The organism is Aeromonas sp. s7(2024), from assembly GCF_040907825.1.
In the GTDB taxonomy this organism is placed as follows: domain Bacteria; phylum Pseudomonadota; class Gammaproteobacteria; order Enterobacterales; family Aeromonadaceae; genus Aeromonas; species Aeromonas veronii.
Genome location: NZ_JBFOCM010000014.1, coordinates 1 through 53,478, shown reverse-complemented (window position 1 = coordinate 53,478; position 53,478 = coordinate 1). Strand labels below are relative to the sequence as shown.

Here is a 53,478-nt window from a genome sequence, read left to right as displayed (position 1 = left end):
AGCCGGAACTCAGCGGGCAGCCGCGCCTTGATGTCGATGATGCGAGAGTTGGGGTATCAGATTGGCCGATTCAAAGTACGTAACCTGATGAAGGAAGCCGGTCTGGTATCCAAGCAACCGGGCGCTCATCGCTATCAGGTCGCTCGGTCTGAACGACCGGATATTCCCAATCTGCTGGCTCGCGAATTTGATGTCCAGCAACCCAATCAGGTGTGGTGTGGCGATATCACCTACGTCTGGGCAGGTGGACGCTGGCATTACCTGGCAGCGGTGCTTGACCTGCACACCCGGCGGGTCGTGGGCTGGGCGATGTCTGATAAACCTGATGCAGAATTGGCAATCAAAGCACTGGAAATGGCCTATCAGCAGCGGGATTGCCCATCCGGTGTGCTATTTCACTCCGACCAGGGCAGCCAATATGGTAGCCGGGCACTTCAGCAACGACTGTGGCGCTATCGCATAACCCAGAGCATGAGTCGGCGTGGAAACTGCTGGGATAATGCCCCGATGGAACGGTTGTTCAGAAGCCTGAAGTCAGAGTGGCTCCCGGCTATGGGATATATGAGCTTGCGAGAAGCGAAACGAGATATCAGTTATTACCTGATGGATTACTACAACTGGCGGCGTCCACATCACCACAATGACGGGATGCCGCCAGCAAAAGCCGAGGATCGGCCTAACCAAGTGTCCGGATTTAGTTGACCACTACATGGACTATCTAATATCGATAAAAGCTGTTGGAAGTCGTCGGCGGATCCTAACTGAATAGGGAAAGAAGATAATTTTGGCAAAAATTGGCTGCGGGGCCTTACCTCTTTGATAAGGTGACATATAGTTATCTTTTTACTCTGGCTATGGTAAATTGTAAGAATATAAATTTTTATGTAAAGGTCAATGATGTCTCTTACTTCGCACATACGATATTTTTTTCAAATATTCGTTCTAATGTACGCATTTAGTCCATTCGCATTTTCCAACGACAATCAACCTAATGTCCGCGCCCCATTTTCAAGCCCTTACGAGCAAACTTGGCTTATTCAACAAATAGTTCAGTTGCAAGAGCGAAGCGTTAGATTAGAGACCGAAATTCAAAAGCAGTCGATTAATGGCGAAGAGATAAAAAATGCTGAAAAGGAACTTCAAGAAATTAAAGTGCAATTGGTGGGAATAAAAGAGAAGCTTGAGTTTCAAACTGAAAATAATTCAAAAGAGTTGACTGGCTATGATCGTAGAATTAGTGATATTAGCTGGATGACCAATTTTTGGGGGGGTGTTCTATCAATATTTGGTCTGCTAATTACTGTTGCTGCTATATTTATGGGGTGGACTGCGAAAAAGCGTGCTATATCAGAAGCTAAAATTGCCGCGCAGCAGTATTTTAACCAAGAGGGTAGGATATTTATAGAGGCTGAGCAAGCACGGTTCGAAGAGTTGCGAAAAATTCAGATGACTGGATTGCAAACAGAACATGCATCACTTCAGGCGGAACTTAGAATTCAAAACGAACAATTGCTTGTACAATCCTATCTTATGCAAGCAGAGGCATTTGAAAAATCAGATAAGCCTGAAGAGGCAATATCAATATACGATGAATTGCTCACAAGGTTTGATGATGCTTCATCAACAGAGACTCAGGAAAAACTTGCATTGTCGCTTTTTAAAAAGGCACAGACGATTTATAGACGTGACGAACTAACAAACGCAATAGACGTTTATAATGAGTTATTGAGAAGGTATAAAGATACGTCATCGATGAAAATAACAGCGCTTGTAGCTTTTGGGTTGTTTAACAAAGCGAACATGTTAAATGAACTTGGTAAATTTGATGATGAATTAGTTGCGTACGATGAGTTGATTCTCTTTGTGAAAGACCCTGCTGATTTGAGAATGAAGACTTTGCTATCTAGTGCATTGGTCAACAAAGGCATCACGCAAGGTAAACTTGAACAATATGAAGCTGAGATTGTTGCTTATAACGAAGTGGATCGTCGGTTTGGTGATGCGACAGAGTTCAGGCTTAAAGAACAAGTCGCCAAAGCCTTGGTGTATAAAGGGGTCACATATGGCCAGCTTGGCCAGTCCTCGGAGGAAATCTCAACCTATGAAGAGGTTATACGCCGATTTGGTGATGCAATGGAGCCAACTCTTAAAGAACTAGTCGCTACAGCCTTAGTAAATAAGGGGATCATACAAGACGAACTTGGTCAGGCAATGGAGGCTATTACAAGCTATGACGAAGTGATCCGCCGGTTTGGTGATGCGGCAGAACCGACTCTAAAAGAATCTATAGCTAAAGCTCTAACTAATAAAGGAGCTATTATGGGGCGTTTAGGCCAGCTCACTGATGCAATTCAGAACTATGACGAAGTGATCCGCCGGTTTAGTGATGCGACAGAGCTAGTATTCCTAGAGCCGCTAGCTACAGCACTAGTTAATAAAGGCATCACACAAGGCCAACTTGGCCAACCAATGGAAGCAATTACAAGTTATGACAAAGTTATCCATCAATTTGGTGATGCAACAGCATTAGTGATAAAAGAGTTGGTTGTTAAGGCGCTAGCTAACAAGGCGTTAACACAAGGCCAGCATGGTCAGCCAGCAGAGGTGATTACGATCTATGACGAGATTATTCGCCGTTTTGGTGATGCGACACAGGTCGAGCTCAAAAAACAAGTTGCGATGGCTCTGATTAGTAAGGGTATCGAACAAAGCAAATTGGGCCAATTAGATGCTGAAATTAAGACATATGACGAGGTTGTCCGCCGATTTGGTGATGCGACAGAGCTCGATCTAACTGAGTCAGTAGCTGGTGCCTTGGTTAATAAGGGCGTCACACAAAATCAACTCGGTCAGTATTTAGATGCAATAATGAGCTGTGACGAAGTTATCCAGCGGTTTGGTGATGCGGCCGCACTGAGGCTAAAAGAACAAGTTGCAATGGCATTACTTAATAAAGGAGTGACACAAGGTAAACTTGGTCAATTCAAGGCGGAAATATCGGCTTATGATGATATGGTTTGTCGGTTTGGTGATGCGACAGAGTTGACGCTACAAAAGCAAGTTGCAATAGCATTAGTTAATAAAGGAATAACACAAGGTCAACTTGGTCAGTCCAAAGAAGAAATAACGACTTATGATGATGTGATCCGTCGATTCGGTGATGCGACAGAGTTGACGCTACAAGAAAAAGTTGCAACGGCTTTGATTAATAAAGGGATCATACAAGGTCAACTTGATGAGTACGCGGATGAAATAACGACTTATGACGAAGTAATACGTCGGTTCGGCGATGCGACAGAGGTTAGCCTTAAAGAACAAGTAGCCAAATCATTCATTAATAAAGGCGTTAGACAACGTGATCTAGGACTGTATCTGGAGGCAATCATGACCTGTGACGAGCTTATCCGCTGTTTTAGCGATGTTGCAGATGATCGGTTTAAAGAGCTGGTTGTAGACGCTTATCGATTTAAAGAGGATGTGTTACTGGACATTTCTTCTACCTAAAACGCACCTTTTGTTTCGAATAGCGAAGCCTGTTCGAACGATCGGGGGACAGTATGCCACAGCCTTTGCCTGCGGCCAGAATCGAGTAACGCCAGATTGTTACGCTGTTGCAACCAAGTTGGCTAACGCTGTTTCGCTGGTGAATCAATCCTGCCGCTGCTTGGGGGCAATCCGCTGGCCACGCTGGTTGCCAATGCCCCGCAGATTTGAGGCAAAGAGCCAAGCCGAATGCGGGTTAACTCCCGTTGATTGACCCTTGCGCAGCGTTGCTCGCTATCCGTTCTGGTTATCGCACCCCGAAGTAAAAATGCCGACCAAAAGGTCGGCATTTTGCTTTTACAAGGCGCTGTGCTTGCGGCATTCGCTCAGAGCGCCGCTGACCAGATGCTCACACTCGTCATTTCGGCTGAACTTACTGGCTAAAGACCGTCTGCCCGCGAAAGACGGTGCGGGTGACTTTGGTATCGGCGATCTGCTCCGGTTTGCCGACGGCGACCAGCTGGTAGAGATCCCGGTCGAGCACGATAAATCTCGTATGTTGGGCTAAAAAGGGTAGGTTGGTGCTGAACGAAGTGAAGCCCAACGTTTACCGTGAAATATACCTGCCTATTTGTTTACGGCTTCGCCACATCCTTGTTTATTCCGCCTGGTTGACGTAATCATGCTCGCCTGTTGGGCTTCGCTACGCTCTGCGCCAACCTACAAATCACGCTATCTCAATCCTGCCGCCGCTGGGACCATCAGCTGATCACGCTTGGCGATAATGCCCCCTCAGATTTCACCTGTAAAAATGTCGACCCTCGGGTCGGCAGTTTCAAGAAATAGGGTGTGGGGCGAAACAGTATGAGAAATTGTTGCCCTCTATCGCCGGGCTATTTATCCGCCTTGCCCGCCGCATCGGCAAGTTTGGCCAGCTGTTTGTCATACCAGGCCACCGGGCGGTTCTCATCTTCCGCCCGCTCCTTGCGCCGGATGGCGTTGCGCACCGCCATGGCGCCCAGCCAGCGGAATGGCTCTGGCGGGAAGTAGCCACGCGGGCCGCTTACCAGCGCGCATTCGCGCCACGGCTTATCTGATCCCCGAGCTTCATCGCGCACCAAAGCCGCCAGGATCTGGCCGCCGATCCAGCTCTGCGCCACCCCGTTGCCGGAGTAGCCGAGGCCATAGACGATATTGGGCTGCCCTCGCCAGTTACCGAAGAAGGGGAGGCCATCTACCGAGCGGTCGGAGGCGCCGCACCAGCTGGCGGCGATGGGCACCTCTTTGAGCGCCGGAAAGAAGCGGCGCAGGGTGCGGGTAAGGGGGCAAGATAACGGCTGGGGGCATCAAACTCGGCCAGATGGCGGTTGGCAAAGGCGAAGGTGTTGCCCCCCTTGCCCAGCATCAGCCGCCCTTGCACGGTGGTGCGGTAGTAATGCACAAAGGTGCGGCCATCCACCACGGAGCGGCCGTGCTCAAGCTGCTGGGCAGCCAGTGCATCCGGCGCGGGATCGGTTATCACCATATCGGAGGAGACCAGCACGATACTGCGGCGAAACTCGCGAAAGTGCTGCACCATGGCGCTGTTGAGGGCCAGCACCACCTTGCGGGCACGCACCTCGCCCTGTGACGTTTGCACCCGTGCAGGCTGGCCCGCCTCAAGGCGCTGCATGGGGGAGTGCTCATAAACCTCGACCCCCAGTTCCCGCGCCACCCGCAGCAGGCCGCGCACCAAGAGCGCCGGTTGCACCGAGCCCGCGTGTGGGCTGTAGAGCCCCTCCAGATGAACGTGGGAACCGCTCTGGCTCGCCAGTTCATCCTCTTCAATCGCCTGCCACTGGTTAAGACCGGCTCGCTTGAGTTCCTGCAATACCGGCTCCATCAGGCCGCGCTGGGCCTCGCTGGTGGCGGTGTAGCAGGTGCCCTCGACCCTCAGCTGTGCCTCAATATTGTGCTGTTCGCAGAAGCGGGCGATCTCGTGCACCGCCTGCTCGGATCTTTGTACCAGCCAGGCAGCCTGCTGCTCTCCAAACAGGCGTTTTAAGGTCAGGTATTTGGCCGACCAGGTGAGCAGGCAGCCGCCGTTGCGCCCCGAGGCGCCGCTGCCGCAGCGATCTTTTTCCAGCACCATGATGCGCAAGTGTGGTTCGGCCTGTTTAAGGGCGATGGCGCTCCACAGCCCGGTAAAGCCGCCGCCGACGATGCAGACATCGACCTCGTGGTTGCCGACCAGGGGGATGGGGGGCGCGGACTGTTCGGCGGCGAGCGCTTCGGCCAGCCAGAAGGGGAGAGTGGACATGATGACTCCTCGATAAGGTTATTGGTGGCGCCAGCGCTGGGTGCGATCCAGCAGGGCGCGGCTCAAAAAGAGCTGGAGCAGCTTGACGGTGGCGGCGGCCAGCAGGATCAGGGTGGCCATGGCGGCGGCCGCGGCGGTATCGCCGGAATCCTCCATATTGAGCACGGCGATGGAGGCGAGCACGCTGTCGCTCGAATAGAGGAAGATCACCGCCGAGGTGGTGGTCATGGCGTTGACGAACAGATAGATGAAGATCTCCAGCAGTGCAGGCAGGGAGGCGGGCAGCGTCACTCGCCAGAATGCCTTCCAGAGCGGAATGCGCAATGAGATGGCCACCAGCTCCAGCTCCTTGGGCAGTTGCTTGAGGCTGGTCAGCGCCGTCATATGGCCCACCGTGTAGTAGTGGATGACGCAGGAGAGCACCATCAGTGGCAGAGTGCCATAGAGGCTGCCAAAGAGCGGATTGCCGTTGAAAAAGAAGATGTAACCCAGCCCCAGCACCATGCCGGGTACTGCCAGCGACAGCATGGCGAGCAGATGCAGCAGCTGGCGCAGCGGCGCGAAGTGGCGTCCCTTCTCCTGCGCCCAGGCCAGCACCATCACCAACACGGTGCCGATAAGCGCGGTATAGAGGCCCAGCTGCAAGGTGTTGGTAAAGGGCTGCCAGCCATAGACGCTGTTGCTGTCAAAGGCGTAGTGATCCAGCGTCAGAGCGAGGTTGTAGGGCCAGAACTGCACCAGCGAGCCGTAAACCGCCATCCCCACCAGCGCCAGAAACAGCAGGGCCCAGAGCGTGCACCAGCCGAGCGCCAGCAGATCCCGCAGCCGATGGGGTTTGGGCTGATAGGGCACCGCCTTGGTGCTGCTCTGCTCCTGCATCTTGCTGCGCACTCTGTGCTCCAGGGCAAAGCTCAACAGTGCCGGCAGCAGCAGGGTGACGCTGGCCACTGCGCCTAGCGAGAAGTTCTGCATCCCGATCACCTGCCGGTAGATATCGGTAGCCAGCACGCTGTACTGGCCGCCAATCACCTTGGCCACCCCGAAGTCGCAGATGGTGAGGGTGAAGACGGCGATGGCGGCGCTGAGCAGGCCATAACGGGCGGTGGGCAGGGTGACGGTGACAAAGGTGCGCCAGCCGCTGCTGCCCAGCACCCGGGAGGCTTCATAGAGGCGGGCATCGCTCTGACCGAGCGCCGTGATAAGGATCATCAAAGCGTGGGGGAAGCACCAGAAGCCCAGACCAATGACGATGCCGATGGGGCCGTAGATGCTCTCGCCGCCGAGCAGCCCCTTGGCTATCCCCTGATTGCCAAACCAGTAGACCAGACTGATGGCGGGTAACAGGGAGGGCATCAACAGCGGAATAAGGCCAATGAGGCGAAACAGGGGCTTGCCCGGCATGCAGGTGCGGGTGAGGGCATAGGCGTAGCCAAAGGCGATGGTTACCACGAGCGCGGTGATCAGCACCCCGAGCCAGAGGGTGTTGCCTATGGTGCGCCCCAGATGAGGGGAGTCGAAGTAGGCGCTGAAGTTGGCAAGGCCCACCCAGAGGCCGTTCTCATCCTGCAGACTCTTTTGCAGCATGGTGAGCAGTGGCAGCAACAGACCGCCGGTGAGCAGGGCGATGCCGAGCACCAGCAGGATCAGTTGCAGCAGTTGATCCCGGCTCCAGCCGCGACAGAGCCGCTGCCAGCGAGAGTCTTGGCGGGCTGTCACTGGTGGCAGCAGGGAGGAGGTCGCAAAGGGGGCTGTCATGGACGCTCTCCTTCAAATAGTTGCATCGCCCCGGCGGGCCAGTGCAGCGAGCAGCGCATGCCGCTGCGCCAGCCACCCTGTTCGTGGCGGGGTAGCTCGTGGGTCGGGCGCTCCACCAGAATTTGCTGTGGGCCCAGATAGGTGTCGGCGGTGCAGATAAGACGCTGGGCAGCGCCGAGAAACTCCACCTGATCGATGGTTGCTTCAACGCCATGTTGCCCAAGATACGGCTCGCTCGGCGCACTCAGGGTGATTGCCTCGGGGCGGATCGCCACCTGCAATTTGCTGCCGGCAGCGGCCTGGTTGGCAAGTGTCAGCGGTTGTTCGTTGAGGCGCACCTGATTGGGGCTCAGCACCAGGGTCTCGAGGAAGTTCATGGTGCCGACAAAGCTTGCCACGAAACGGCTGGCAGGCTGGTGGTAGATCTCCTGCGGGGTGCCCACCTGCACGATGCGGCCGCCCTCCATCACCACGATGCGATCGGCCATGGTCAGCGCCTCTTCCTGATCGTGGGTCACCATGATGGTGGTAATGCCAAGGCGCTGCTGCAGGGCGCGGATCTCGCTGCGAAGGTGGGTACGTACCAGTGCATCCAGCGCGCTGAGCGGTTCGTCCAGCAATAACAGACCGGGGGAGAGGGCGAGCGCCCGGGCCAGCGCTACGCGTTGCTGCTGGCCGCCGGAGATCTGGCTCGGGTATTTGTGGGACTGGGCAGTGAGATCCACCAGCCCCAGCCAGTGGTCCACCCGCTCCTTGATGAGATCCCGCGCCAGCCCCTGATTCTCAAGGCCGAAGGCGATGTTCTGGGCCACCGTCAGGTTGGGGAAGAGAGCATAGGACTGAAACACGATGCCAAAATCGCGCTCCTGGGGCGGCAGGCGGGAGATATTGCGCCCTCCTTGCCAGATCTCGCCGTTGTCCGGCAGATCCAGCCCGGCGATGGCTCTGAGCAGGGTGGTTTTGCCGCAGCCGGAGGGGCCGAGAAAGCAGATAAACTCCCCCGGCTCAATGGTCAGAGAGATCCCCTTGAGGGCCTGAAAAGCACCGAACTGCTTGTTGAGATGTTGAATGTCCAGATAGGGCTGGGTCATGGTTCGACTCGCTACTGATTTGGTATATACCAGTTTGCAGGTGAAGTGTGACGGTCAGGTGATCGGGGGATGACAGCTTGATGACAGTCAAATGAGATCGGGCCGTCAACAAGTGGCTGGGCCCTGTGTGGATGGGCGAAGCGTCGCTAATTGAAGGCAATACAAACTCGGGAAGTTAAAACCAAAAAGCGAAGGCCAACAGCTGTTGGCCTTCGACTGGCAGTTTATTGGCAGCGGTGTGTCTGGCGTGAACAAACCGCCGCCCTTCACGCTTACTGCTTGGCTTCGGTCTTGCCGTCGAAGCTGGCACTCCACTGGGCCAGGATGGCGTTACGCTCGCGGGCGGCCCAGCTAAAGTCGTTGTCGATCATCTGGCCTTTGATATCTGCCGGATAGCCCGCTCTCGGTTGGGCCACATCGGGGATGGCGACCACGGCGAACGACTTGTTGTAGAGGGCGTTGGCCTGTTCGGTGGCGGCAAAGTCGAGCAGCTGTTTGGCGGCTTCTAACTTGGGGGTGCCCTTGATGATGGCGGCGGCTTCCATATCCCAGCCCGACCCCTCTTTCGGGAACACCACCTCGATGGGGGCACCCTTGGCCTTGAGGCTGGTAGCCGGGAAGTCGAAGGAGATACCGATCACCGTCTCGCCGCTGGCGGCCAGCTTGCAGGGTGCGGAGCCCGAGTAGGTGTAACGGTCGATGTTCTGGTGCAGGCCGTTCATGAATTGCCAGCCCTGCTGCTCGCCCATGGTCTGCAGCCAGCCAGCAACGCTCAGGTAACCGGTGCCGGAGGAGCTGGGGTTGGGCATGATCACCTTGCCCTTGTAGATGGGCTTGGTGAGGTCGGCCCAGCTGGTGGGGGCCGGGATCCCCTGTTTTTCCGCCTCTACCTTGTTGAAGCAGATGGCGCTGAAGAAGGCGTCCAGACCGATCCAGTGAGGCTCGGCCTTGCTGTCGCGAAAGCGGCTGTCGAGCTTGTCCAGTCCTTTCGGTGCATAGGCATTGAGCATCTGCTGCTGATCGAGCTGCATCAGGCTGGTGGCGGCCAGTCCCCATACCACATCCGCTTTGGGCTGGGCTTTTTCTGCCAGCAAGCGGGCGGTGACTACGCCGGTGGAGTCACGCACCCACTTGATGTTGATATCCGGATGCTGGCGCTCGAACGCGGTTTTCAGCTCGTTGAGCTGCTCCGGTTCGAAGGCGGTGTAGACGGTGAGATCGGTCGCGGCCAGTGCCGGGGCTGTCGTGGCAGCCAGCACGGCGGCGGCCAGCAGATGGGTTCCCTGTTTCATCCTCTTCTCCAGTTAAATTGGTTTGGTATAAACCAGATTGGTCGAGAGAGAGGCTAGGGGATCTTTATGACGTGACCGTGACAGCCCCGTGACGTTTTGCCGTTCCTGATTTATCCGTGACTAATCCTGGGTATCCACCTCGATCTCCAGACTGTCGTGACGCCAGTACTCCAGATCGAAGTCGAGCACTCGGCCGTGCTGATCGAAGTTGAGCCGCTCGAGGCGCAGGGCGGGTAGGCCAGCGGTGGCTCCCAGCGCCTTGGCCACCTCGTCCGGCAGGGCGGTCGGGAAGAAACGCACCTGCATGCGGGCATAGTGGAGATCGTAATGGGCTTGATAGATCTCGGTCAGGCTGCCGTTGAGATCCAGCTCAAGCAGGCCCGGCACCCGCTCTGGCAGGCAGTGATTCTCGCAGTAGCAGATGGCACGCCCGTTGGCATAGCGCAGCCGCTTGAGCAAAAAGAGGCTGTCGAACGGCTTGAGCTGCAACTGCGCCATCAACGCGGGCGGCACCGCCTGGCGGCTTTTCTCCAGCAGCTCGGTGCGCGGCTCACCCCCTTGCTCCCGGACTATCTGGTGAAAGTTGGAGGTGCGTCTGGGGTTCAAGCGAAAGCGTGGCGGGGTGACGAACCAGCCGCGGCGATCCTCCCGATAGATAAGGCCGTTGGCCTCCAGCTGAACCAGTGCCTCACGGATGGTAACCCGGGTGGTGCCATAGAGTTCCCCCAGCAGCCGCTCGGAGGGGAGCTTGTCGTTGGGGGCCAGACCCCCCGCCAGGATCTGGTTGGCGAGGGCATCCTTGATCTGCAGATATTGCGGTTTGCTCATGAAAATCCCTGGTTTTGCAATAATTTGTGCAATGAGTTGGGCAATGGGCTGGGCACAGGGCAGGTCATCTGCCCGGTCGTTACAAGGCAACATCAACATGCGTTGGTAGATACCAGAATCGCCCCTGCTATTCAGGCTTCCTAGATTATCGCGATCCCGGCGCTGAAAATGAATTTTTTGTTGCACGTAGCCCCACCCCTTTGACCTTGGCGGGGCAGTTACCCACAATGCGCTCATTCTGGTATATACCAAAAGGAGCGAAGTCATGACCCATATTCCTGCGGCCCCCGCCGCCGTGGATTACCTGCTGCTGACCCCGGGCCCCCTCTCGACCACCGCCACGGTGCGTGCCGCCATGCTGCAAGACAGCTGTACCTGGGATGCGGACTACAACCAGGGGGTGGTGGAGCCCATCCGCCGCGAGCTGGTGCGCCTCGCCACTGGCCCGGAATATCAAAGTGACTACAGCGCCGTGCTGCTGCAAGGGAGCGGTAGCTATGTGGTGGAGAGCGTACTGGGCTCGGCGATAGGCGTCGATGAGTGTCTGCTGATCATCAACAACGGCGCCTACGGTGCCCGCATGGGGGAGATGGCCCGCTGCCTTGGCCTGCGCCACCACGAGCTCGATTGCGGCGAGACAACCCGCCCGGAACCCGCAGCCATCGAGGCGATGCTGGTGCGCCACCCCGAGATCACCCATCTGGCCATGGTGCACTGCGAGACCACCACCGGCATGCTCAACCCCCTTGAGGAGGTGGCTGAGCTCTGCCAGCGCCGCGGCATCCGCCTGATTGTCGATGCCATGAGCAGCTTTGGCGGTATCCCCATCGACATGGGGCGCCTTGGCATCGAGTTTCTCATCAGCTCTGCCAACAAGTGCATTCAGGGGGTACCGGGCTTTGGCTTCGTCATCGCCCGCCGCGTGGCGCTCATGGCCTGCGCCGGTCGTGCCCGCTCGGTCTCCCTCGACCTGCACGCCCAGTGGCAGACCATGGAGCAGCAAGGGGGCAAGTGGCGCTTTACCTCGCCCACCCATACCGTGCTTGCCTTTGCCCAGGCGCTGCGCGAGCTGGACGAGGAGGGGGGCATCGCCGCCCGCCATCAGCGTTACAGTGAAAATCAGCGCACGCTGGTGGCGGGGATGGCTGCCCTCGGCTTTGCGCCACTGCTGCCAGAACAGTGGCAATCTCCCATCATCACCGCCTTCTACTCTCCGACCCACCCTGACTACCGCTTCGCCGATTTCTACCAGCGGCTCAAGGCGCAGGGCTTTGTTATCTACCCGGGCAAGGTCTCCCAGGCCGACTGCTTCCGTATCGGCAATATCGGCGACGTGACCCCGGAGCGGGTGCGCGCTCTGCTCGCCGCCATGGCCAGCGCCTGCTACTGGCAAGGGGACGCGCGATGACCAGCATGCAGGCTCAGGGTCGTGATCTGCGTGGCCGCGATTTGTATGACCATAAGCTGCACGGTAGCGGCCGCGCCGATAGCGAAGGGGATATCAACCTTGGCGAGGGGCGGGCGCGTTGGTGGGCGGGCCAGAGCGACGATGTACAGGCCGGATTGGCGGAGGATAGCCGCTACTTTCTCCATCAGGCCCTCTCCACCCCCTGTCTGGATCTGATTGAGGGGGCGCAGGGGAGCTGGTTGACCAGTGTATCGGGCGAGCGTTACCTCGATTTTCACGGCAACAGCGTTCATCAGCTGGGTCACGGTCACCCCAGGGTGGTGGCCGCGGTGCAGCAGCAACTCGCCGATCTGCCGTTCGCGCCCCGCCGCTACACCCATCAGGTTGCCATCGACTGCGCCCGCACCCTGGCCGAGCTGGCCCCCGGCGATCTCAACCGGGTGCTGTTTGCCCCCGGTGGCAGCGAGGTGGTGGGGATTGCCCTGAAGCTCGCCCGTTTCATCACCGGCAACAGCAAGGTGGTGTCGCTCTGGGATGCCTTTCACGGCGCCTCCCTCGATGCCATCTCGGTCGGTGGTGAGGCCTGTTTTCGCGCCGGTATGGGCCCGCTGATGGCCGGAGTGGAGCGTATCCCGCCCCCCACCCGCTATCGCGGTGTCTGGTATCGCGGGGAGGGGGATGACCTGCACTACGCCGATTATCTGGAGTACGTCATCGAGAAGGAGGGAGGGATCGGCGCCTTTATCGCCGAACCCATCCGAAACACCGATGTGCAGGTGCCCTCGAAGGCCTACTGGCAGCGGGTGCGGGAGATCTGCGATCGTCACAAGGTGCTGCTGATCGTCGACGAGATCCCCAATGCCCTGGGCCGCACCGGCCACTGGTTCAGCTTTGAAGAGTTCGGCATCGAACCCGACATCATCTGTCTGGGTAAGGGGCTGGGGGGCGGGGTGGTACCGTTTGCGGCTCTCATTTCCCGCGACCGTTTCAATCAGGCTGCGGCCATCTCGCTCGGTCACTACACCCACGAGAAGAGCCCTATCGGCTGCGCGGCGGCCCTCGCGACCATCGCGACCATCCGTGAAGAGGGATTGCTGGCAAAAGCGCAGGAGGATGGCCGCTTTATGGCGGCCGAGCTCGGCAAGTTGGCCGAGCGTCACCCGCTGATAGGACAAGTACGCGGTATCGGCCTCCTGTGGGCGCTCGATCTGGTGGTCGATCATCAGAGTCGCACCCGCAATAGCCAGGCCGCCGAGCGGCTGCTCTACCGCTGTCTGGAGCTGGGGCTCAGCTTCAAGGTCTCACAAGGGAACGTCATCCAGCTCTCGCCACCGCTCAATATCACCCGCGCCGATCTGGTGCGCGCCATCACCATTCTCGATCACGCCCTTGGCGAGATCGCACTTTCACCGAAACAGGAACACCACCATGACTGACTTGCAGATTGCTGTAGATCCAATCACCGACGTAGAGGCGCTGATCCTCGACTGGGCTGGCACCGTCGTCGATTTCGGCTCCTTCGCCCCCACCTCCATCTTCGTCGAGGCCTTCGCCCGCGCCTATGACTTTGCTGTGACCCTGGACGAAGCGCGCCAGCCCATGGGCCTTGGCAAGTGGGATCATATCGCCGCGCTGGGCCGTCTGCCCTCGGTGGATGCGCGCTGGCAGGCCCGCTTTGGCCACCCCATGAGCCACGCCGAGGTGGACCACATTTATCACACCTTTATGCCGCTGCAGATTGCCGCCGTGACCCGCTTTGCCGCCCCCATCCCCGGTGTGCTGCCTGTGTTGGACGCTCTGCGGGGGCAGGGGATGAAAATCGGCTCCTGCTCCGGTTATCCCCGTCCGGTGATGGAGGCGCTGGTGCCAGCGGCGGCCGATCACGGCTATCGCCCGGATCACTGGGTCGCCACCGATGACCTCAAGGCTGGTGGTCGCCCCGGTCCCTGGATGGCGCTGGCCAACGTAATTGAGCTGGGAGTGAGCGCGGTGCATCGCTGCATCAAGGTGGATGACGCCGTGCCGGGTATCAGCGAAGGGCTTAACGCGGGCATGTGGACGGTGGGATTGTCGGTTTCCGGCAACGAATTTGGTGCCACTTGGGAAGAGTTTGCCGCCATGGGCGAGGTGGAGATCGCCGCCCGGCGCGCACCGGCCGAGGCCAAACTGCGGGCGGCGGGGGCGCACTATGTGATTGATACCCTTGCCGACATCGCCCCGGTTATCGCCGATATCAACCGCCGTCTGGCGGCTGGCGAGCGGCCGTAGGCCATCTGCTTGGTCTAACAAAAGCGCTTGGCTGGCTTGAGATACAACACGCCCCCATCCGGGGGCGTGTTGCATTTACAGGGGGAAGCCGTGCGCAGTCAGCGGATATTGACCCGCATCAGGGGAGAGGGGACGTTGTCGACAAAGTGGTGCCAGATATGGTCGTAGAGCGCCTTCTGGCCGGGGAAACTCACCAGCGCCTTGGCCTCGGCCAGGGAACACCAGCGATAGTCGGTGTGCTCGTCGTTGAGGGTCACCGCCTGATTGGGCGGACAATAGACCACAAAGACCGGCACCACCTCCACCGTATTTGAAGCGCTTTCGTAAAATTGTTCCAGATAATGGGCTGTGTATAACTCGCAAACCGTGATACCCGTCTCTTCGCCAAACTCCCGAATAATGGTCTGCCAGCCGGTTTCACCCACCTCCACCGTGCCCGCCACATGGCACCAGAAGCCCCTCTTGACCCGCTTCATCACCAGCAATTTTGTTTCGCCATCGACAGTGGTGAGGGCAACGCCAGAGACGGCCTTGCAGCGAATGGGGATCATGATCTTCTCTCCGGATTTGGGCTCTGTGATAGCCATGAACAGTGTGACGGCGTGTTAATTGAAATACGCCTCGGCGGGTAGGCCCATGACCTCTATTTCATTCAGTCCATTTTTGGCCAGATAGTTGGCCACCAGATTGAACCCCACCCAGTAACCGGCATATTTGGGAAATGGCCGGTTATCACGGCAGTAGAAAAAGTCTAAAAAGTTGAACTGCTTGCTGGATAGATGGGGCGTCATCTCTGCCAGGAGCGATTGCCAGTCATGGTGATGAGACTCCTTGAACAGCGAGGGGAGTGTGCCGCCATTGAACCTCTGCTCAAAGTAGCAGGCCAGCCCTTCAAAAATCAGGTTTTCGGCCAGTGTTTCTGCTTCCACCTTGTTCTTCTTTTGCACGATATGGTGGACTTCGTGGGCCAGCACGGCAGGTAATTCGGTGATGATCACCTCTTTGATGTCGGGCCGTTCCAGATCAAGCTGGAGTTCTATTCGATACATGTTGATGGCCCAGCCACCGATACCCGAATCGGGCGCATCCCCCTCGGCAAAAGGGCTGAAGGTGACATCCAGTTGGGAGAGAGCGAACAAGGCATTCAATTTGTGCGCCGTCTCGGCAAAAACGTGCCTAATGGTGTCATCGAGCCCATCGAATTTGCCCGAGTCGTTTAACAGGGTGAGTTGCATCCAGACATCCTTGTCTATTGAAAGAGAGAGCTGAACCACTTACGTGGTCGCGGCGCCATATCACCATGATTACCCTCTTTCAATCAAGGGGTTACCCGCCCATTATGCTTGCCGTCTGGATCGCCTCAATCAGCGCGGCCCGGTTGATGCGAGGGCGCTCGCCATCGAGCAGTTGCTGCCACAGGGCAATGGCCTGGCTGTAGCGGCCATGCAGAAAGTGATCGGAGGCGAGCAGCATCAAGGCGCTCACTTCCCCCGCGTCCTGCTTGAGGGCGCTCTCCAGCAGGCGGGTTGCCTCGGGAGTCAGCTGCTGGCCCGCCTGATAGTAGAGCACGGTGGCCTGCGCGGCCTGGGTCGCTGCACTGGCGCCCCCCTCCAGCAGCGCGAGGCGCTGATAAGCGAGCAGGGCGTTGTCATATTCGCCCCGATAGAGATAGAGCTGGCCGAGCGCCGCCCAGCTGTCGAGATCGGCAGGATTGCGCTGAAGCTTCTGATGCAGACTCCCCAGCTCCTTGTCCTGCAGAGCACGCGGGCTCAACCCCGCCAGCGGATCGGGACGGGATGCATAATCCTGCCATGCCTGATAGCGGCCGCAGCTGAAATACACAGCGGCAACGGCCGCGATGGCTAGGAGGCCAAGCAGCAACAAGGCCCACCCGTGCCGGTTATTGCGGCCGCGATTGTCACGCTGGCTGGCCAGTTGCGCGCGCAGGGCCAGCTCAGCCGCCGGGATGGCGTTGGCCAGGCGGGCGGCGCTTAGCTCCCCGTATAGCGGTTGGTCGGGGGAGAGGCCTGCCTGCTCCCCGTGCATGATCAACAGATTCAGTTCGCTGCGCGGATCGGCGGCGGGTTGATGGATTGACTCATCGATTGCCTTAACGACAGGGATGGGTTGCGCCTTTGTGCATGTAAGGCGGCGAAACAGGAGCAACAGCGCCAGCCCCAACAGCAGCAGGGGACCGCCCCACAGCAGGGCAGTGCTGCGCTTGAAGGGGGGATCGTAGCGTACGAAATCGCCGAAGCGCTCCGTCATGCGGGCGATCACCTGCTCATCAGACTGCCCCTCGTCCACCCAGCGGTAGACCTCGAGCCGCAGATCCCGGGCGATGGGGGAGTTGGACTCCACCAGATTCTGGTTCTGGCACTGGGGGCAGCGCAGGGCGCGGGCCAGCTCTTGTGCCCGGTTTTGCAGCTCGGGATGGCGAAACTGATAGGTATCGACCCCGCTGGAATATGCAGTTGCACTCAGCAGCATGCCGAGGGCCAGCAGGGTGCAGGCAAGAGAACGGCACATCATGGCTGTGTCCCCCGAGCTGATGTTGCAATAGATGGCACAATTGCGGGTGCCGTTGTAGCGGCCTTCATTTGCGCGTCAGTTCGCGCCTTGTCGAGCAGGGGGGCAAACTGGCGTTGCCAGATCTCCCGGGTGAGCAGGCCGGTATGACGGGTCAGCAGGGCGCCATCGGCATCAAAGAGATAGGTTTCCGGCGTGCCGTAGACGCCGAGCTCCAGCGCCAGTCGGCCGTCGGGGTCGGCCAGTACGGCGCGATAGGGGTTGCCCGCCTGGATAAGCCAGGCGCGGGCCGCATCCCCGTTGTCCCGGTAGTTGAGACCGTAGAGGGGCACGGTGCCCGCGAGCTCGCTGAGCAGCGGATGCTCGGCGCGGCAGTTGGCGCACCAGCTGGCCCAGACGTTAAGGACAAAGGGCTCCCCCTTGAGGCTGGCGGTCTGGATCGGACGTCCGTCCAGCAGATTATCGCTCTGCCACGCAGGCAGGGTACGGCCGAGCGTCGCCTCATCCTGGCTATAGGGATTGTTGCCAAGGCCGAGCCAGAGCAGGATGCCGAGGCTCAGGGTCAGCAGCAGTGGAAGAAAAAGGCGCAGGCGGGATCTCATAACGCCTCCTGTTCGAGCCGGGGATGGGAGGCGCCAACCACAACGGGGCGGGAGGCAAGCAAGGGGCGACGGGCGAGCAGGCGCAGGGTGCCGCCCGCCATCATCAACAGGCCTCCGAGCCAGATCCAGCGCACCAGCGGCTTGTAGTGCAGCCGCATGGCATAGGCATCTGGTCCCATCTTCTCACCCAGTACCACGTAGAGATCGCCGAGCATTCCCCACGCGATGCCGGGTTCGTTCATGTTCATGGTGCGCACGCTGTAGTGGCGCCGCTCCGGCGTCAGCCGCGCCACCTCTTTACCATTCTTGCGCACGCTAAGCGTGATCCGCTCGGCGGTATAGTTGGGGCCGATCACCGGCTCGCGCCCCTCATAACGAAACTCGAACGCGCCGAGCTGGTAGGGCTGGTTGGCACTTAGCACTGTGCCTCCCTCCTGACTGTGGTGGCTCACCTGCGCAATGCCGAGGGCGCACACCGCCACCCCGAGGTGGGCCAGCAGGCTGCCGAACCGATTGAGGGTGAGCTCGCGCAGCGACGTCGGTTGCAAGAGCGGGAGCAGCAGGCTGGCTATCAGCCAGAGGCTCACCATATTGGCGAGGATGCCAATCCAGCTACCGGAAAACGATCCCTGTTCCAGATAGGCAAGGCTAATGAGCCCGCCGCCAAGCAGGCCGAACAGGCATGGGAGCAGCACCTTGATGCGGCGCTGGGCTGCCAGATGCTGCCAGCGCAGGCGCGGCAGCTGGGTCATCAGCCCCATCAGGCAGAGGGCCAGCGGCACGAAGATGGTATTGAAATAGGGGGCCCCCACCGAGAGCGAGCCCAGATGGAGTGACTGGAACACCATGGGGTAGAAGGTGCCGAGCAACACGCTGGCGCAGGCCACGCAAAGCAGCAGGATGGCGGTGCCGAGCAGCCCCTCTTTTGACAGCAAGCCAAAGCGGGCATAGGGGGCGCGAATGTCTGCGCGCAGGGCAAACAGGGTGAGGGCGCAGGTCAATAGCAAACCGAGCAGCAACAAGAGGGTGAGGCCGCGGCTGGGGTCCACCGCAAAGGCGTGTACCGAGGTGAGCAACCCGGAGCGCACCACAAAGGTGCCGAGCAGGCTCAAGGCGAAGGTGAAGATGGAGAGCAACAGCACGGCGTGGCCGTAAGCGCCGCGCTTCTCGCAGACAATCAGAGCGTGCAGCAGGGCAGTGCCTAGCAGCCAGGGCAAGAGGGAGGCGTTTTCTACCGGATCCCAGAACCACCAGCCGCCCCAGCCAAGCTCGTAATAGGCCCACCAGGAGCCCAGCACGATGCCGGCGGTGAGAAAGACCCAAGAGCCGAGCGCCCAGGGGCGGCTCCAGTGGGCCAAGGCGCCATCGAGCCGACCCGAGTGCAGCGCTGCCATGGCGAAGGCGAAGTTGACCGCAAAGCCGACGTAACCGAGATAGAGCAGGGGCGGGTGAATGATAAGACCGATATCTTGCAGCATGGGGTTGAGATCGCGCCCCTCCAGTGGCCCCGGGAATTGGCGGTCAAACGGGCTGGAGAAGATCAGTGTATAGAGGCCGAACAGCCCGACGATCAGCCCCATGATGGCCAATACTCGAGCTGTGATCAGCGGATCGACCCGCTTGGAGCAAAGGGCCACCAGCGCGCCCCACAGCCCCAGCGCAAAAACGAAAAAGAGCATGGAGCCCTCATGGCCGCCCCACACCGCCGCCAGTTTGAAGCCAAGAGGCAGGGCGCTGTTGGCGTGGTGGGCCACATAGCTGACAGTGAAATCATCCTGGGCAAAGCAGCTGGCGAGCAGCAGCAGGGAGGCCAACAGCAGGATGGCATTGATCAGCACCAGCTGCGTTGCGCAGCGCAGCAGAGTTGGGGAGGCGAGCCGTAATCCCAGCCAAGGCAGGGTGCCCTGCAGCAAGGAGAGCGCCGCCGCCAGCAACAGTGAGAGATAGCCGAGCTCCGCCAGCACACAACCTCCAGTCAATCATTCGTCTATGTTATGCCGCAGCGTCTGTGCTGTACCGGCGCTGGGGGATAACATCCACATTCTTGGCAACAACCAATCGCAACAAATAAGCGCCAGTCACCCGAAGGTGGCTGGCGCCGGTGAGTATACGGTTACACGACCGTCATCTGGCCGGCATAAAGCACGAAGTAGCGCAGCAGCAGGATCCCCACCAGGGTCAGGCTGCAGACCAGCACCAGATGGCCGTTTCGCTCCCGCAGGGGCGCCGGGGTCAGCAGAGCCAGCAGCTGGGGCAGCAGCATGCCGATGCCCACCACCCCGAGCCAGAACACCTGAGCCCAGAAGCCACTGCCGATGGCCGCCCACATCGCCACCTCTTTCTGGCCGCCACCGAAGTAGAGGCCGGTAAAGAAGCAGACCAGCAGCAACACCTCCACCGCCAGCACAGGTCGCTCGAAGCGATGGACAAAGCTCACCCCCTGGCTGTGATGGTTCTCCTTGAAGATCGTCACCGCCAGCAAGATGGTGGAGGCGATGCCGGAGCTGATGCCCGAGACCAGAAACAGCACCGGCAGTACCGGGTTGTTCAGGAGTGGATAGGTCTTGAGCGCCGAGAGCAGAAAGCCGGTGTAGGCCCCCAGCAGCACGGCGAGCAGCAACAACAGCGGCGCCAGCAGCCGCTCGATGCGGGCGAGCCAGCCAATCAGGCCATCCACGAAGGCGAACTTCTTGAACAGGTGCCCGCGCAGCCTCTCGATCTCGGTGCGAAATACCACCGCCAGCCAGGCGAACAGCACCGCCATATAGAGCTGGAACAGCATGACCCCCATCGACATCACGGAGTCGAACTGGTAGTGGAACATCAGCTTCCAGAAGGTCCAGGGGCGGGCCAGATGGAAGATAAGGATCAGCAGCCCCAATATCACGCTCGCTGGCGCCAGAATGGCGGTCGCCTTGATGATGCCGCTCTCGCTGCCTGCCCCCTTGCGGCGCAACAGCACCGAGAGGGTGGTGGCTCCGGCGGAGATGCCGAGCAGAAAGAGATAGATAGCGATGGGCCAGTCCCAGACAAGGGAAGGGAAGTGAAATGCATCATGCCACATGGTCCATTCCTCCTTCTGTGACTGCGGTAGATAGCGATCGGGCAAATCCCCACACGAGGGAAGGGAAGTGAAATTCCGCTTGTATGGTCATGACGTTATCTCCCCTTTGGGCACGCGGTACATCTTGGGCGAGGTGCCGAGCGCCTGCTTGTAGCGATAGGTTGTCTCCTTCACCAGCCGTTGGGCGATGGGGCTGTCCGGATCATCCAGATTGCCGAACACCAGCGCCTTGGTGGGGCAGGATTCCACGCAGGCCGGCTCCTTGCCCGCCGCCAGGTTGGTCTTGCGGCAAAAGTCGCATTTGTCCGCCACTCGGGTGACCGGGTTGATAAAGCGCACCTGATAGGGGCAGGCGGCGAGGCAATACATGCAGCCGACGCAGAGATCCGCGTCGACATCGACGATGCCATCCTCCTTGTGGATATGGGAGGCGCCGGTGGGGCAGACATGCACGCAGGGGGCGTTGTCGCAGTGCTGGCAGGACTTGCGAAAGAAGCGGTACTCGGCGTCTGGAAATTCACCGATGGGGCCTGAACGGATGATCTCGAGGCGCGAGACCCCTTCCGGCACTTTGTTGACCTCCCGGCAGGCGTCCATGCAGGCGGTGCAGCCGATGCAGGCCGTCTCGTCGTGGATCATGCCATAGCGGATCCCGTCGATGGTCTGGCTGTGGGCGAGGGGGGTAGCAAGGGAACGAGTCGGCCCCGTCATCATGATAAGGGCCCCCGCGCCCATGCCCGCCATAAAGTCACGGCGAGAGCAGCTCATGATGCCTCCTTGCCGGTAGCCGGTTTGGACTGCTCCTGCCGGTCCTTGCTGGCCTCATGTTGCTTGCTGTGGCAGTCGACGCAGAGCTTGATGCGGGATTTTTCCGGGATCGCCACCATGGGCTCCTTGACCGGATGCAACTGGTGGCAGCTGGTGCAGGTGAGCTTGGTGGCGTGCACATCGTGGGCCCAGAGCGCCTCGCGCAGTGGTTTGGGCTCGTGGCAGCTCATGCAGACCCCGTTCTGCTCGCTGATGGGATAAAGCTTGATGCTCTCTTTATCCTTCAGGCTGTGGCTGAAGCGCATCACATCCTTGACCCCTTCCCGATGCTGGGGGGAGGGCTGGCCGTGGCAGTTGGTGCAGGTGACAGGTGCCAGGTTGTTGGGATTGGTCGCCTGACCATGCTTGCCGTGCATCCCTTCGCTCTGCTCCTTGTGACAGTCGGTGCAGGCCTTGTCGGGATTGCGTAAAAATTCCACCTCATGTGTAGCTGGTACAGGGGCTGCTGCCGACTCGGCCGCCTGACCCTGCAGGCTGGTGAGCAGCATGGCTGCCATCAGCATCAGTCGTAAAAAATCCATCGTTAAATCACCCATAGGAAGCCTCCATCCGCTGCGGGCCTGGTCTAACTGGGCCCGCAGGCGCCGTTACTGTGCCAGCCGTCCGGCCGCTTTGGCCTCGGCATCCCAGGCGGGGACCGTGGTCTTGAGGAACTGGGCCTTGTCGCTGTTGAACTGCTTCATATCCATGCCAAGGGCCGCTTGCGCTTTCTCCTTGGTGGAGATGTCGGGGATGGCGATTTCGTGGCTGATCCCCTTGCTGGCCAACAGGCGCGCCAGCTTGGTGCGGGCGTCAGCGGCTTTATCCAGCGCGCTGCCAAGTACCTTGAGGGCCACTTCGGGGGCGTGCATCTGCACCCCGTGGGAGGCGATGGCGTAGTCCCAGCGCCACTGGGCGTGACGGATGTCCTGCAGAATATCCTTCATCTCTGCCTCTGTGGCGCCGGCATCCCAGGCCGCCTTGGCTTCAAAGTGGGCGTGTACCAGCTGCTTCTCGACCTTCAGCTTGGTTTCGATCACCGCCTCTTTGCGCTGCTTGACGATCCCTTGCAGCATCTCCTTGCTCTGGGTGTGGCAGGTGCGGCAGGTCTGCTCGAAACGATCGAAGGGGTTCCCCACCTTGTGATCGGTGTAGACCTTGCCTTGCTCGTTCTGCACCTTGGGCATGTGACAATCGACACAGGCGACGTTGTTCTGGCCGTGAATGCCGGCGCGCCAGGTTTCGTACTCGGGGTGCTGGGCTTTCAGCATGGGGGTTTTGGAGAGGGCATGAGTCCAGTCGGCAAAACCGATTTCATCGTAATAGGCCTCCATCTGCTCAACCGTGGTGCCCTTGTCCCAGGGGAATTTGACCGCCTTGGTGGGGCCGCTGAAGTAGTATTCCACGTGGCACTGGCCGCACACCTGGGACTGCTGATCAAAGCGTCCCTGATCCTTGAACGGCTTGCCGATGGCGGTCATGGCCCGATCGGCATAGGGACGGGAGAGGTGCAGGGCAGGTTTACCCTCCTTGAACTCCTTCGAGGCGGTGTCGTGGCAGTCGGCGCAGCCGATGGTGTTGACTACTTCCGGCCCACCCTTGGCCCACATCCCCTTGAAGTAGCCATCTTCACCCTTCTCGTCGATGACGCGGGCCACGTCCGGGCCTTTACAGCTCCAGCAGGCCATGGGCAGGGGGCCATCTTCGGCTGTTTTCGGGGCGCCGGTACGCAGGGTTTCGCGCACATCGGTCAGCGCATAGAAGTGGCCCCGCGGCTTGTTGTAATCCTTGGCGAAGGGGTAACCGCCCCACAGCACCACCATATTGGGATCTTCCGCCAGCGCGTCGGTGCGCTCCTTGCTTTCGCTGGTGGCTTGCCAGCTGGTGAACTGCTCGGCGTGATCCTTGGCGAACAGCTCGCTGCGCGCCTCTATCTTGCCATTGGTGGTTGCGTCATCAGCCAGTGCCCAGCCGCTGGTGCCAAGGCTGGTAGTCAGCAGCAGGGCGGCGAGGCCCAGTTTGATATGCCTGTGTTGTGAACCCACGTTTATCACTCCCAGATAAATGTTTTGGTCTCGTCTGACCCGTTCCATCTTGGTGTGGATCTTCCCCCCGTCCGGCGGGATGGGCAGACATTCGCTTGCGGGTGAATAAAACCGCGCAATATATGATTGCTCGAGGGTTACCCTAACAAATAGGTAAATTTAATGATGATTTATCGGAGGGAGAGTTGTGCCAGATCAATTGGTGCACAGGATTGATCGCTGAAATGAGATCTGGATTAAATTTTTATGGAAACTCAACTTCTTGTTAACTGCCGAGCATTCGATGGCAGGAGTTTGAACGGTACAGTTGCGTACTTGCACTTTTTGCTGCTGATCCTGATTGCTGCCGTATTGTTCACATATTCTGGCAATCTCTTATGCCAACAATTGACTAAATATGCAAATTTTCGGTGTTGTGGTGTGAGCTTTTGACCTTCGGATTATGATCCATTTATTGAAGCTGCAGTGGATTTATCGTCAAACGACAGAAATGGTTACATGGAGTCTGATAGACCTGTTAATAAAGGTGATGAAATTGGGTTCATCCAAATCTCTTTTTATTAAAAAGGGCCTGTTAGATGCACAATCTTGTAAGTTATGGCCATTTTATGGCAATCATTGTCGAAAATAGCGAAAAGACCCACTTAGTCTGGTGCGGTATGATTATTGAACAGACAAGTACCCTCTAGGTACTGATGTTGGTGGTTAAGGTTTTGCTGGAGGTTGTATGGCTGAGTTGCAAATTGAAAAGTCCACGGTGATCTCCCAACTGGAGGGCTCCGTGTTTGTCATCAGTGCAGATGGATCTGTCATACGAGCAAAAGTGGGGATGGCATTGCAGCCGGGGGATCGCCTGCAAGCTGCCCAAGGTGGCCACTTTCAACTAGCCGAGCCGGGCAGTGATCCTGCTGGTGAGCAAGATATGGCCGCCAAACCTGAGCCCGCCACACCTGCTGCTGATGGACAACCGACCGATCCGGAACTGGCCTCATTGCAAGAGGCGATCCGTCAGGGTATTGACCCGACCGAATTGTTCCAGGAGACCGCCGCCGGTAACGCAGCCGCTGCGGGTAATATCGGTGGTGTAGCCGGTTCCAGCTCGGGTGGATTTGTAGTGGTCGATCGTACCAACGATGCCACCCTGGCCGAGGCCGGTTTTGATACCGACCATGCGGTGCAACCTGTCGGCGATGAGCTGCTGTTTTCCGAAGAGCGCGATTTCTTTGCCGCCATCACCATCACCGAACCCCAAACCAGCGACAACATTATCAACGCCGATGAAGCGGCTGGCGTCATCATTCGTGGTGTGGTGGATGATGTGGAGGTAGGCCAGCCAGTCACTGTGACCCTTATCGATCAGGCGGGAAATTCACTGACGGTGACGACAGTGGTGCTGCCCGGCCTGGTGTGGGAAGCCAATTTTGGCGATGTGACCGGCAAGCTGGTGGATGGCCCGTTGCAGATTGTGGCCAATACCCAGGATCAGGCTGGCAACAACGCCAGCGATACCGGACAGACTCTGCTCGATACCATCACCACCATTACCCTCGATCTCGCCGATGAGAGCGACACCGGCGCCAGCCAGACCGATGATCTGACCCGCGACAATACCCCGCTGCTGCAAGGGAAGGGGGAGCCCGGTGCCACCGTGACCCTGAGCCTTGGCGGTAGCGTGCTCACCGTCCTGACGGTGGATGCCGCCGGTAACTGGCAATATCAGCTGCCGCAGACCCTGGCCGATGGCCAGTACCAGTTTCAGGTCAATTCCGTGGATATTGCCGGCAACCGCGCCAGCGATACCCTCATTATCAATGTCGATACCCAGGCCTTTATCGATATCGATGATCTCGATTCCGCAGCCCTGTTTGGCAACAGCAGCGCCACCCTGAGCGGTTCCACCAGCAATGTGGAGGCGGGTCAGAGTGTCATCATCACACTAGTCGACAGCAATGGCCAGCCGCTGTTGACCACCTCGGCACAGGTCGGGGCCGATGGCCGCTGGCAGGTATCAGGTCTTGATCTCTCCGGTATCAATCAATCCTTTGAAGTGCGTGCCAGTGTCACCGATCTGGCGGGCAACAGCGCCAGCGATGGTGCACCGCTGATTGGTCAGAGCGAAACCCTGACGCTCTCCGAAGCCGGATTGGCCGGTGGCCCGATCACCGCGACCGGTAGTCTAAATACCGGTGCTGGCCAGGATGACAATCTGCAAGTCCAGTTCGCCGCTGATCAGAGTGCCTTGGAAGGGCTGGGGCTCGTCAGCCATGGCGCGCCCCTTGGCTACACCATCAACGGTCAGACCCTGACCGCCAGTGCTGGTGGGGCGACTGTCTTCACCCTGACCCTCAACAATGACGGAAGTTACCGCATCGTCTGGAGTCAAAGCCTGGATCACGGTCAGGACGTGTTGCGCCTGCCGTTTAACCTCGAATATCGAGACAGCGACGGCGATTTGGTGAAGGCGCCGCTGGTGATCAATCTGGTGGACAGCAATCCGCCCAACTTTGACGTTGATCTCCCGCCCATTACCCTGACCGAAGATGCCTTTATCAACGGTGCTGCCGTAGTGGGTGAGAGCCGCTTTGTAGTCAAACACGGTGTCGATCCTTTGTTGGTGGATTCGCTGGTGTTCAGTAATCAGAACAGTACCCTGACTACCCTCAACGGCTCGGGTCTTGCCAGCGATGGTCATCCGCTGACGTTTGAATTTGCCGATGATCGCACCTTGGTGGGTTACTACCTGGATGGCAGTGGCCAACGGGTGGAGGTGCTGCGCGCCGAATTGAATGCGCAGCAGCAGGGCAGCGATCTGGCTGGGCGGGTGGTGGTCACCCTCACCGGCCCGCTCGATCATCAGGGGAGCGATACGCTTTCCCTCGATTTGCAGGTGAGCGCCAACGAGATAGATGGGGACAGCACCAGCGCCAACCTGACCCTGACCGTCAATGATGGCAGTGATCCCGCATTGGGCATCGACAAGGGCGTCTCGCTGCAAGAGGGGGGCAACCAGAGCATCGATGGTCAGCTGCCGGTGACGGTGGGCAGCGATCGTCTGGTCTCCCTCAACTTTGAGGCGAGCCAACCGGCGCTGGCGGGGCTCACCAGCCAGGGCAAGGCGACGAGTTACGAGGTTCAGGATAACCAGCTGATCGTCAAGGATTGGCAGGGCAAGGCAATCCTCACCGTTACCATCGGACTGGATGGCAAATACAGCGTCTCCCTGACCGGGGTGTTTGACGAACCGGAAGCGACCAACAGCCTTAACATAGGCCTGAAGGTACAGGGCTCAGATTTTGACGGTGACAAGAGCAACCTCGGCACCCTCAATATCACCATTACCGATGGCGCCTTGCCGCAGGTTAATCCTGTCTCCCTCACGCTCACCGAAGATAGCAACTGGCAGCAGGGCCAGACCCTTAACGGCGATCTGACTATCACTGCGGGCAGCGATCCGCTGGCCAGCATCACTTTCGATGCCAATCAGCCGGGGCTGCAAGGGTTCACCTCGGGCAAGCAGGCCGTGACCATCACGGTGGCCGATCATCTTATCGAGGGGCGTACCCCAGATGGCAAGCTGGTGTTTGAGCTGACCCTCGGTAACGATGGCAAATACAGCTTTACCCTCCATCAACCGCTGGATCAGGGCAGTGCTGACAGCCTGCTCAAGGCGGGCTTTACCCTGCTCGACAGCGATGGTGACAAGGTCTCCTCTACCATTACCGTGGCGGTGGGTGATGGCGCCAACCCGACCATCTCCGCCGTGACTGGCTCCACCATCACCGAGATGGCGCAAGGGGAGACGGCTGCCGTCAGCACCATGAGTTTCGCGGTCGCGCACGGCAGCGATGCCCTTGATCCCGCATCTCTCGTTTTTGATATCGCCACCATCCAGAGCACCCTGACTGGGCTCACCAGCCATGGCAGCCCGATCAGTTTCTCCCTCGACGCCAACGGCCAGCTGGTTGGCACCACGGCAGATGGTCGCGAGATCCTGCGCGCCGAGCTGAGCCTGGTCGATAACAACGGTAACTGGAGCGTCACCGCCAAGGTTACTCTGAGCGGCGAGCTGGATCACAAGGGGAGTGAATCCCTCAACCTGCCGCTTGCCGTCACCCTGGCCGACAAGGATGGCGATCGCATCGGTACCACACTGCCGCTCACCATCGCGGATGGCAGGGCACCGAGCTTTATTCCGGGGGCCGGTGTGACCCTGGATGAGGGGGACCTTTCTGGCAGCAACAGCCTGAGTCAAACCGGTCACTTCGATGTGCAAGCCGGGTCGGATCGGGTGGTCGAGGTGGCGTTTGCCGATGGCAGCCAGCAACCGGCGCTCACTGCACTTGGCCAGCCCGTCAAATACGAGCTGGTTGATGGGGACTCCGCCATCCCCGGTAGCCAGCTCATCAAGGGTTATGTGATGGTGGATGGCCAGCGGGTCGAGGTGTTCGAGGTCAAGCTGATTGGCAGCCTCGATCAGGCGGGCAAGAACGGGTTTGACTATCAGGTCACCCTCTATCAGGGGCTTCATCAGGGCGGCAATGCCGTGACCGAACTGCCCATCAAGGTGATCGTCAACGATTACGACAAGGCGGGCGGTAACAACGACAGCACCAGCGGCACCCTCAATATCCAGATTGGGGAAGGGGAGAAACCAACCCTCACCCTGACTGGCGTCACCTTAAGCGAAGGGCGCTTCGATGGCGCCAACTCGGCCGTGGATGACCAGCAGACGAGCGGCAAGATCACCATCAAGGCAGACTCGGATCCGGTGACCGATGTACGACTGACCCTCTCCGGTCAGGTCATGGATGCCAGCGGCAAGCCCATCACCCATAACGGCGAAACCCTGACCTGGAAAGCGGTTGGCACCGATGGTCACACCTTCCAGGCGGTGACCAGTGGCGGTCTGGTTGTGATGACGGTCTCCATCCCCACCGTTCCTGCCACCATCGCCGCTCACACCAGCGCAGAGATCGGTTATCAGGTAACGGTGCATACCAACCTGGATCACGGGGCAGACAACAAGCTGGAACTGAATCTGCCGGTCGAAGTCACCGACAGCGACGGCAGCAAAAATCAGGGCACCGCCACTGTCACGGTGACTGATGGCATCAACCCGATCATATCCGCCATTGAACCGGTTCGGGTCGAGGAGTCTGATCTCGATGCAGTGAACGGTCAGCATCCGGGGACCACACCTGCAGAGAATGGAGAAACCGATAGTGGCAAGGTGACCATCACAGCCGGTTCGGATCGGGTTGCCTCCCTTGAGCTGGATGTGGCTGCATTCAATCAGGCCAATCACCTCACGTCGGGTGGCAAAGCGGTTACGCTGGCTGCACACAGCACCGGCTGGTATCTGGCTACTGCCGAGGGGGGCAAGCCCGTTTTCTGGGTCCACCTCGATGTTAACGGCAGTTACAGCGTCCATCTGGTAGGCCAGCTTGATCACGGTGCACAGGGCAAGGATGAGTTGACCATCGAAGTGCCGCTGTTTGTCACCGATCATGATGGCGACCGCAGCCCGAACGTCAGTGTGACCGTGACGGTACAGGATGACATGCCTATCGGCACTGTGCTGGCTCATACCCTGAGCGAGGGGAGCAGTACCGTGACCGGCGATCTGCTGCCTACCGCCAATGAAGGTGCGGATGGTGCCCGCATCGAGTCGATTACCATCAATGGCCAGACGTACGCCATCAATGGCTCTTTGATACAAGATGTGATGAGCCCCGATGGCAAGCAGGTGATGGGAACCCTGACCATCTCTGCCGATGGGTCCTACTCCTTCAATCCTGCGGCCGGTTTCAATCACGACGCAAGTCAGCTCAGTCAGGTGGTGACAGCCCATCTGGTCGATGGCGATGGCGATCGTGCAAACAGCACACTGACCCTCAATCTGCAGGATGAAGCGGTGCGCTTTACCGTTAGCGCAGCCATTGGTAACGAAGATCAGGGGGCGCAAGACCCGAGGCTGGGTATCCCTATCAACATGCAGCTCGATATTGGCGATTTCGATCGCGGTGAGCATGTGGATCAGTTGCGTATCCAGGCGCCTGCCAATGCCCATGGCACCTTCTATTACAACGGCGTTGCCCTCACCACCACGGCTGATGGCAAGTGGTTTATCGTGCCGCCAGCGGCCATGGTGACCAGTGATAATGTTCACTACACCACTCAGGGGGTGACCTTTGTGCCTTCAAGCAACTGGTCGAGCTGGAGCAATGGCGGTCAGCCGCTGCACTTCCAGGTGCAACTGCAGGTCGGTGTCACCGAAGGGGCAGCACCTGCGGCTGTAACGGGCGATCTGGCTGTGACAGTGCGCGGCGTGGCCGACAAGCCGATGTGGGACACAGCCAACACCACTCGCCACTATGATACCAATGAAGACAGCACGGGTATCAAGCTGGACGTCAAGGCGAGCCTGACTGACACCGACAGCTCCGAGACGTTGACCTATCAGATCAAGCTGGAAGCGGGCAAGGGAACCCTGATGCTCAACGGTGTCGAGCTCAAGCCAAATAACAGTGGCATCTACACCGTTTCGGCAGGCAACATCAACAAGGTGACTGTTGTTCCGGGCAAGGATTTCAGTGGTGACATCAAGCTGTCGGTGACGCCGATCAGCACCGAGAAGAACCCGATCGCTCAGGGTCAGGGTACGGCGCAGGGAGACAAAATTGATCTGGTGATCAATGTCAATCCGGTGGCAGATGACGCCAAGCTCACCGTGCGTGACATTCAGGGCAAGGAAGACACCCTGCTCGATCTGGGCAGCAAGATTGCCCTTGCTCATCTGGGTGACAAACTCGATGGCTCCGAGCAGATGTTTGTCCGCATCAGTGGTCTGCCTGACGGTGCAACCTTGTTGCTGGGTGGTTCCGCCGTTGCACAAAACATAGCCGGTTACTATGAGGTTCCTTTTGATCGGATTGGCGAACTCAAGCTGCAACCGCCGAAAAACAGCAACGTCGATTTCGATCTGACCATCAAGGGGGTGGTGAAAGACACGGCGACCTTGACCGATGCCAGTGGCCAGACCCATACCGTGGTGAACGAAAAGGAGACGGGCTCCCAGACCCTTCATGTGGATCTGGTGGGGGTGGTGGATCAGCCCCATTTCGAGCTTGGCAATACCGGCTGGGAGGCCGAAGGGACAGGCTATGCCACCACAGTGGGTGAGGATGGACGGGCACCGCTCAACTTTACCCTCACCTCGGGCGAGTGGGTCGATACCCCGAACGACACCTCCGAGAGCCTCAACGTGGTGCTGCAAGGGCTACCGGAAGGGGCCCGGGTCTTTGATGCCAGCGGCAAGGAGCTGACCCTCACCTTTGCCGGACTCGATGCCAGCGGCAAACCGACCTATCAGGTCAATGTCTCCGATTTTGGCAATCTGCTTATTCAGCCGCCCCACAACAGCACAGCGGATCTGCATCTTGTCGCCAAGGTGGTGGTCACCGAAAACGACGGCGACAGCAAGAGCTTCGAGGTGCCGCTGCATATCAAGGTGGAGCCGGAGATCGATGCGATCGACTACAGCAAGACCAGCCACGGCCTGGAAGATCAGTTTACCGTGCTGGACTGGCATCCGACCCTCACTGACGGCGCCGAGAAGGTCACGGCGCTGAGTCTCTCCGGGGTGGAAGATGGCTACCAGATCTGGCTGCGAGTCGGCAGTGTCGAGAGTCAGCTGACCGTGGTCAGTGGCAAGGTAACCCTGACTGCCGCCCAGCTCGACAGCCTGCTCAACGGGGGGCAACTGCTGGTGAAGGCGCCGGAGGATAGCGATCGGGATACCAATATCCAGAGCCATGTCACCGTGACCCAGCATGATGTGGATTCGGGCGCGGTGGCCGAGAAGGTGATCGATGGCAATCTGCATGTCGATATCCAGGCCGTGGTGGAGCCCGATGGCGTGCTGACCCAGAACGGTGGAGCTCTCGTGGGGCAGAGCGGTGCTGATATAGACCTGACTGGACGCTTCGTCTTTACCGACCTCGATCCCTCGAGCGTGGAGGAGATCGACTATCTGGTGATCAACCTGCCGGTGTTGAACGGTGGTGCAGGCGATCAGTTCGTGGTGGTTGGCGGTATCAACAACGGTAACGGCAGCTGGATCGTGCCGGCGGGCAACCTCGGCAGCTTCAAGCTGCATGCGCCGGACGGGTTTGTCGGCAAGGTCGAACCGATCCGCATCGATGCCATGGTGATCGACCGGGGCGATGATGGCGATGCCAGTGCCCATGTCAAAGTGAGCCTGGAAACCAGTGCCGAATTTGAAAACAAGCCAGTGACGCCCAAGACGCCGGCGGCGACTGTCGATATCGACGACAACGCGGTGCTGGTGGGCAAGGAGGATATCCGGGTTGATTTTGGTCAGCAGCTCAAAGGCGTGATCCATATCGGCGCGGCCGATCAGGCCAGCGACGAGGTGACCATTGTCCTCAAGGGGTTGCCGGCGGGCGTCACCATCAGCGGCGCCGAGTACAACATCTCGACCGGTGAGTACGTCATCAAGGTGCCGCCGTCACTGGCGGGCCTGGAAGGGTTGACCCTCGGCTTGCCGCAAGACTTTGCCGGCTCGCTCAATATCGAGGTGAAGGTGGTGAATACCGATACCGCCAGTGGCGACATCAAGGTCGACAGCAGCACGGTACGGGTCGACGTGGCCCCCGTGGTCGATGTGAATGGTGGTCGTGGCGAGCATCCGGAACTGACTCTGACCGTTCAGGACACCAACCATGACGGACAGCCGGACAATCTGGAAGACACCCACATTCACCTCGACTTGTCGGTCAAACTGGCCGATATCAGCCCCTCCATCGCGGGCGGCGGCCTCGAAACCGTTGAGCGGGTCACCGTCACGGTGGATGCGAAATATGGCTACTTCCTCGATGGCAGTGGCAAGCCGGTTAACACCCTGGTGGTCAACGATGTGGCAGCACTCAAGGATTTGGTGTTTGTGCCCAAAGAGCACTTCAGCGGTCAGGTACCGCTCGACATCAAGGTCGATATCGTCGATACCGCGCTGGTCGGCGGCCAACAGGTGACTGACAGCGGCAGCTGGAGCGGCCAGGTCGGCTTTGAGGTGAGACCGGTCAACGATCCGGCCCAGCTCTCGGTTCACAGCGTCACGGGGAGCGAAGATGGCACGGTCAACCTTGCCGGATTTGGCGCAACCCTTATCGACAATGATGGCTCGGAGCAGATCGTCGCGCTACAGATAAAAGGGGTACCGGATGGCTTCACCCTGTCGGCTCCGGCGGTCAACAATGGTGGCGGCGTCTGGCAGATCCCGGTGGGGACCGATTTCTCCAAGCTGACCCTGATCCCGCCAGCTGATTTCAGCGGCACCGTGGAGCTGTCGCTGAGCGCCTTTACCTTGGACAAGGGGCTCACCATTCCGCTCGAAACCAGTGGCAGCTTTACCGTCACCGTTAATCCGGTGGGGGATGCCCTTATCGCTGACATTCAGGGTCAGGCGAGCGGTACCGAAGGGGATGTGATCACGCTGGATCTGGGGCTGGAGACCCGGGATAACCAGCCAACCGGCGGCAGTGCGGGTAATGTGCATGAGAACAAGCCCGAGCAGGTGCGGGTCACCATCGAAGGGGTGCCTGATGGCGCCGAGATCCGCTTGCCAAATGGCGTGGCGGGGACGGTTGTTGATCTGGGTGGCGGTCGTTGGCAGGTCACTACCGAGGGCGGCAAGCTGGGTGCAGTCGAGCTGGTGACCAATGATGCCAACGGTGCACTGGATCTCAAGATCACCGCCCAGAGCCTCGACAACGGCGCCCTTGGCCCCGAGGTCAATGGCACCATCCATGTGGATGTAAGCCCGGTCAACGATGCGCCAATCAACGTATTGCCAACGACCCCTCAGGTCGCGCAGGAAGATCAGCCCTTCGTCATCCACGGTTTGCAGGTGAAAGATGTGGATGCGGGCAACAGCCCCATCAAGATCACCCTGTCGGTGGAACATGGCACCCTGACGCTGCCTGCTGGCAGCGGCGTGACGGTAGTCGGCAACGGCACCGGTTCGCTGGTGCTGACCGGCACGCTGGCCGATCTCAATGCCTTGCTCTCTGGTGGGGTCACCTATCAGGGCAACAGTGATTTCTACGGCAATGACGCCCTGACCATGGTCACCAACGATCAGGGGAACACGGGGAGTGGCGGGGCACTAAGCGATACCGATGTGCTGCCCATCGAGGTGCAGCCGGTCAACGATGCCCCGGTCAATCAGCTGCCTGGCAGCATGACGGTGAAGGAAGATGGCTCCCTGTCGCTCTCCGGCGTCAGCGTGAAGGATGTGGATGCAGGCAGTGCGCCTGTCTCCATGGTGCTGCGGGTGGAGCATGGTGTGCTGACCTTGCTGGGTGCAACCGGTGCCGTGATGGTGCAGGGGGCGGGTACCAGCGAGATCACTCTGGTGGGGTCGCTGGCTGATCTCAACCAGTTGCTGGCAAGCAACCTGCACTATGAACCGGCCAAAGATTTCTGGGGAGAGGATACCCTTACCGTCACTACCTCCGATCAGGGCAACACTGGTGCGGGTGGCCCGCTGAGCGACACCGATCAGGTGACCATCAATGTCACTCCCGAGCCGGATATGCCGGGTCTGACGGTGGATCAGCATGCGTTCCATGCCTTGCAGGGGGCCGTTATCCCCCTTGGCATCAACGCCAGCGTTGTCAATCCGGCCACCGGCGAGCTCTCCATCCGCATCAGCGGCCTGAATGGGGCGCAGGTGCAGGACGAGCATGGTCAGATCGTTGGTCATGCCGATGGCAATGGCGACTGGCTGATCCCGGCCGATCACTCGGTTCCGCTCTACTTCAGCGGTTTTGGCGACGGTGACCATGTGCTGGGGATCAGTGCCGAGTCGAGTGTCGGCGGCTCAACCGTCAGCACGCCCCTTGAGACCATTACGGTGCACGGCCAGAGTGGTCATGAGCTGGTCGGTTCCGATCAGGGGGATAGGCTGTTTGGTTCCTCCGGCGATGACCGTCTATTGGGGGGGCATGGCAACGACATCCTCACCGGCGGGGCTGGCAGCGATCTCTTCGTCTGGCAGCACGGGGATGAGGGGAGTCAGGGGCAGCCCGCCATCGATACCATCACCGACTTCCATCCGGAACAGGGGGACAAGATCGATCTGGCTGATATGCTGCAAGGGGTCACTGGCAATGGTGTCGATGATCTGCTCAAGCATCTCTCCGCCTCGGTGACCACGGGGAGCAATGGTCTGAGCGATGTGAATCTCTCGGTTTCCCCCGCGGGTGATGGCCAGATAACCCAACAGATCACCCTGAAGGATGTGGACCTGACCAGCTGGAATCTCACCAGCACCTCGTCCCACGATATCCTGCAGAGCATGCTGGAAGATCAACATAGCCTGATCATCCAGCACCCCTGATAGCGGGCGTGAAGCGTAAAAAAGAAGAGCCGGCAATTGCCGGCTCTTTGTTTATCTCTGCGTGGATTGTTTTTATGCGGCCGCAAGGGCCGGGGGGATTCAGGCCAGTGCCTGGGCCAGAAGGTGGATCGGATGTTCACAGCGGAAGCTGGTGCTCATCTCGATCTGCCATTTGCAGGTCTCGCAGTCGGTGATCACCAGATCGGGGGAGAGGCGGTTGATTTGATCAAACAGCCCCTCACCGATGGTCTGGCTGGTCTGGTAGTTCTCCGACTTGAAGCCGTAGGTGCCGGCGATGCCGCAGCACTGGGACTCCAGTACCGTCACCTTGACCCCGGGAATGGCGCGCAGCAATTCGAGGGTGTAGATGACGCCCCCCATCTTCTCCATGTGGCAGGGGGTGTGGTAGGCGATGTGCAGATTGAGCGGCTTCATCGCCGGTTTGTTGCCCTTGTAGAACTCGTTCCACAGGAAGCGGGTTACCAGCGAGATGCGATCTCGCACCTTGTGGTTGTCCTGCTCCAGCAGGTGGGGGTATTCATCGCGCAGGGTAAAGCCGCAGGTGGAGGAGGTAGCCAGCAGTGGCATCTCGTTGCCCAGCAGGGAGTTCTCCATCTGCTGGATATTAAAGGCCGCCTGTTGCTTGGCCTTGTCCATGAAGCCGTTGGCAATCAGCGGCACGCCGCAGCACTTCTCCCGCTCCAGCAGCTGGACGCCTATGTTCATGGCGTTGAGCACCTGCACCAACTCCTTGCCAAGCTGCGGGTGGTTGTAGTTGACATAGCAGCCGTGGAAGTAGGCGATCTGGCGCTTATAACTGGCCTGGGTCGCCTTCTGCTTTTTGTACCAGCCGCGGAAGGTGCCCTGGGAGTATTTGGGCAGATCGCGGTGGGATGAGACCCCCAGCGCCTTGTCCAGCACCATTTTCATTGGCTTGAGGCCGGTGGTGAAGTTGACCACCGGGGCCATCAGGGTAGACATGCTGCCCATCAGATCGGTGTGGGAGAGGACGAACTCGCGGATCCCCGGTTTGAAACCGCTGTACTGATGCTTGGCCTTGGCGATGATGTCACCGATGCGCACCCCGCTCGGGCAGGCTACTTCGCAACGCTTGCAGTTGGTGCAGTGCTTGAGGGCGCTATCGAACAGCTCGGGGCTCTTGATCCGCAGCCGCTCGCCATCCGGGCCCGCCTGTTTCGGGCCGGGGTAGGCGGGGTTGGCCTTGGCCACGGGGCAGTAGGCGGTACAGACGGTGCATTTGATGCACTGATCGAAAGTTTGGTTGGCGTGATCCAGTAGCATGTCAGTTCTCCTCCCGGCGATGATGAAGACACGGGATATGGGACGTAGTAATCATTGGGCCGCGCCCAGAATATGGCCGGCAGCCTGCCAGCCGGTGGCAACTGCAACGCCGGAGCCTGAGCCCTCTTTAATGGGATCGTAATGGGCCAAGACACTGCCCGCGCCATAGAGGTTGGTGAGCGGCTTGCCGCCGCGCATCACCCGCAGCTTGTCGTCAGTCTTGACCCCGAAGCCCATGAAGGGGTGGTGGTCGAACAGGCGACGACCGGCCCAGGCATCGCGCTCTTCCAGACTCAACACATCGGCATCGAAAATGGGCTCGCGAATGCCGCGCAGACGGGACTCCAGTCCGCGGCTGAAGAAGCTGCCGGAGGCAAGCACGAAGTTGTCCGCCTCAAACAGCTGATCATCGCCATTCTGGGTATGTACGCCGACCACCCGGTCACCTTCGTAACGGGCTCCCAGCACCCGCTCGCTGGTGAGGAAGGTGCCACCAAGGGCCATAAAGCGGCGCTTGAGCGCCTCCTGCATTCTCATTCCGATCAGAGACGGCGGCATGGTGGCCACCTCCTTGATGGTGCAGCCGGTACGCTGTTCCAGCTCCGCCAGACGCGGGCCAACCAGCCCGAGCGACAGGCAGGCAGGCAGCACGATATGACGGCAGCCGGGTACGCCGCTCTCCTGCACCATGCGGCTGATCTCGCGGGCCAGATCGGCCACCAGATGATGCTTGTCACACAGGCGCGCGATGTCGGCTGAGCGAAACTCGTGGGGATTGCGGCTGAATTCCGCCAGCTGGGGCAGGCGGATTTCGCCGGTCAGAATGCGGCAGTGGGCAAAGCGCGGATGGGTCGCCAGATTGGCGGCCGCCAGTGCCGGATGAAAGTCGCGAAAGCCTTCGAGGGTGGCCAGCAGCAGCACGTCCGGGATCGGCGCATCGGTGACGCAGGCACAGGTATCGGGGGAGAGCCAGGTGCGCTTGAGGGTACCGATGGGAGTCAGGCGCTGGTGATTGGTGTCGTGGCGCACCAGCGGCAATCCCTGCTCGGCGCAGTGGCGCTGCAGATCGGCCAGGCTCGCTTCGATATTTTGCATTCCTACTTTGCTGTAGGGGTGATCCGGATGGGCAGCCATAAAGGCGGGCAGGGCGGCGCGGGGATCTCCCTCGCTTTCGAGCAGATCGACCGAGCCGGAGGAGAAGTGCAGGGCACTCTGGCCGGAGGCCATCAGCAGGGTCTTCTGGCCTGCCTCCACCAGCCGCAGGGCAGCCGAGAGTCCCGCCATGCCACCGCCGATAACGATATTGTCAAACTTCATGGCGGCTCTCCTTGTGAGTGGTCTCGCTGGTTGAGCCGCGTGGGGTATCGGCAACCAGCTGCGGCGCCGTCCATTCCCCCAGGCCAAACAGCCCTTCGTAGATCCAGTAGGTAAACTCGGCCTCGCGCAGGGCATCGCCCCAGAGGACGGGGCGGGTTCCCTTGTAACGCTCCTCGAGGAACTGGCGCAGCATGACGCAGGCCTGACGGCCGTCAGCCTTGCCATACTCCTGCATCAGGCCGGCGGCGCGGTAGGCACACAGCTCGCCCTGACAGGGCCCCATTCCCAGACGGGTGCGGCGGCGCAGGTCGATGAGGTTGTCCACATCCAGCTCGCGCAGGGCGTATTCGATTTCGCCAGCGGTGACCATTTCGCACTCGCAGATCAGGGCGTTGGCCTTGGGATTGTCACGGAAGAAGGCGATGACCCGCTCGCCGTGGCGGTACTGGGCTGAGCCTTCGACCGGCACCGAGAGACCGGGGGCGGAGACCTTTTCCGGATCCCGCGAGCCGGGCAGGCTCAGCTCGGCGGTCTGGCAGGGCTTGCTGTTGCCGAGTTTCTTGGCCAGCAGATCGGTGGCCCACTCCGCCATCAGGCGGTAGGTCATCAGCTTGCCACCGGTGATGGTGTTGAACCCCTTGAGACCATCGCGCTCGGCGTGATCCAGTAGCACGATACCGCGGCTGATGTTGCGGCCGGTGTCGTCACCGTCCACCGCCACCAGCGGGCGTACCCCGGCGTAGGCGCGCAGCAGACGGGTGCGGGCCATGATGGGAGCGAGCTTGATCCCCTCGCGCAACAGCACCTCCACCTCTTCGGGCTCGACGGTGAGCTGGTCAATCTTGTTGTAATCGATGCGACTGGAGGTGGTACCGATGAGGGAGATGGTATCGCCCGGCACCAGAATGTCCGCATCCGCCGGTTTGCGGGCGCGGTTGAGCACCAGCTGGTTGATGCGGTAATCCATGATGAGCAGGGAGCCCTTGGCCGGGAACATGCGGATGCCGAGATCGGCGTATTCGCAAATTTGCTGGCCCCAGATGCCGGCGGCGTTGATCACCTCCTGACACTCCACCTCGAACGCTTCGCCGGTGCGGGTATTGATCGCCTTGACCCCGTGTACCCGATCCTGCGTGCGGAGCAGCCCCAGCACCTTGCTGTGGGTGAAGATGCGCGCGCCGTGCTCTTTGGCGTCCAGCACGTTGGCAGCGGCGAGGCGGAACGGGTCGACCGTACCGTCCGGTACATGGATGGCGCCGATCATCGCCGGGTTGGCGTTGGGCTCCATGCGCAGGGCTTCACCTGGATCGAGCTGGCGGGTTTCGATACCGGCCAGGGCGCAGGCATCCATAAAGGTGGTTTGGAAATTGATGTCATCTTCCGGCAGGGTGAGGAAGAGGCCGCCCGTGTCTTCGACACAGTGGCTGGCAATCCGCTTGAGGATGCGGTTTTCCTGGATGCATTCGCGGGCGGACTCCTGATCCGTCACCGCGTAGCGGGCACCGGAGTGGAGCAGGCCGTGGTTGCGGCCGGTGGTGCCGGCGGCGATATCATCGCGCTCGAGCAGGATGCAGTCGATGCCGCGCAGTGCGCAATCGCGCATGATGCCGGCCCCTGTGGCACCGCCGCCTATGATGACGACTTGTGTAGTTATTCTTTTCATTGTTGCCCGTCTCATCTCTTCCAGATAAGGCCAGTGTGGCCTACTTCTGAGTGGAAATGTTTGATATGGGCCAAATTTGCGTTCGCAAACGCTCATTTTCTCGCGCGTTAATGAGCATTATGTGACATTTGTCACGCTTGTTATCGCATCGGTTTGTGGGCTGGTGGCGAATAACAGGCACAAAAAAGGGGCATCGGATGCCCCTTGTCACTGTTTGACGAGTTTGGTGGGTGTGTGATGCGTCAGCCGCAGCACTTCTTGTGCTTTTTGCCGCTGCCACATGGGCAGGGATCGTTGCGTCCTGCCTTGAGGGGCGCCGGATCCTGCTCTCCCTCGGTGTAGACCCAGCGCCCCTGATAACGCACGAAGCGAGAACGCTCATGGAGGCAGTGACGCTCATCCCCGTCCAGAAACCAGGCTTTGAACTCCACCATCCCGGTTTCATCCTCCGGGCCGCCCTGGCTGGCGATGATCTCGAGACCATCCCAGCGGGTGTCGATGCGTGAAAGCTCTTCGGCGGTGAGACCGCCAAGGTGGGCCGGGTGCCAGCTATGGACCAGATACTCCCCCAGACCGATCACAAAAGCACTGTAACGAGAGCGCATCAGCTGCTCCGGGGTGTCAGCCACTGCGCCACTGTGACGTGAGCCACAGCACAATTCGAGAGAAAGGGTTGAGCCGCAAGGACAAAGATTCATGATTTTCACGTTCTGGCCGATTTGTTTAAGGGAATTGTAACGAAAGCTGGGCTCGCCCTGCCAGCACCTATACTGATGAGTAAGCAAGGAATTCCAATAAAAACAGCTGCAAGGATGTGAAAGATGACGCTAAAGCAGAAAATCCTGTTACTGGGTGCAGTCCCCGTACTGTTGATGGCCCTGGTGGTTAATCTCAGTAACTACATGGTCTCCAAGAGTGATCTGGAGTCTGATCTGGTGGTGGCGAGGGAAAATGCCATCAAGGAGCGTAAAGCGCTGCTCAGCAGTTACATCATGATGGCCAAAACCGCCGTCGATGCCGTGTATTCCCTGCCGGATTCTCCGGAAAATCGTCAAAAGGTCAAAGAGTTGCTCAGGCCGCTGCGTTACAGCAGTGACGGCTACTTCTTTGTCTATGACTTCGAGGGCAACACCATACTGCTGCCGGTGCGTACCGAGCTGGAGGGGAAAAACCGCTGGAACGACAAGGATGCCAAGGGCAAATTGCTGATCCAGGAGATCCTTAAATCGGCCCGTCAGGGGGATGGTTTTACCGAATACTGGACGGCCAAGCCCTCCATCGGTCGCGATGCTCCCAAACTGGCCTTTACTCTGGTGCTGGACAAATACCAGTGGGCCATTGGTACCGGTTTTTATATCGATGATATCGACAACGAGCTGGCGGCCTTGCGGGCAGAGCGCGAGAGCAACATGCATGCCTCGTTGCAGAGCAGTGTGCTGGTGATCCTGCTGATCCTCGGAATCACCCTGGCGGCGACCGTCATTGTGGGCAACCGGGTCACCAAGCCGCTGGCGGATGCGGTGCTGGCATTGAACGATATCGCCAACGGCGACGGGGATCTGACCCAGCGGCTCAAGGTGCAGAGTCAGGACGAGATTGGCCAGCTGGCCAGCGCTTTCAACCGCTTTGTCGAGCGGATCCAGTCGGTGGTGAGTCAGGTGGGCGAGACTAGCAACCACCTCTTCAGCGCGGTCGACAAGTTGCACCATCTGAGCGAGCACTATGACCATCAGATGCAGGGCCACAGCCGCGAGACCGATCAGGTGGTCACTGCGGTGACCGAGATGAGCTCCACCGCTCAGGAGGTGGCGGCCAGTGCCTCCAATGCCGCGACAGCAACCAGCGATGCGGCCCGTGAGTCGGACGCCGCCCGGGGTGTGGTGAGCGGGGCCATCAACAGTATCAACCGGCTGGTGGGGGAGGTACATACCGCCTCCGGCGTTATCGAACAGCTGGCGCAAGAGACCGCCAAGATCGGCTCGGTGGTGGAGGTCATTCGCGGCATTGCCGAACAGACCAACCTGCTGGCGCTGAACGCCGCCATTGAGGCGGCCCGCGCCGGTGAGCAGGGACGCGGCTTTGCGGTGGTGGCGGACGAAGTGCGTTCGCTGGCCGGTCGTACCCAACAGAGCACCAAGGAGATCAACGAGATGCTGCAACGTCTGCAGGGCGGGGTGAAGCAGGCGGTGGAGGTGATGCAGGCGAGCGAGGATCGCAGCCAGGAGACGGTGCAGGAGGCGAGCCATATCGCCAGCTCCCTCGACAGCATGGTGATGGCGGTCAGTACCATCAACGACATGAACATCCAGATCGCCACCGCCGCCGAGGAGCAACACGCGGTCTCCGAGGAGATCAACAAGAACCTGGTGGCCATTCAGCAGATTGTCAGCGAGCTGACCAGCGCGGCGGTGGAATCCAACAGTACCACCCGCGATCTGGCCAATACCGGTGACAAATTGCGCAAACTGGTCTCGCAATTCCGTTATTGATCTTGCACTGGTCCGTGACGGCAACCACAAGATGCGGCCTGACCCCCGGTTCAGGCCGCACTTTATTTGGGGATTGACCAATAATGTGTGAAAATTGCCAGCCTCTTTTTTTCAGCCTTTGCCCCATACCCTATGAATGAGATCGTGAAAGGTAGTATCGATTTGATCCGGCAGCTCAACTACGGCCTGGTCTATGCCAGCCTGGAAGAGCACAAGGAGCTGTCGCGCACCGATCTCTCCCGCCTGACCGGTCTCTCGCCAGCTAGTATCACCAAGATCACCCGGGAACTGCTCGATGGGGGGCTGGTGGTTACCTGTGGTGAAAGTTCGGTGGGGCGCGGCCGTCGTCAGACCTTGCTGCGCATTAACGAGCGCCGCTTCCAGTTTCTCTCCATGCGTCTTGGCCGTGGCTACGTGGATATGGCGCTGTTTGACTTCTCCGGTCGCTCGCTGGCTCGCCAGCGCCACCTCTTTACCGAGGAGGAGCGCGCCGATCTGCTGGGCAGTCTGGTGCATGCCATCAAGGTGTTTTTGCCGAGAAAGTCCCTCAGTCTGGCCTGTATCGCCCTCTGTCTGCCAGGTCAGGTAGAGCGCCACTCCGGCATGGTCAAGCACTTCCCCTTCTACGATCTGCGCAACTGGCCCCTTGGCCCGACTCTGCAACAGGCGTTCTCGGTACCTGTGCTGGTGAGCGGTGACGTGCGCACCTGGATCCAGGCTGAGCGGGAGTGGGGGGCCGCCAAAAATTGTGCCGATGCGGTGCTGGTGTTTGTCCACAACGACATCGGGGTCGGCATGGTGGTCAATGGCCAGCTCATCGAGAGTGAAAATGCGCTGCTCGGGGATCTCAGCCATCTGCAGCTCGAGCCCTATGGGCAGCGCTGCTACTGCGGTGGCTTTGGCTGCGCCTGCACCCTGGTGACCAATCAGGCGCTGGAGGCGCAATACCGGGATCTGCGCGAGCGGATGCAGGAGCACGACTTGCCAGAGAGCGTCACCATCCGCGAGCTGTGCGAGCTGGCGCTGGCAGGCAACAGCCTCTGTCAGGATATTCTCCATCAGGCGGCGGGTCGCCTCTCCAAGGTGCTCTCCAATCTCATCTGCCTGCTCAACCCGGGCAAGCTGCTGCTGGGAGGGGAAATCACCCGTGCCGATCGGCTGCTGTTCCCCATGCTGCACCAGTCGCTGGCCAGCCAGTTGCCAGCCGAATATCTGGTGCGGCTGCAGATTGAATCCACCCACTTCTACGAAGATCCCACCAAGCCCACTTCGGTGCAGGTTCACAAGGCACTGCGCGATGGCAGCCTGTTGCTGGAGCTGCTGCGCAGCTGTCAGGAGTCGTAAGGCAAGAGGGGTTGGCACTGCGTTTGGCGAAAGGGGCAGGGATTGCTGTTCCGCCAGCGCGTAACTCGGTACAATCTTGCGCTTTTCCGGCAGCCCCCTGTTATCGCTCCCTGTGGCGCCATGACATGTTGGCATCGCTGCCGTTCCTGTTTTGACTCCAGTTGTGAACCTAGATGAAGCCTGTTCCTGATCACGCCGTCAACCGCCTGCGGGCCTGGCGCAAGAGTATCTCTACCCGACCGTTTCTTGCCCGTGGCGGCACCCTGGCCCGCTGTCCGGCCTGTCAGCTGCGCGAGGATTGGTGTGCCTGCGAGTGGCGCCCCGAGCTCAAAGCGGAGGCGGGCTTTTGCCTGCTGATGTATGACAGCGAGCCGATGAAGCCCTCCAACACCGGTCGCCTGATCGCCGATGTGTTGCCGGATTCCACCTGGGCGTTTCTCTGGTCACGTACCCAGCCCCATCCAGAGTTGCTGGCCCTGCTGGCCGATCCCGCCTGGCAGCCCTATGTGGTCTTTCCCGCTTGCGAGAAGGAGCCTGCCCGCCTGACCGGCGAGGTGACGCTGGCACCGGGTAAAAAACCGCTATTTATCCTGCTCGACGGCACCTGGCCGGAGGCGCGCAAGATGTTCAACAAGAGCCCCTACCTGGACGGTTTTCCGGTGCTGGCCATCAAACCGGATGCGCTCTCCACTTACGGCATGCGGGTCGCCAACAGCGAGGAGCACCTCTGCACCGCCGAAGTGGCGGCCTGCGTGCTGGAAGTGGCGGGGGAGCTCAAGGCGGGGCAGGCACTGCAGCACTGGTTCAACTTGTTCAGCAGCCGCTACATGGCCGGTCGGGTCAGCCGTTTCCCCGGTGCCGATGAGGATCATCTCTGTGAGGCGCTGGCGGCGATCAAGGAAGCGAACGTCACTTCACCGGCTTGCTAACGGAGCCCTCTGAGGGGGCAGGGCCTGACAGCTCAAATCAATGAAAATCAGGAATCAATTGGCTGCCACTGTTTCGTTAGATTCATGGTCAGTGGCCCGCTAGGATAGCGAACAGCCTGTGCCCCCCGCACAACGTCGTTTTGGTGTTCTCCGGTTGCCTGACCCCTTCGGGCAACCCACTCTCGTGAGGTCTATGGATGGAATTGGAACTGGTTACCCTGTTTGCCCTGTTCGGTGTGGCGCTCATCGCCGGCTTTATCGATGCCATCGCTGGCGGCGGCGGTCTGCTGACGGTACCTGCTCTGCTGGCCACCGGCATGCCCCCCGCGCTGGTGCTTGGCACCAACAAGCTGCAGAGCAGTTTTGGCTCCTTCTCCGCCACCTGGTTCTATGCCCGCAAGGGGCTGCTGGAGTGGGCCATGATCTGGCCTGCGGTGATCTGCACTTTTATCGGTGCGGCTATCGGCACGCTGGCGGTGCAGACCATAGACGCCGCCATTCTCGAGCGCCTGCTCCCTTTCCTGCTGATGGCCTTTGCCTGCTACTTCTACTTCTCGCCGCGGGTAAGCGATGCCGAGAGCTCCCGCCGTCTGACTCCCATGCTGTTTGCGCTGCTGGTGGGGGGCGGTGTCGGCTTTTATGACGGCTTCTTCGGGCCGGGCACAGGTTCGTTTTTTGCCATCGGTTTCGTGGCGCTGGCGGGCTTTGGCATGGCGCGCGCCACCGCCCATACCAAGCTGCTCAACTTCACCTCGAATATCGCCTCCCTGCTGTTCTTTGCGCTAGGTGGCAAGGTGGTGTGGAGTGTTGGTTTTTGCATGGCGCTGGGGCAGTTTATCGGCGCCCGTTTTGGCTCCAAAATGGTGCTGAAAAAAGGGGTGAAGCTGATCAAGCCGCTGCTGGTGACCGTCTCCTTGCTGATGTCTGCCAAGCTGGTGTGGAGCCAGTATCCGGAGCTGTTTGCCTGGATCTGATGTGCGCCTTGCTTGCCGCATCGCAAGTGTTAACGGGGCCCTTGGGCCCCGTTGTCATATCTGGTGTTTTACACGGCTAGTGCGGCGTGTCGCTGCAGTGGCGAAAGTGTTGGTGCAGGGCGCTCACCAGCCTGGCGATCCGCTCTCGCTTTAGGCTGTTTGGCCGGTAGACCAGATGTAGGGGGCGGCCCAGTCCGGGCAGTGGGCGCGCCATCTCCCCCTGTTCGCCCACCAGCCCCAGCAGGCCAGCGGGGAGCAGCACAGGGCCAATACCTGCCTTGGCGAGTTCGATGAGCGCCAGATAGGAGTCGAGCTCCATGGCGGGCTCCAGCCCCAAATCTGCCAGCGGTTCGCGCAGGTAGCGGTTGGAGGGGTTCTCCAGATCCATGGTGAGGATCTTGCGCCTGCTTTCTGCGCTGGCTGGCGGCAGGCTCTGCTGCGCCTCGCCCACCAGATAGAAGGGCTCTTCCAGTAGCAGGTCTGCGTCGAGGCCATGGCCGGGCGGGAGCCGACCGGCGCAGATGCCGAGCAGGGCATCACCGCTGCGCACCCGCGCCAGAATGACCGGCGTGTGGTGGGTGGAGAGGGCAAGGTGGGGATCGCGCTCCAGATAGTCGCGCATAAAGTGGGCGAGATAACCCGCCAGCAGGGTTTCGGAGCTGGCGATGGGGAGGGGGCTCTGATCCGCCAGATCCTGACTATCGGCAAGCACCCCCTTCATTTCGGCCAGACTCGGGGCCACTCGTTCCAGCAGCTCCTTTGCCTGCGGGGTGAGGCGGATCTGGCGCCCCTCCGGCTCGATCAACTTCTTGCCAAGGCGTTGCTCCAGCTGGGCAATCCGCTTGCTCACCGCCGACTGGCTGATATAGAGGCGACTGGCCACCTTGGCCATGGTTCCTTCACTTGCCAGCAGGCTCAGCGTCTCCAGCCCTTCCAGTAACATCTAGCCCCCTTGTTTATCGCCATCAGGATCGTCACAGATTGAGCGCTACCTTAGGGGCTGACTGGCTCAGGAGCAAGGGGCGTTTGCTGCCTTGGCCGGTCGAATGAGCAATTCGTTCAAGGGCGGCGCGAAGATCACCAGATTGCCGATGAGGCTGATCACCACTCCGGCCACCGAGACCGGCTGCCAGACAAAGCCTTCATAAAAGGTGGAGAGGGTAAGCGCCACCAACGGAAAGAGCACGGTGGCGTAGGAGGCCTTGCTGGCACCGATGCGCCCCACCAGCGTCAGATAGGCGGTAAAAGCGATCACCGAGCCAAACAGGGCGAGGTAGACCATGGCCGCCAGATAGTGGCCATCGGTCGGCACCACCAGTTGCTGCCCGAGCAATGTGACCCAGCCCAGCAACAGCACCACGCCGTAAACCATGCCCCAGGGCACCAGTTGCAGTACGTGGTAGCCGTGGCGCTGGCCCCGTGCCGAGACCAGATTGCCCAACGAAAAGCAGAGGGTGCCGCCGCAGGCGAGCAGCAGCCCTTTCCAGCCGTTTGCACCCAATTGCGCATCCGCCAGCACCGGCCAGAACAGTAACAGGGTGCCAAAGAGTCCCAGCAAGGAGCCTTGCAACCAGCGCAGGGTGGGGCGCTTGCTCTCGAACAGCCAGAGGTTGAGGCCGTTGAAGATGCTGGCACTGGCAAAGATCACTGCCGACATGCCGCTCGGGATATAGCGTGTGGCGTGGTAGAAGCAGAGAAAGTTGGTGGAAAAGAGTAGGGCACCGAGCAGCGCCGCATAGCGCTGGCCATGCCACGGCAGGCGCGGAAAGCGGCCGCTGGCGGTGAGCAGGGCAAACAGTGCCACCGCTGCCAGCAAAAAGCGGTAGAGCACCGACACCTCGATGGGGATGGGGCCAAGTTGCCAGGCGATGGCAATCCAGGTGCTGCCCCAGATAAGCACGGTGGCAAGATAGAGCATCAGGTTCATCACAGTTCCGGTGAGTCAGGGAGAGATGACCCACTATGGGGCTAGCCCTGATGGCTGGATTGCACCATCTTGCGGTTTTTCATCTCCCTGCGCTGTCATCTGCGGGCGCGGTCGGTAAGATGGATGGCAGCGGCATAAGCAGCGACATAACATGTACATCGGAACAGGCGGCAGGGGCGAATGAAAACAGCAGGGGTATTTGATGCACTGGTCAGCACCGGCGCCCGGCTGGAGGACGCCTGCTGGCTCGAACCCGGGCTTGGCGTCGCCAGTTGGCGCAACTGCTATGACCAGACCCGCTATCACAAGCCGGGCCACCACACCCTGAGCGTCTATCTGCAAGGAGGCGAGCAGACCGAGCGACTCGATGGGCCGGGTGGGCACGGTGGCACCGGCAAGGTGTGCATCATGCCGGATCACCATAGATCCGAGTGGCTGGTGCGCGAAGAGTTTCACTTCTTTCATCTCTACTTCACCCCGGCTCACCTCACCCGTATCGCCGAGGAGGCGTGTGACAAGGAGGGGCGCCACCTGCAACTGGTGGACAAGACCTTTATCGACGATCCGCAGGCGGCCGGACTGGTGCAGCGCCAGTTGATGCAACTGCAGTGGCAGCACGGGGTCGATCGGCTGGCACTTTCCCACGGCGCCTGGATGTTGATCCTCCACGCCTATCGCCACCACACCGAGGAGGCTCCCGGTCTGCCGCCTCTGCGCGGCGGGCTGGCGCCCGTGGTGATCAAGCGGGTGCAGGAGTATCTGCAGGCCCATCTGGCTGATTCGGTCACGCTGGCAGAGCTGGCCCAGCAGGCGGGGCTGAGCGAGTATCACTTTGCCCGTATGTTCGGCCAGAGTCTCGGCTGCCCGCCCCATCGTTATCTGCTTGGGCTGCGGCTCAAACGGGCCAAGCAGCTGTTGGCTGGCCCCGAGCCGCTGGCCAGCATCGCCAGTCAGTGTGGCTTTTCTTCCCAGGCACATTTCGGTAATCGTTTTCGCGAGGCGTTTGGTTTGACGCCGGGGCAGTGGCGGGCGCAATTGTCATCTTCTCGTCACAGATAACCCTGAGACTTTGGGCAAAAGAGGTGTACTCTCTACAACTTATCCATTGAAAGGAATGCCCATTGAATTATCGCAAACGTCAAATCCGTACCCGTCATCTCTGGTTCAGCCACTGGAATGCCCCGCAAGATCGCACCGCTGTCGTTACCCCTCCCGAACCTGCAGTGCCTCACAGTTCACGTTGAAAAAGCCCCGCCTGCGATAGGATTTTTCCGGTAACTTTGCCACTATTGCCCCATCACAATGATGTGGACATGGCTGGATGTTTCTGGAACGTATTGAAGTCAAAGGTTTTCGCGGTATAAATCGCCTGTCGCTCGGGCTGGATCAGACCACAGTGCTGATCGGCGAGAATACCTGGGGTAAATCGAGCCTGCTGCGCGCCCTCTGGTGTCTGCTGGGGCAGGATGCCGAGCCCTATCAGTTCACCGCCGAGGATTTTCACCAACCGGAAGATCCCGAATTGGCCCCGGCGCGCCACTTGCAACTGGTGCTCACCTTCAGTGAGCACAGACCCCAGATGTGTCAGCACTCCCGTCGGCTGGCCCGTCTTTGCCCCTCCTGGGTGCTGCACAAGGACAAATTCCACCGCATTCACTATCGCGCCAGCGCCGAGCTGCAGGCGGATGGCTCTGTGCTCACCATTCACGACTTTCTCGACGGGGTAGGCAAGAGCCTGCCCATCACCAACACCCACGAGCTGGTCTGCATGCTCATCACCATGAACCCGGTGTTCCGGCTGCGGGACGCTCGTACCGCTCGCAACGGGGTGGAGACATTGCAGTGGGGTGATCTCTCCGAGCATCGCCTGAGCGAACTGGCGGACAAGCTGATCGACGAACCCCAGCGGATCGGCGAGCCGGAGCTCAAAGAGGCGTTGCAGGCGGTGCGCCAGCTGATGGATCACTACTTCAACGCCCTGGCCCCCATCAAGAACAAGCCGCGCAGTCAGCGCGACATCATCAATCGCCCCATGACATTGCGCAATCCTGGCAACCTGCATACTCTGCTGCGCCGCGCCGATAACCGTGCGCTGCAGCTGGCGATGGCGGGGATGGCGGCTACCTTGTTGCAGGCGCGGGGCAACCGCGAGCTGGAGGAGGGGGCCCGTCCCATCATGATACTGGAGGACCCGGAGAGCCGGCTGCACCCGACCATGCTGGCGCTGGCGTGGGGGCTGCTGGAACAACTGCCGGGCCAGAAGCTGCTCACCACCAACTCGGGGGACTTGCTCTCTTCCCTGCCGCTCAATCAGGTGCGGCGGCTGGTGCGCCGTCAGCAGGATATCCTCTGTCACCAGCTGGGGGGCGAGCGTTACAGCAGCGACGATCTGCGCAAGATCGCCTTCCACGTGCGGATCAACCGCCCCATGTCGCTGTTTGCCCGTTGCTGGCTGCTGGTGGAGGGGGAGACCGAGATCTGGCTGCTCTCCGAGCTGGCCCAGATCTGCGGTTACAGTTTGCGGGCCGAAGGGGTGCGGATCATCGAGTTTGCCCAGTGCGGCCAGTCGCCGCTCATCAAGGTGGCGCGGGACTTTGGCATCGAGTGGCACTTGCTGACCGATGGCGATGAGGCGGGGCTCAAGTATGCCACCTCTGCCCGGGGCCAGCTCAAGGGAGAGCGGGAGCGGGACCGACTGACCCAGCTCCCTGCCGCAGACATCGAGCACTACCTCTATCACAACGGTTTTGAAGCTGTGTTTCGTCGCGAGGCCGGGGTGGGTGGGCGCGCCATGTGGAGCGCCAGTCACATCATCAACAAGGCGATCCATCACCGCAGCAAGCCGGGAATGGCGCTGGCGGTGGTGGAAGAGGCTGAGCGGCTCGGCGCCGAGCATATTCCGCCGGTGATCCGCCAGATGTTTGCCCGGGTGGTGGCGCTGGCCCGCGGTCAGGGCTAACGCCAGCGCTGCATCCCGTCACTATGGATATGGCTGCCAGCAGGGCGCCCCTCAAGGTGGGCTCTGATGGCAGCAAATTGCCCCGGATAGTTTGCCCACGATTGTTTGTCGCGATTGGGGATAGCCGCCGGTTTGGGTATACTCGCCCCTCTCTGGCGCCCCGGTGGCGCACCTCGAATCTTTACTGCTGGAGGCGTCGTGTTCGTCCAACTCCCTTTTTGGCTATTTCCTCTCACCGGATTGATGGCGCTTGGCGCCCTGATCGCCCTCGGCATCGTGCTGTGGCGCGGTGATATCTGCCCTGGCCAGCGCTCGCGCATCACTCAGCAGCTCTTCTCCATCTGGGTCATTACCGCGCTCTCCCTGATGCTGGCGGTAGAGGCCAAGGCGGCCAGCTGGCTCATCTGGAGTGGTGGGGGCGCACTGGTGCTCGGAGTCGGCTTGTCACTGGCCCAGTCACGGCTGGAGGGCAAGCGTTCAGTCCCCTCGACACTGCTCTGGCTACCAGCGTTGCCGCTCGCTCTCTATGGCATCGGGCTGCTGCAACTGCAGGGCTGGGTGAGCGGCCTGCTGCAGATGGCGATACTGGGGGCTGCCTTTGCCCACCTGATGCTGCTGCGGGCCCGTCATCGTCTCAAGGCATTCAACACCCTGTTGCCACTGGCCGGTCTGATGGGGGCGATGGCCAGCCTTGTCTGGCTGGCAGTGCTGGTGGGCTGGCAAGGGGGTGAGGCCAATCTCGATGCCCTGATCCCGGCGGTGGTGACCCAGGCAGCGCTGCTGGTGGCCTCTCTGCTGCTCTGGTTCAGCCCGCTCTACTTGCAGCGTGATACCGCGCCTGTGGTGGTCTCCACCTCCCTGTGTGGCCTGCTGATCGCCCAGATTGCCGCTACCAGTGTGTTGCACCAGCTGATCTGACACTGGCGCTGAAAAGAGAAAGCCCCGAGCCAACACTCGGGGCTTTTGCATATCTGGCTTGCAGGTATCGCTGCTATCAATTCACAGCAATCGATCAATAGAAATCGTCGGCACCGCAGATAAAGAGGCAACTGCTGCGCGGCTGGGCGAGATACTCCCGGGTCAATCCCTCCAGCGGCATGCCGAAGGTGCAGATATCTTGCGGCGAGGGGAGGGCGGTATCGAGGATCCGCCGCCAGTAGCCGCCGACCCCCTTGGGGGGGCTCGGCAGGTTAAAGGTGAGGGGTTCCCAGTAGGCGTTGAACAGCACATAGAGCGCCAGCTTGGTTTCGCTCGACAGCGCCGACATGGCGATGGCGTGGGAGTGGGAGCTGAAATCCGGTTGCCCGGCGTTGACCCCGTGCCAGCAGATCTCGCTGTGGCGCAGGATCTCGGTGAGCGACAGCGGCATGCTCTCCTGCTCCGGGCGCTGGAACAGGTGTTTGCGGTACTGGATCAGCTCCTTCATAAAGCGGAACATCTCCTGACTTCGGGCATTGGGCAGCCAGTTCATCCAGCAGGTGGCATTGTCCTGGCAGTAGCCGTTGTTGTTACCCCGCTGGGTGCGCAGCAGTTCGTCTCCCATCAGCAGCATGGGGGATCCCACCGAGAGCAGGGTCGCCACCATCATGTTTTTGGCCTGGCGCATCCGCAGGGTGTTGATCTGGGGATCTTCCGTCACCCCTTCGTGGCCGTGGTTCCAGCTGAAGTTGTGATCGCAGCCATCACGGTTCTCCTCCCCGTTGGCCTCGTTGTGCTTGCTGTTGTAACTGGCCCAGTCCCACAGGGTAAAACCGTCGTGGCAGGTAACGAAGTTGATACTCTTCTCGGGATCGGCGTGGTGATAGTGGTAGATGTCGGGACTGCCGCACAGCCGCTCGACAAAGGCGGTGACGCTGTTGTCATCCCCGCGCAGAAAGCGGCGCACATCATCCCGGAACTGGCCGTTCCACTCACGCCAGCGTGCGCCGGCCAGTGACCCCACCTGATAGAGCCCCCCCGCGTCCCAGGCTTCGGCAATCAGCTTGATGTCGGCGATGTTGGGGTCGGTATCTATGGTGCGTAGAGTGGGGGCATTGGCCTGCGGTTGACCCGATTCATCCCGTGACAGAATGGCGGCCAGATCGAAGCGGAAGCCATCGACGTGCATCTCCTGACGCCAGAAGTGGAGGCTGTCCATGATCATCCGAAGCACCACCGGATGAGCGCCGTTGAAGGTGTTGCCGCAGCCCGAATAGTTGGTGTCCTTCTGGTTGTTGTCGAGGATGTAGTAGGCCTCGTTGTCGATGCCGCGAAACGAGAAGGTGGGGCCATCATCACCCCCTTCGGCGGTGTGGTTGTAAACCACGTCCAGGATCACCTCGATATTGGCCTTGTGCAGCGCCTTGACCATGTCGCGAAATTCGGTCAGCGGATCATCGCCGCAGGCGTATTGGGCGTGGGGGGCGAAAAAGGACATGGGGCTGTAACCCCAGTAGTTGGAGAGTCCTTTGGGCGCATCCTGAGGATCGAACTGGAACACCGGCAGCAGCTCGACGGCGGTGACACCGAGAGATTGCAGGTAGGGGATCTTCTCAATCAATCCGAGATAGGTGCCACGCAGCGCCGGATCGACCCCGGAGCTCGGGGACTTGGTAAAGCCCCCCAGATGCAGCTCGTAGATCACCGAGCGGGAGAGGGAGTGAGCGGGCAGTTTGTCTCCTTCCCAGTCGTAGTGGCGAGTATCGACCACCTTGTTCTTGGCGCAACAAGTCAGATTGCTGCCTGGACGGGCCGCCGCCCATCGATCGTAATTGGCGCCAAGCTCGATGCTGCGGCCGTAAGGGTCGAGCAACACCTTCTCGGCATCGAAGCGGGTGCCGCCATATGGGCGCCACGGGCCCTGAATGCGATAGGCGTAACGCTGCCCGACCGAGATCCCCTCCACATGGATATGCCAGTAGTAGGCGGTGCGGTTAAGGCGCGGGGATAGGGGGATCACCTCTGGGGTCGCATCGTCTGCGCTTGCGAAGAGCAGCAGTTCGACCCGGCTGGCGAGGCGTGCCCAGATCGCGAAGTTGACGCCGTTACTGTCGGGTGTGGCCCCCAACTGACGGCAGTGACCGGCGGAGATGCGCATATTCTACCTACCCAAAATGAGGAGTGTTCACCTTATTGAGTGTAGTGCCGGATGCCTGGCAAGGACTCGATTGCCTGAAAAAACAGCATGATGCTGCTAATGACCGCACTATTTGTCCGATTAATCTACGAATAAACTTTTTTTGAGATATTTACTTGCAATCTGTGCGCTGGCGCCTATTATTGGCGACCTCAGACGCGGGGTGGAGCAGCCCGGTAGCTCGTCGGGCTCATAACCCGAAGGTCGTCAGTTCAAATCTGGCCCCCGCAACCATCTGAGATCCTGACCAGTCAAACCGGTGTAACCGGTTGGTGGGAAAGGAGAAATCGAACTGGCTACTGCTTGGCCACTTCGATAAAAATTCGGACGCGGGGTGGAGCAGCTCGGTAGCTCGTCGGGCTCATAACCCGAAGGTCGTCGGTTCAAATCCGGCCCCCGCAACCAACTCTTTCGTCAGCTTGCGATTGTGTAAACAGTCGAAAGCCGACAAACGCCACCAAGCTACTGCTCGGCTTGAGGGTGACAATTCGGACGCGGGGTGGAGCAGCTCGGTAGCTCGTCGGGCTCATAACCCGAAGGTCGTCGGTTCAAATCCGGCCCCCGCA

33 protein-coding genes, 3 tRNA genes and 1 pseudogene are annotated in these 53,478 nt (G+C 59.9%); 16 read left to right on the top strand and 21 right to left on the bottom strand.

Annotated features, from left to right (window positions below; all coding sequences use genetic code 11):
* The coding region (locus tag AB5Y73_RS04855) for an IS3 family transposase (protein WP_368147339.1) at positions 1 to 702 on the top strand (702 nt) is incomplete at its 5' end.
* A gap of 243 nt (positions 703 to 945) precedes the next feature.
* A complete protein-coding gene (locus AB5Y73_RS04850) occupies positions 946 to 3,504 on the top strand; it encodes a tetratricopeptide repeat protein (RefSeq protein WP_236095744.1) in 2,559 nt (852 codons plus the stop codon).
* 872 nt (positions 3,505 to 4,376) lie between these two features.
* Here AB5Y73_RS04850 and AB5Y73_RS04845 read toward each other — a convergent pair.
* The 5 genes and pseudogenes from AB5Y73_RS04845 to phnR all read right to left on the bottom strand — a co-directional run bounded on the left by AB5Y73_RS04845 (position 4,377) and on the right by phnR (position 10,748).
* A pseudogene (locus tag AB5Y73_RS04845) lies at positions 4,377 to 5,782 on the bottom strand (FAD-dependent oxidoreductase).
* Between the two features lie 18 nt (positions 5,783 to 5,800).
* A complete protein-coding gene (locus AB5Y73_RS04840; protein ID WP_181497266.1) occupies positions 5,801 to 7,537 on the bottom strand; it encodes a putative 2-aminoethylphosphonate ABC transporter permease subunit in 1,737 nt (578 codons plus the stop codon).
* Entirely contained in the window at positions 7,534 to 8,628 is a 1,095-nt protein-coding gene (locus AB5Y73_RS04835; protein WP_167567153.1) for a putative 2-aminoethylphosphonate ABC transporter ATP-binding protein, read from the bottom strand. The genes AB5Y73_RS04840 and AB5Y73_RS04835 overlap by 4 nt, the downstream gene beginning before the upstream one ends.
* Before the next feature lie 272 nt (positions 8,629 to 8,900).
* Complete coding sequence (locus AB5Y73_RS04830) at positions 8,901 to 9,920, bottom strand: putative 2-aminoethylphosphonate ABC transporter substrate-binding protein (protein WP_181497267.1); 1,020 nt, start codon at positions 9,918 to 9,920, stop codon at positions 8,901 to 8,903.
* 120 nt (positions 9,921 to 10,040) lie between these two features.
* Positions 10,041 to 10,748: a phosphonate utilization transcriptional regulator PhnR gene (gene phnR / locus AB5Y73_RS04825; protein ID WP_005300236.1), complete on the bottom strand. Its 708-nt coding sequence runs from the start codon at positions 10,746 to 10,748 to the stop codon at positions 10,041 to 10,043.
* A 265-nt stretch (positions 10,749 to 11,013) separates the two neighbouring features.
* Between phnR and phnW the strand changes: the two genes are divergently transcribed.
* The 3 genes from phnW to phnX are packed head-to-tail and all read left to right on the top strand — an operon-like array spanning position 11,014 to position 14,424.
* A complete protein-coding gene (gene phnW / locus AB5Y73_RS04820; protein WP_118853744.1) occupies positions 11,014 to 12,156 on the top strand; it encodes a 2-aminoethylphosphonate--pyruvate transaminase in 1,143 nt (380 codons plus the stop codon).
* The gene (locus AB5Y73_RS04815) at positions 12,153 to 13,592 is read left to right on the top strand and encodes an aspartate aminotransferase family protein (RefSeq protein ID WP_118853745.1); all 1,440 of its coding nucleotides are present in this window, start codon (positions 12,153 to 12,155) and stop codon (positions 13,590 to 13,592) included. The genes phnW and AB5Y73_RS04815 overlap by 4 nt, the downstream gene beginning before the upstream one ends.
* Positions 13,585 to 14,424: a phosphonoacetaldehyde hydrolase gene (phnX, locus tag AB5Y73_RS04810; protein ID WP_279499574.1), complete on the top strand. Its 840-nt coding sequence runs from the start codon at positions 13,585 to 13,587 to the stop codon at positions 14,422 to 14,424. Before AB5Y73_RS04815 ends, phnX begins: the two co-directional genes overlap by 8 nt.
* A gap of 98 nt (positions 14,425 to 14,522) precedes the next feature.
* On the opposite strand, the gene AB5Y73_RS04805 is transcribed toward phnX, so the two are convergent.
* From AB5Y73_RS04805 to nrfA, 9 genes are all read right to left on the bottom strand, one after another.
* Entirely contained in the window at positions 14,523 to 14,975 is a 453-nt protein-coding gene (locus AB5Y73_RS04805; RefSeq protein ID WP_118853746.1) for an NUDIX pyrophosphatase, read from the bottom strand.
* 54 nt (positions 14,976 to 15,029) lie between these two features.
* A complete protein-coding gene (locus tag AB5Y73_RS04800; RefSeq protein WP_118853747.1) occupies positions 15,030 to 15,659 on the bottom strand; it encodes a DUF2268 domain-containing putative Zn-dependent protease in 630 nt (209 codons plus the stop codon).
* A 91-nt stretch (positions 15,660 to 15,750) separates the two neighbouring features.
* On the bottom strand, positions 15,751 to 16,956 hold the full coding sequence (gene nrfF, locus AB5Y73_RS04795; RefSeq protein WP_118853748.1) for a heme lyase NrfEFG subunit NrfF: 1,206 nt from the start codon (positions 16,954 to 16,956) through the stop codon (positions 15,751 to 15,753).
* Complete coding sequence (locus AB5Y73_RS04790) at positions 16,953 to 17,555, bottom strand: DsbE family thiol:disulfide interchange protein (protein WP_118853749.1); 603 nt, start codon at positions 17,553 to 17,555, stop codon at positions 16,953 to 16,955. Before AB5Y73_RS04790 ends, nrfF begins: the two co-directional genes overlap by 4 nt.
* Positions 17,552 to 19,519, bottom strand: a complete 1,968-nt coding sequence (nrfE, locus tag AB5Y73_RS04785; protein WP_368147337.1) for a heme lyase NrfEFG subunit NrfE — start codon at positions 19,517 to 19,519, stop codon at positions 17,552 to 17,554. The genes AB5Y73_RS04790 and nrfE overlap by 4 nt, the downstream gene beginning before the upstream one ends.
* A gap of 149 nt (positions 19,520 to 19,668) precedes the next feature.
* Positions 19,669 to 20,619 (bottom strand): cytochrome c nitrite reductase subunit NrfD, encoded by a 951-nt coding sequence (gene nrfD / locus AB5Y73_RS04780; protein WP_181497270.1) that lies wholly within the window; start codon positions 20,617 to 20,619, stop codon positions 19,669 to 19,671.
* A gap of 87 nt (positions 20,620 to 20,706) precedes the next feature.
* Positions 20,707 to 21,387 carry a cytochrome c nitrite reductase Fe-S protein gene (nrfC, locus tag AB5Y73_RS04775; RefSeq protein ID WP_107684883.1) on the bottom strand — a complete coding sequence of 227 codons (681 nt, stop codon included), beginning with the start codon at positions 21,385 to 21,387 and terminating at the stop codon, positions 20,707 to 20,709.
* Positions 21,384 to 21,983: a cytochrome c nitrite reductase pentaheme subunit gene (nrfB, locus tag AB5Y73_RS04770; protein ID WP_107684882.1), complete on the bottom strand. Its 600-nt coding sequence runs from the start codon at positions 21,981 to 21,983 to the stop codon at positions 21,384 to 21,386. Before nrfB ends, nrfC begins: the two co-directional genes overlap by 4 nt.
* A 51-nt stretch (positions 21,984 to 22,034) precedes the next feature.
* Positions 22,035 to 23,477: an ammonia-forming nitrite reductase cytochrome c552 subunit gene (gene nrfA / locus AB5Y73_RS04765; RefSeq protein WP_107684982.1), complete on the bottom strand. Its 1,443-nt coding sequence runs from the start codon at positions 23,475 to 23,477 to the stop codon at positions 22,035 to 22,037.
* A 721-nt stretch (positions 23,478 to 24,198) separates the two neighbouring features.
* Here nrfA and AB5Y73_RS04760 point away from each other — a divergent pair.
* Entirely contained in the window at positions 24,199 to 34,893 is a 10,695-nt protein-coding gene (locus AB5Y73_RS04760) for a retention module-containing protein (protein WP_368147336.1), read from the top strand.
* Between the two features lie 99 nt (positions 34,894 to 34,992).
* Here AB5Y73_RS04760 and glpC read toward each other — a convergent pair whose 3' ends face one another.
* The 4 genes from glpC to AB5Y73_RS04740 form a co-directional block, all read right to left on the bottom strand.
* Positions 34,993 to 36,195, bottom strand: a complete 1,203-nt coding sequence (gene glpC, locus AB5Y73_RS04755) for an anaerobic glycerol-3-phosphate dehydrogenase subunit GlpC (RefSeq protein ID WP_181497272.1) — start codon at positions 36,193 to 36,195, stop codon at positions 34,993 to 34,995.
* A gap of 51 nt (positions 36,196 to 36,246) precedes the next feature.
* Positions 36,247 to 37,512 (bottom strand): glycerol-3-phosphate dehydrogenase subunit GlpB, encoded by a 1,266-nt coding sequence (gene glpB / locus AB5Y73_RS04750; RefSeq protein WP_181497273.1) that lies wholly within the window; start codon positions 37,510 to 37,512, stop codon positions 36,247 to 36,249.
* Entirely contained in the window at positions 37,502 to 39,175 is a 1,674-nt protein-coding gene (gene glpA / locus AB5Y73_RS04745) for an anaerobic glycerol-3-phosphate dehydrogenase subunit A (RefSeq protein WP_103251175.1), read from the bottom strand. The genes glpB and glpA overlap by 11 nt, the downstream gene beginning before the upstream one ends.
* Positions 39,176 to 39,417: 242 nt before the next feature.
* Positions 39,418 to 39,873: a YchJ family protein gene (locus AB5Y73_RS04740; protein ID WP_100645733.1), complete on the bottom strand. Its 456-nt coding sequence runs from the start codon at positions 39,871 to 39,873 to the stop codon at positions 39,418 to 39,420.
* A gap of 123 nt (positions 39,874 to 39,996) precedes the next feature.
* Here AB5Y73_RS04740 and AB5Y73_RS04735 point away from each other — a divergent pair, with 123 nt between their 5' ends.
* The 4 genes from AB5Y73_RS04735 (at position 39,997) to AB5Y73_RS04720 (ending at position 44,911) form a co-directional block, all read left to right on the top strand.
* Positions 39,997 to 41,664 (top strand): methyl-accepting chemotaxis protein, encoded by a 1,668-nt coding sequence (locus AB5Y73_RS04735; protein ID WP_100645734.1) that lies wholly within the window; start codon positions 39,997 to 39,999, stop codon positions 41,662 to 41,664.
* Positions 41,665 to 41,796: 132 nt separating this feature from the next.
* Entirely contained in the window at positions 41,797 to 43,008 is a 1,212-nt protein-coding gene (locus AB5Y73_RS04730) for an ROK family transcriptional regulator (RefSeq protein ID WP_005333476.1), read from the top strand.
* 173 nt (positions 43,009 to 43,181) lie between these two features.
* On the top strand, positions 43,182 to 43,937 hold the full coding sequence (locus tag AB5Y73_RS04725; RefSeq protein ID WP_118853756.1) for a tRNA-uridine aminocarboxypropyltransferase: 756 nt from the start codon (positions 43,182 to 43,184) through the stop codon (positions 43,935 to 43,937).
* 197 nt (positions 43,938 to 44,134) lie between these two features.
* Positions 44,135 to 44,911, top strand: a complete 777-nt coding sequence (locus tag AB5Y73_RS04720) for a TSUP family transporter (protein ID WP_101530293.1) — start codon at positions 44,135 to 44,137, stop codon at positions 44,909 to 44,911.
* A gap of 76 nt (positions 44,912 to 44,987) precedes the next feature.
* Here AB5Y73_RS04720 and AB5Y73_RS04715 read toward each other — a convergent pair whose 3' ends face one another.
* Together AB5Y73_RS04715 and AB5Y73_RS04710 are read right to left on the bottom strand one after the other, a co-directional pair.
* Positions 44,988 to 45,854: a LysR family transcriptional regulator gene (locus tag AB5Y73_RS04715; RefSeq protein WP_118853757.1), complete on the bottom strand. Its 867-nt coding sequence runs from the start codon at positions 45,852 to 45,854 to the stop codon at positions 44,988 to 44,990.
* 66 nt (positions 45,855 to 45,920) lie between these two features.
* On the bottom strand, positions 45,921 to 46,838 hold the full coding sequence (locus AB5Y73_RS04710; protein ID WP_181497275.1) for a DMT family transporter: 918 nt from the start codon (positions 46,836 to 46,838) through the stop codon (positions 45,921 to 45,923).
* A gap of 180 nt (positions 46,839 to 47,018) precedes the next feature.
* Between AB5Y73_RS04710 and AB5Y73_RS04705 the strand changes: the two genes are divergently transcribed.
* The 3 genes from AB5Y73_RS04705 to AB5Y73_RS04695 all read left to right on the top strand — a co-directional run bounded on the left by AB5Y73_RS04705 (position 47,019) and on the right by AB5Y73_RS04695 (position 50,715).
* A complete protein-coding gene (locus AB5Y73_RS04705; RefSeq protein ID WP_100653632.1) occupies positions 47,019 to 47,897 on the top strand; it encodes a helix-turn-helix domain-containing protein in 879 nt (292 codons plus the stop codon).
* Positions 47,898 to 48,159: 262 nt separating this feature from the next.
* Complete coding sequence (locus AB5Y73_RS04700) at positions 48,160 to 49,797, top strand: ATP-dependent endonuclease (protein ID WP_107684874.1); 1,638 nt, start codon at positions 48,160 to 48,162, stop codon at positions 49,795 to 49,797.
* Positions 49,798 to 49,995: 198 nt separating this feature from the next.
* A complete protein-coding gene (locus AB5Y73_RS04695) occupies positions 49,996 to 50,715 on the top strand; it encodes a hypothetical protein (protein WP_107684873.1) in 720 nt (239 codons plus the stop codon).
* Positions 50,716 to 50,809: 94 nt separating this feature from the next.
* Here AB5Y73_RS04695 and glgX read toward each other — a convergent pair whose 3' ends face one another.
* Positions 50,810 to 52,873: a glycogen debranching protein GlgX gene (gene glgX / locus AB5Y73_RS04690; RefSeq protein WP_107684872.1), complete on the bottom strand. Its 2,064-nt coding sequence runs from the start codon at positions 52,871 to 52,873 to the stop codon at positions 50,810 to 50,812.
* A gap of 196 nt (positions 52,874 to 53,069) precedes the next feature.
* On the opposite strand from glgX, the gene AB5Y73_RS04685 reads away from it, so the two are divergent.
* The 3 genes from AB5Y73_RS04685 (at position 53,070) to AB5Y73_RS04675 (ending at position 53,478) form a co-directional block, all read left to right on the top strand.
* A tRNA-Met gene (locus AB5Y73_RS04685) sits at positions 53,070 to 53,146 on the top strand.
* Positions 53,147 to 53,240: 94 nt separating this feature from the next.
* Positions 53,241 to 53,317 (top strand) — tRNA-Met (locus tag AB5Y73_RS04680).
* Positions 53,318 to 53,405: 88 nt separating this feature from the next.
* A tRNA-Met gene (locus tag AB5Y73_RS04675) sits at positions 53,406 to 53,478 on the top strand.

Bases quoted from the DNA above. Each gene is read 5' to 3' on its own strand.
- phnW (WP_118853744.1), top strand. From the start codon at position 11,014: ATGACCCATATTCCTGCGGCCCCCGCCGCCGTGGATTACCTGCTGCTG.
- AB5Y73_RS04725 (WP_118853756.1), top strand. From the start codon at position 43,182: ATGAAGCCTGTTCCTGATCACGCCGTCAACCGCCTGCGGGCCTGGCGC.
- AB5Y73_RS04830 (WP_181497267.1), bottom strand. From the start codon at position 9,920: ATGAAACAGGGAACCCATCTGCTGGCCGCCGCCGTGCTGGCTGCCACG.
- glpA (WP_103251175.1), bottom strand. From the start codon at position 39,175: ATGAAAAGAATAACTACACAAGTCGTCATCATAGGCGGCGGTGCCACA.
- AB5Y73_RS04735 (WP_100645734.1), top strand. From the start codon at position 39,997: ATGACGCTAAAGCAGAAAATCCTGTTACTGGGTGCAGTCCCCGTACTG.
- AB5Y73_RS04840 (WP_181497266.1), bottom strand. From the start codon at position 7,537: ATGACAGCCCCCTTTGCGACCTCCTCCCTGCTGCCACCAGTGACAGCC.
- AB5Y73_RS04790 (WP_118853749.1), bottom strand. From the start codon at position 17,555: ATGAGATCCCGCCTGCGCCTTTTTCTTCCACTGCTGCTGACCCTGAGC.
- AB5Y73_RS04760 (WP_368147336.1), top strand. From the start codon at position 24,199: ATGGCTGAGTTGCAAATTGAAAAGTCCACGGTGATCTCCCAACTGGAG.
- AB5Y73_RS04835 (WP_167567153.1), bottom strand. From the start codon at position 8,628: ATGACCCAGCCCTATCTGGACATTCAACATCTCAACAAGCAGTTCGGT.
- AB5Y73_RS04720 (WP_101530293.1), top strand. From the start codon at position 44,135: ATGGAATTGGAACTGGTTACCCTGTTTGCCCTGTTCGGTGTGGCGCTC.
- phnR (WP_005300236.1), bottom strand. From the start codon at position 10,748: ATGAGCAAACCGCAATATCTGCAGATCAAGGATGCCCTCGCCAACCAG.
- glpB (WP_181497273.1), bottom strand. From the start codon at position 37,512: ATGAAGTTTGACAATATCGTTATCGGCGGTGGCATGGCGGGACTCTCG.
- glpC (WP_181497272.1), bottom strand. From the start codon at position 36,195: ATGCTACTGGATCACGCCAACCAAACTTTCGATCAGTGCATCAAATGC.
- nrfF (WP_118853748.1), bottom strand. From the start codon at position 16,956: ATGATGTGCCGTTCTCTTGCCTGCACCCTGCTGGCCCTCGGCATGCTG.
- AB5Y73_RS04815 (WP_118853745.1), top strand. From the start codon at position 12,153: ATGACCAGCATGCAGGCTCAGGGTCGTGATCTGCGTGGCCGCGATTTG.
- AB5Y73_RS04805 (WP_118853746.1), bottom strand. From the start codon at position 14,975: ATGATCCCCATTCGCTGCAAGGCCGTCTCTGGCGTTGCCCTCACCACT.
- AB5Y73_RS04710 (WP_181497275.1), bottom strand. From the start codon at position 46,838: ATGAACCTGATGCTCTATCTTGCCACCGTGCTTATCTGGGGCAGCACC.
- AB5Y73_RS04705 (WP_100653632.1), top strand. From the start codon at position 47,019: ATGAAAACAGCAGGGGTATTTGATGCACTGGTCAGCACCGGCGCCCGG.
- phnX (WP_279499574.1), top strand. From the start codon at position 13,585: ATGACTGACTTGCAGATTGCTGTAGATCCAATCACCGACGTAGAGGCG.
- AB5Y73_RS04850 (WP_236095744.1), top strand. From the start codon at position 946: ATGTACGCATTTAGTCCATTCGCATTTTCCAACGACAATCAACCTAAT.
- nrfD (WP_181497270.1), bottom strand. From the start codon at position 20,619: ATGTGGCATGATGCATTTCACTTCCCTTCCCTTGTCTGGGACTGGCCC.
- AB5Y73_RS04715 (WP_118853757.1), bottom strand. From the start codon at position 45,854: ATGTTACTGGAAGGGCTGGAGACGCTGAGCCTGCTGGCAAGTGAAGGA.
- nrfB (WP_107684882.1), bottom strand. From the start codon at position 21,983: ATGGGTGATTTAACGATGGATTTTTTACGACTGATGCTGATGGCAGCC.
- AB5Y73_RS04730 (WP_005333476.1), top strand. From the start codon at position 41,797: ATGAATGAGATCGTGAAAGGTAGTATCGATTTGATCCGGCAGCTCAAC.
- glgX (WP_107684872.1), bottom strand. From the start codon at position 52,873: ATGCGCATCTCCGCCGGTCACTGCCGTCAGTTGGGGGCCACACCCGAC.
- nrfC (WP_107684883.1), bottom strand. From the start codon at position 21,387: ATGAGCTGCTCTCGCCGTGACTTTATGGCGGGCATGGGCGCGGGGGCC.
- AB5Y73_RS04800 (WP_118853747.1), bottom strand. From the start codon at position 15,659: ATGCAACTCACCCTGTTAAACGACTCGGGCAAATTCGATGGGCTCGAT.
- AB5Y73_RS04740 (WP_100645733.1), bottom strand. From the start codon at position 39,873: ATGAATCTTTGTCCTTGCGGCTCAACCCTTTCTCTCGAATTGTGCTGT.
- AB5Y73_RS04700 (WP_107684874.1), top strand. From the start codon at position 48,160: ATGTTTCTGGAACGTATTGAAGTCAAAGGTTTTCGCGGTATAAATCGC.